The sequence below is a fragment of the Pedobacter sp. genome (assembly GCF_965249885.1).
In the GTDB taxonomy this organism is placed as follows: Bacteria; Bacteroidota; Bacteroidia; order Sphingobacteriales; family Sphingobacteriaceae; genus Pedobacter.
This window is the reverse complement of sequence record NZ_OZ252254.1, coordinates 2,710,559-2,768,229: the sequence shown is the minus strand read 5'-3', so window position 1 is coordinate 2,768,229 and position 57,671 is coordinate 2,710,559. Positions and strand designations below refer to the sequence as shown.

Here is a 57,671-nt window from a genome sequence, read left to right as displayed (position 1 = left end):
TACGCTGCGCCAATTTATCCTTTAACTGATCAATTGTATCACCAAGCCACTGTCCGCAGGCTTTTCTGGTTTTAGGCATCGCAAAAATTAATGCTACACCTGCGAGTGCAGCAAGGCCAGCTATTGCGGCTACCTTACCACCCGACTTATTAGGCATTAAATAATTCGTCATCATATTTTTTCAATTAATGTTGATGTTAACTTGTTGCTTTGGCCATGTCTCTTAGCGCCTTGATCGTGTCATGCGCTTTATCAATAGACCTAGATTGTGCCGCTAAAGTATCCATAGCTTCTCCAATCAAACCACCTTCGGTAAGTGTGGTGTGGTAAGCTTTTTTAATGGCATCTTCACCGCGTTCAGCTTCAGACAAAATGCTTGCTCTATCAGTGCCACCGAAAAGTGCCTTAACATCAATCCAAACTCTGTGCAAAGTACCGGCCACCGTATTTCCTGTATCTGGATCGCCATCTCTAACCGCTACCAAGGCGGTCAATTCCTGACTAAACCTTCTACTTTGAGCAGCATATTCCTGAAAGATCTCCTTTAAGTCAATGTTTTCATCGTTGATATCTGCTAGTACTTTCTCAAATCCTGATGCCCTGTCGTTATTAAGCTCAATGAGCTCGTTCAGTAAACTATTTGTTGTTGCCATTGCTATATGATTTAATGTTTCTGATGATTTTATAAATTGGTAAAAGAACGAGGCTTTGGTTCCCATCAATCCTTGGCCCCATCCTTTTCCATCAATCACAACATCGAAAAAAAGTGTTGGTTTTACACAGCATTTAAATCACGTATTTTGCAAGTAAAATACCCGTTGGCATGCCAAGTTTTAGCAGATATACTTGACAGCTCGGTTATTGTGGGAATTTGATCGATCGGAGGCAATTATGCCACTTAAAACGTGAAGAATTGAATCAACTGAATTGAACCATACGTTAATTAACTTCGGTTTTTGCTATATTCGTTAAATAATGCAGCAATCCGCCGATAAATCTTTAATTTCCGAAGAAAACCAACTCCTGTTAGCAATCGCTGATGGTGATGAGCGAGCATTTGAGCTGATCTACTACAGGTTTTCTAAGAAAATTTACTATTTCGCTTTCAATATTTTAAAAGATGAAATGGCTGCGGAAGAAGTGGTGCAAGAAGTGATGTTGAAAATTTGGAATACCCGAACCACACTTGCTGCAATTAATCATTTTGAATCTTACCTCAGGGTGTTATCGAGAAATATTGCGCTTAACGCATTACGCCGCCAAGCAATTGAAAATAGGGCCAATGAAAAGCTAAAATCTTATTGGAAAGCGGAGAGCAATGATACTGAAGAACGCATAATGCTGCAGGAAACGAAGAAATTACTGGCTCAAGCGATCGCAGAGCTCCCACCACAGCAGCGAGAAGTGTACAAGCTTTGTCATCAGCAGGGGCTAAAATACGAAGAGGCTGCCAAACAACTTAACCTTGCGCCATCAACGGTTGCCACTCATATGAAATTAGCGCTTCGATTTTTACGAAATTATTTGAAGCAACACGGTCATTTAATGGTGATCTGCATCATTTTTAAATTATTTTAACTTTTTTTCATTTCCCGTTACCTCGGTGGTAGGGTTAAGTGTGTCTATAGTTAAAAGAGCGTTAAACTCGCCATCTAAAAACGCCTGAAATATATGACTAAAGAAAGAATTGCGCATTTACTGAAAGCCTATCAAAATGGTACCGCTACGGAACTTGAAAGGGAAGAGTTTACCAATTTATTAAACGAACATGGCAGTGCGGATTTTTTTGAAAGTTTACTCGATGATCAGTGGATGAGCATTAATGAGGATGATTTAAAGCTTGTTGAATTCGCAGGACAAACTGCATTGTTAGATCGCATTAAAAATCAAATTCATTCTGTCTCAAAACCTAAAAAAATCAGTCTTTTGCGCATTGTGGCTGCCGCAGCCATCGTTTTATGCATCTTAAGTATCGGCATTTACCTTACAAAATATTTTAATGAACCAGAGGAAATTTATTTTGCCAATGACGTAGCTCCTGGTAAAAACGGTGCAACGCTTACCCTAGGAAATGGCAAAAAAATAGCGATAAATGATGCCTTAAGTGGCGATATCGCTAATGAAGCAGGCGTAAAAATTTTCAAAAATGAAAAAGGACAGCTCATTTATCAGGTAATTGAGACCCAAAATAGTGCTTTAACTTTCAACACGCTTACCACAACACGTGGCGAACAAACAGAAGTACTCTTACCAGATGGGACATTGGTTTTTCTTAATTCGCAATCTTCGCTGAATTTCCCAACCAATTTTAAAGGTGCTAAAGAAAGGAAAGTAACACTAACTGGCGAAGGTTATTTTGAAGTGACCAAGAACAAACTACAACCATTTATTGTAGCCAGCAACCAACAGCTGGTAAAAGTACTGGGCACAACATTCAATATTAACGCCTACACTGATGAACCTCACACCGCAACCACTTTATTGGAAGGAAGTGTGAACATCACCAATACCAATAACCAACGAAGCGCAACATTATCTCCGGGCCAGCAGGCTACGCTTTCAACTGACCAATTGGAAATTAAAACAGTAGAAACCGATGACGTGGTAGCTTGGAAAAATGGATATTTCATGTTCAACAACGAAACCTTATCAACTATTTTAAATCGGGTTTCGAAATGGTACGATGTTGACGTGATCTATAAAGATGATGCGATGAAGAATAAAACATTTTTTGGCTCAATCAGTCGCTACAAAAACATTTCGGAACTCTTAAAAATCATACAAAAAACCGACGTCGCTACTTTCGAAATCAAGGGGCGTCAGGTGATCGTGAGTTCAAAAAATTAATTATAAAAATCAACAACCACTAACCTAAACAAACAAATGAAAAAAGACCTAAAAGATATTCCCTGAGGAAACTAACAACACCATCAAACTATAAAAAAAAGGGACTCCGAGTGCAATCGGAGCCCTTTATCTGTAGAATTATCTGATAAGAATTATTTATTGGCCTTTGTACGAAATTTAGCAATGGTACAAGGGCCACAACAGACACGTCAAACTTAGCAAATATCGCTTAGTTAAGCAATTACATATGCGTAATTGTGCCAAAGGCTCACGTGATCTGAACAACCAATGGACAAACTATGCATAAACAAACTACATTTTTTCCTCTAACGCCCAAGGGCAAGCTCTCGAAAATACTATTGATGATGAAACTAACCACTTTCATATTAATGATTTCGCTATTACAGGTTAATGCCGCAAGCTTTGCCCAAAAACTTAACCTAGTGCAATCTCCCGTAACTATTGAGAAAGTTTTGAGAGAAATTAAAAAGCAAACCAACTATAATGTGTTGGTAGAAAGTACGCACTTCAACACTTCTGCGAAGATTAATGCCAACTTTGTAGATACGCCTTTAGAAAAAGTAATGGAAACATTACTAAGCGGTAGCGAAACAACCTTCGTAATAGAAAATAAAAGTATTGTAATTAAGCACAAGCCTAAATCGATTTTTGAACGAATAGTAGAAAACATTTTGGCGATTGATGTAACTGGAAAGGTGGTTGACTCGTTTACCAATAAACCTTTAGCGGGTGCATCTGTATTTGTAAAAAATACCTCTAAAGGAGTTACTACTGGAGAAGACGGATCTTTTACTTTATCAAATGTAGATGAAAACGCCACTATTGTAGTTAGGTATACCGGCTACAAAACTTTCGAAATAAAAGCTGCTAAAAACTTAGGCACTATTTCGTTAAGTGTTGACATAGGTGAATTGAAAGAAATTGGTGTTACAGTAAACACAGGTTACCAAAAAATAAAGCCTGAACAAAGCACAGGTTCTATTGCGCAAATTAGCACTAAAGAATACGAATCGAGAGTAAGCAGCAACTTTTTAGATGGTTTAGTTAACCGATTGCCTGGTTTAATGATTAACAATACGGTGAATTTTACCAGCACTTCTCCAGATGGCACCCAATCTTCAAGACCACTGTTTAATATTCGCGGTATCTCTACCATGTCGGCCAATCAAAGTCCGTTAATAGTGGTAGATGGCTACCCGACAGAATTGACCCTGGAAATGATTGACCCGAACGAGATTAAATCGGTAACCATTTTAAAGGATGCGGCAGCGGCAACAGTTTATGGTGTAAGAGCTTCAAACGGAGTAATTATTATCGAAAGAAAACAGGCAGAACCAGGAGCGGCGCAGTTTAATTTTAGAACTACCTTAAGTTTAACGCCAGAAGAAAATTACAGTCGCTACAGATGGGATCCACAAGCATCAGCCATTAATGCAAACTATTTACGTGAAAGACAATCCCTTATTGTTACTCCAAATAGCTGGGGACAATTATTTGCACCTAATACTACCACAGGAGGCAACGTACGCCGTTCTATTCCTTTTTATATCTTGGCTCAGCAAGCGGCAGGTATCATTTCATCGGCACAAGCAGAAAGTTCTTTTGCGGCACTGGCCAATTATGATAACCTCGAAGACTATAGTAGACTGTTTTTAAGGACGGCCGCTACACAAACACATACCTTAAATGTTTCTGGAGGTACGCCAGACGCACTTTACTATATCACTGCGAATTATACCGGCAATAGGAATAATCAGATATTAAACAACAACAATCGCTTATTACTTACCGGCAGAACTACACTTAAATTAGCCAAAAGATTAAAGCTTGAGTTAACTACAGAATATCAGGAACAACGTTCTAATAGAGCTCCAGTGCCTGATATCTCATTAATTGCGCCTTTTGAACGTTTTGAGGATGTCAACGGAAATCCAGCGGCGATTATTTCGCAGAGTTTCGCTCCCGTTTATAACAATGTACTCCTATCGCAAGGCCTACTAGATCAAAACTATTATCCTTTGGTAGACGCCAACTTGATTAGCGACAAAACACGCACCATGAACTATAAAACAATTGCCAATTTCAATTATACCCTTGGAAAAGGCTTTAATTTATTGTTTGGTGGGGTGTATGAAAATTCGAGCTCGGAATCTAGACATTTGGCTCGCCAAGGTTCATCGGAAGTAAATGCTTGGGTAAACAACTATACCGTTACTCCTACGGCAGCCCAGCCTACACTAGCCTTTAAAAGAAATATTCCTGATGGGGATTTCCTTCGTCAGCGTAATTCTAACTCAACAAGCTATACGGCACGTACCCAATTGAATTACGATAAGCGAATTGGCAACCACTCTGTCAACGGCATTATCGGTGCAGAAATGAGAAATGTATTAAACAAAGGCAATTTGGCTTCTTACTTTGCCTATAATGACCAAAGTTTATTGCAACAACCTATTGATTTGGCCTCTATTTTTAGTGGATCATCTGCCGTACGTGGTACTTTGGTAACGTCGAATACCTTAGGCTCATTCAGTAACTTTTTTAACCAAACCTATAGCGACGATCGCTTTCTATCGGCATTCTCCAATATCGTTTACTCCTTTAAAGACACCTACTCTTTATCTGGAAGTATCCGTATAGACCAGTCGAACCTGTTTGGTACCGATCCAAAGTACAAGTACAAGCCATTATGGTCTTTAGGTGCGGCATGGAATATTCATAAAGAAGATTTCATGAAAAACATCAATTGGTTACATAATTTAAAGCTTCGTAGTGCTTACGGCTTCAACGGAAATGTAGCTAAATTATCCTTGCCACAAGTGATTGCACAGTCGCAGTTAAACCAGTCTAATACACCAACGCTAAACTCACTTATTTTATCATCTAATGCCAATAGCAGTTTACGTTGGGAACAAACAGAAAACTTTAACCTTGGTTTAGATTTTAATATCTTCAAAAATATCTCTGGTAGTGTAGATTATTACACGAAAAAGACCACTGACATTATGGGAAATTCTACCGTTGATCCAACGTTGGGAGCCTCAGACCCTTTATCTGGCGCTAGTAGAGCTTTGATCAATTATGCCACCATTAGAAACAATGGTATAGAGTTTAGCCTTAAAGCAGATTGGATATCGAACAGAAATTTCAACTGGAATACGGGATTAGTTTTGGCCAAAAACGGCAGTAAAGTATTAGATGTTTATCGTACGGGGCAGTACAATCCGCAAGTTTTAGATGTATTGGGTTACGTTAGTGGCTATCCTGTAGGAGCTATGTTTTCGTACAACACCGTAGGGCTTAACAACGAAGGGCATCCAATCATTGTAGATCAAAATGGAAACCAGTTTGTGGTGAACACCAGTTCATCTACCAATCCGCTGGTAATTGCCATGTCTAATAAAGACTCTGGCTTGGTTCAATACTCAGGAACCGCTATTCCAAGCATTAACGCAGGTTTGAGTAACCGGATTGATGTAGGCAATTTCTACTTCTTTGCCATGATTAATTACTATGGGGGATTTAAGGTAAGAGTACCTAGACCTACGCCAGCCGAAAATAGGCCATTAGTTGGCTCTAACAATTTTTGGAGAGCGCCTGGTGATGAGCTGAACACCGACATCCCAAATTTAGTTGACCTGAACAGCTTTGCGCCGGGCATTGCCTACAGATATAATGACAATTACGTAGTTCATGGCGACTACCTAACACTTGGTGATGTAACTGTATCTTACCGATTTAACAACCTGAACTTTATTAAAAAAGCAGGCTTTAAAAACTTCGAACTTAAAGCCCAAGCTTCAAATCTTTACACCGTAGGTTTTAACAGATACAACTTTAGCATGGGCGCTGGAAACTATGCCAAATCATATGTAACGCCTACTTACACACTAGGTTTATTCACTAACTTTTAATCTTTAAACCGATGAGAAAATTTAAATATATAGCTGCACAACTTCTACTTTGCTGTTTGGTTTTTAGCGGTTGCGATAAATATCTAGACGTTGAGCCTAAAGGCAAGCAATTACTAAAAACAACCGACGATTTTGACCTCTGGTTAAACAATACTGTACTTACCTCAGACTTCAATGGTGATAATATATTAAACTACATGACGGACAACATCGATATCGTATCGATTAATAATCCGCCCACAACTTTTGCCGAATTTGTATATACCTGGGCTCCGCAGTTTACAAATGACGTAAGCTCGCCAACTTATTTATGGGGAGAACATTACAGAAGAATTAGTTTATTTAATACTGTTTTATTAGGTATTGATGCCGCTGAAGGTGGTACTGAGTCGCAGAAAAAAACCTTAAAAGCAGAAGCTTTACTAGGCAGAGCAAATGCTTACTTCTATTTGGTTAATGAATATGGAAAGCCATACGACGCCACTACAGCCGCAACCGATTTGGCTGTTCCTTTTGTAACTTCTGATGATGTTAGCAAAAAATCTCCAGCGAGAAGCACGGTGGCAGAAATCTATAAGCACATCATTGATGATATCAACGCTGCAATTCCAAATCTGCCAGAAAACAACAGCAATGCAAGATTTAGAGGTTCTAAAGGAGCCGCCTACAGCGTACTAGCTCGTGTTTATCTGTATAGACGCGAATATGCGGAAGCGTTGCGCTACGCTGAGCTAGCCTTGAATAATACTAGGGCTGTAATGATAGACTATACCAATTCGGCTACCTTTCCTACCACTACCAATGTGGTGTCGCACGCAGACGCTATTTATGGCCGTTCTTCTGTAGCCGCAGGTATGCCGTTAACTATCGAGTTGAAAAACACGTTTGCTACAAATGATGCCAGACGCACCGTTTTGTATTACAATTGGGCAAGTACGGCAAGAGGAGGAACTTTGTTTTACGCCGCAGCCGTTACGCCAGCTTTTCAGTTGACCAACTCTGGCACCACTGTGCAAGAAATGCATTTAATTGCGGCAGAAGCTGCAGCCAGAGCCAATAATATAGGTAATGCACTGAGCCATTTAAACGAAGTTCGTAGAAATAGGCTTACCGGCACACCTCTAGCTAGCAGAGATTTCAACGCTGCCGATCAAAATTTGGTATTGACTGAAATACTAGCAGAGCGAAGACGCGAATTGCCTTTCCATGGTTTACGCTGGTTTGATATGCGCAGGTTGGACATGGAAAACAGAATGCCAGAAGTGGTTAGAACTAATGCGCAAAACAATGTAGTTGCCAGGTTAGAACCACATAGCACCAGATACACCTTACAAGTGCCTGTACAAGTATTAGCCTTTAACCCAGACATGGCACAAAATCCATAACAAAAACATTAAGAGATGAAGACATATCAATTAAATATATTGGCAATATGCTCGGTAGTATTATTGCTTATGGCATGCAAAAAAGACAACGCTGGTCGTGAAACTTTAGCAGAAGGTCGTGTATCTTTTGATTTACCAGCTACGACTGATGTAGTAACCAGATCATTAGACATTAAAAACGTTTCGCTGCTGAGCATGGAAATGAAAGCCGCTTTGCAAGGAAGCGCCTCTGCCGATGTACATTACGTAACTTTTGCAACCGATACCACTAAAATTTTAGATTATAGACTAAAATACGGAAGCACTGCACTGTTGCTCCCAACAAACACTTATTTGTACTACAAGCCAACAGTAGCCATTCCAGCAGGAAGCAACGTTTCGGAAGCAGCAGTGCTTAACTTAGGCTTTCAAACTGCTTTGAGACCCCGAAGTACTTATGTACTGCCTTTAACTATTGCAGCCGTAGACGGAAAAATTCAAGATCCAGTAACGAGGAAAATTATCTATTACGTATTTAATACCGGAGATGCGCTTTATATAGACCACACTGGCTACACCCCTACCGCTACAGCCTCTTCTACATCGGGAACTAATGTTGCAAGTAGAGCGATAGACGCCAATACAGGTGGAACTTATTGGGCAAGTGCCACTACCGTTACCTTACCGCAATGGGTAAGTGTAGATTATGGACGTGAATTTAGCTTTTCGGGATTAGACTACTTTTTCCCAACTGCGGTAACGCCAGCTATGGGTGGTTACACTACTTCCGCTAAAGTAGAAACCAGCTCAAATGGTACCACTTGGACAGACAGAGGTACTTACGCCATTGATGTTAACAATGCAGCAAAAAAACATACCATCAACTTCCCTGCCTTGGTAACCGGAAGATACGTACGCTTTACCGTATTGGCTTCCACACCGTACATCTCTGGAACAGCTACATTTAGTATCGCTTTTGTAGGTGGCATTTTACTGAGAAATTAATAGCTGATTACAACTTATATAAAAGAAACACACAAATGAAAAAATTAATATTTACAGTGCTGTTGCTGCCGTTTTTCGCAGCAGCACAGCAATCATACACCCTTACCGGTAAATTAACAGAACTAAAAACGCCTGCTAAAGCCTACATTGCCTTTATAAAAAATGGCAGTTGGAAAGAGACAGATTCGACAGCAATTAAAAATGGAAGCTTTACGTTTAAAGGCAGCTTAGATGAACCTCAAAACGTCATTGTAGCGGTTAGACCAGTAGATGTTAAACAAGCTTCAGCAAGCCGTGATTACATTGGTTTTATTCTCGAAAATTCTAATGTTACTTTGACTGGAAAAGATGCTATTGCCAATGCTACAGTGACCGGTTCAAAAGCAGAGGATGAAAACAAAGAACGAGAAGCAACAGTTAGGCCACTGACTAATAAAATTATCGCTCTGCAGAACAAATACGGCAAAAAAAATAAGGATGGCGAATATGAGTTTGCTTTGGAGCAGCGCAAAAAAGCTGGCGATTCCATTTCTACGCTAGTAGCAGAGATCAAAAAGATCAATACAACTTTTGCCGAAACTCACCTAAACTCTTACGCTGGTTTATTGGCCTATAATTACTACGTGCTGGATAGCAAATTTGTAGCAAGTGAGGTTGAACCCATGTTCCATCGCTTCTCGGCGCAGTTGAAAAACTCTCCATTGGGTAAACGTACCATGGAGAAAATTGAAATAGGTAAACGCCGACAAGAAGGTGCAAAAGCGACGGATTTCACGCAAAACGATCAAAATGGCAAACCTTTCAAACTTTCTTCGCTACGCGGTAAATACGTGTTAGTTGATTTTTGGGCGAGTTGGTGTGTGCCTTGCAGGGCAGAAAACCCTAATGTAGTTAAGGCTTACAACGCACTTAAGGGTGATAAATTTGAGATTGTAAGTGTTTCTCTTGATGCTGGAAAAGAGCAATGGCTTGCCGCTATTGAAACGGATGGCATGCCTTGGATTCATGTGAGTGATTTGAAATATTGGAAAAACGAAGTGGCTTTGATGTATGGCATCAACTCAGTACCGCAGAACATCTTGGTAGATCCAAACGGGGTTATTGTAGCCAAAAATTTAAGGGGAGAAAACCTTACTGAACTATTGAAAAAATACATCAAATAGTAGCTCATTTTAGAAAATTAAAAACACACATGAAAAAAATAATTTTAGCCACATTATTAGCGTCGACTTTTACAGCCAATGCTCAAGATAAGTTTGAAATAACAGGCAGCCTTCCAAAATTAGCAAATGATAAAGCGGTTGTGCTAAGCTTTAAAAACCCTAAAGGTAAAGAGCAAAAAGATACCGCCAATATCATCAATGGGAAATTTAGCTTTAAGGGCGAAACTGCCTTTGGTAACCGAGCCTATCTTTCAATTGTACCACTTAAAAAAGATACCGCCAAGCTACGCCAGCAAGCAGATTACAAAGAGTTTTACCTGGAAATTGGCAAATATAAAGTGCTGGGCACAGACAGCTTGAAAAATGCGAAAATTACAGGTACACAAGCTCAAACAGATTTTTTGGAATATACCGCACTAACACAAGAAAAGCTAGCGCAGTTTAAAGCCATTAGCGAAAGGTTTGCAAAGGTTTATTATGCAAAGGTGAAGGATACGGTTAAAATAAAAGAGATACAAGCCGAAGCCAGACCACTACATGCCAAAATTGAATCCATTTTAGATTCGTTTATTTTTAGCCATCCAAATTCTTATGTAACTGCCGATTTAATTCACGAAAATAAAATGACGGTAATTGATGTAGAAAAGTTTGATCCGTATTATAAGATATTGACCCCAAAGGTGCTTGCTAGCTTTACTGGTAAAAAAATAACTGAGAAATATAATAAAGCTAAACAAATAGCCATCGGTAAAACAGTTGATTTCACATTGCCTGACACCAAAGGCAACGAATTCAAGTTATCATCCTTAAAGGGCAAATATGTATTGGTAGATTTTTGGGCTAGCTGGTGTGTGCCTTGCAGAGCAGAAAATCCGCATCTTTTAAAGGCATATAATGAACTAAAAAACAAGAACTTCGAAATTGTAGGTGTTTCATTAGATGACAAAAAAGAACCTTGGCTAAAAGCAGTAGAAGCAGACAAATTGCCTTGGACGCAGGTTAGCGATGTGAAAGGTTTCCAAACCGAAGTGGCTGTCCGCTTTGGCATTACGGCGATTCCCCAAAATTTCTTATTAGATCCTAGTGGAAAAATCATCGCTAAAGATTTACGCGGTGAAGATGTAAACCAAAAAATTGCTTCGTACATCAAATAATTGACGTAGAAGTAGTAGAATTTTAAATTTTAGGTTAGTGATGATAAGACGGCGGGCCGGATGGTTCGCCGCTTTCATTTTGCGATATCTATAATAAATGCGCTATAACTAAAAATCCCCTGTAAGTTTCAATTTACAGGGGGTTTTAGATTTTTTGTCGGGGTGGCAGGATTCGAACCTACGACCTCCACATCCCAAATGTGGCGCGATACCGGGCTACGCTACACCCCGATGGTGGTATCACCTTTTTACTCGCCGCAGCTCTAGAGCTAAACGAGGTTGCAAAGATAAGTAATTTTAAATGCCTTGCAAATCGATTTTAAAATAAATTTCCGCTAAATGATTATTACCCGATTTCACTTTTTGTTTCTGCCCGTATTCCTTGCATATTGCTACTCTACCTTTCCTTCGAAGCCTTTGCAGCTATCCAAAACAACAGCTCGTTAACAAACACCGAAGCCTTTTTATCCATTGCTTCTGGATCAGTTGGCCTACCATCATCGTTGAAGGTTTTTTCTACCGTAGGCACTGGAAACATAGTTGGCACCGTTAAAGCGCCAATTTTCCATAAGCTGAATTGTAATGATGTGATGACTTGCGAGCCACCAAATGCACCTGCAGAAACTGTGGCAATGGCAATGGGTTTGCGTTTCCACTCGCTGTAAAGCAAATCAATTACATTTTTTAAGCTGGCCGGATAGCCACCGTTATATTCCGGTGTTACAATGATAATCCCATCTGCATTGGTAATAGCGGCTGCCAGTTGGAGCATATCCTCTGTCGGATTTTCTATCAAACGCAAACGCTCTTCGAAAATTGGAAAGTTGTAGGCATCTAGATCAATAATTTCTACTTCGGCAAGCTGCTTTTCAGTTAAGTAATGTTGAAAGTAAAGCGCTACACTGTGACTTTTGCGTCCTTTTCTTACGCTTGCGGAGATAACTGCTATTTTTGGCATATCGATAAAATTTACTGTGCAGCTAAACTAACGAATAATAATTAATGTTGTTTGCGACGAGGTATGGAAAGCAAACAAACTTCCGCAGAAAAATCGTTTCATTTTTAGCAGTTAACGGTGTTGAAATGCGATAAGCCCAATGTTAGTTTTATTGGAGGAATTTGGTTTTTTAGCCCCGATTGAAACGAAAAGCCCGCATTCCGATGTAAAAATCGGAAGCGGACTTGTAGTGAAAAGCGGGACAAAAGTTTCAGAAGAGGCAGGGACACTGCGCTTCTAATCACACTACTCCCATTTAAATGTTTTTACTGCCACGGCATAGATGCCAACACCCCAAACCAACATAATCAGGATTTGCTGCTTTACATCCCATAAACCTGCGCCTTCGAAAGCCACCTTACGCATGGCATCATTCAAATAAGTTAAAGGCAAAGCCCTGCTAATAGGCTGCAACCAACTTGGAAAGGCATTAATAGAGAAAAACGTGCCTGAAAGCAGAAACTGAGGCAAGGTAATGATATTGGAAATTGGTGGAATGGTACTTTCGCTTTTGGCCAAGCCAGAAACCACAAACCCAAAACCCATGAATACCACTACACCTATGAGCGCTAAAACCAGCATGTTAATTACGGTAACAGCCCCATTGATTAACGTAAAATTAAAGGCAAAATGACCAATAATGATAATAAACAGTGCACCCAACAAAGCAAAACCTATACGGGCAATAGCTTCGCCAAGCACAATACTCGAACGCCTTACAGGTGTAGCAAAAAAACGTTTGATCACCAAATTTTGTCGCAGGGCGAAGAAAATAAACGCCGTACCAAAAACGCCGGTACTAAGCAACGAAAAACCGAGCTGGCCTGGCAAAATAAAATCGATGGTGCGGTACTCCCTGCCTGTAACGGTTGTAGCACGAACTTCGGTTACGGTTGGTTTTTGGTTTACGGTGTTGAGCTTCCCTACCACATCGTTCAACACTGATTTTAATACATTGCCGTTAGTTAGCGATGCCGAGGTATACTTCACATTGGTGTAATAGGCGGGCAATCCGTTTGGATTTTTTTCGATGCTAATTACTGCATCATAAGCTCCTTTTTCTAAGCTTTTGTCGATATTTTGTTGGGTATCGTTCTTGGTTAAACGCACCACTCCAGTTTTTTCAAGCGCTGCAATGATAGGATTTTGCAAATCAGAACCTGGCAGCACAGCGACATCGAGCTTAACTCCGCCTCCGCCAATAAATCCGAAAACAACGATAAAGATTAATGGAAAAGCTAGGGTAAAGATTACCGCGGAAGGGCTCCGGGTAATTGACCTGAAACTTGCCTTTGCTAGCGCCAAAGTGGCTTTGGTATGATTGTAAGTTTTTGACATTGTCTTTTGTTTGGCTTGACTTTATACTTTTAACTTTCTACTCTTAACTTGATTACTCTCTCCACTCCTTACCTGTCAGGTTGATGAACACATCTTCCAAATTGGCTGCTTTCACCTCTTTTTTACGCTCAAATCCACTTGCAATCAAATTATCTATCAACTGATCTGGTGTGTCTAAAGCGATGATTTTTCCAGCTTCTACAAAAGCGACCCTATCACATAGCTGTTCGGCTTCGTCCATATAGTGCGTGGTGATGACAACCGTAGTACCATTATTTCTGATTTCAGTGATTAAGTCCCACAAATTACGGCGAGCTTGAGGATCAAGGCCTGTTGTAGGTTCATCCAAAAAAATAATTTTTGGCGAATTAATTAACGTAGTTGCAATAGAAAAGCGTTGTTTTTGTCCGCCGGACAACTCTTTATACTTCGCTTTTGCCTTGTCCTGCAAATTTACTTTAGCCAGCATTTCAATTGGTGATACATCTACGCCGTACAAGCCAGAAAATAGCTTCAACAACTCCAGCAAATTGAGGTTGGGGTAATAACCTGCGGCCTGCAACTGCACCCCAATAATTTGCTTGATGGCATTTGCATCTGTTTCTACGTTTAAACCATTTACCAAAACCTGTCCGCTAGTTTTTTCACGTAGGGTTTCAATAATTTCTAGAGTGGTGGTTTTTCCGGCGCCATTCGGACCAAGCAGTCCAAATATTTCATTTTCGTAAACCTCAAACGATAAGCCTTGAACGGCCTTAAAATCGCCATAGTGTTTAACTAAATTTTGTACGCTAATGATTGCTTTTCTATCTGTCATTTGATATAAATGTAAGAAGCTTTAAAAGAATTGTAAACGCTTTTAGGATAAATGGAATAATTATGAAGATGAAATGATGAATGTGATGGTTGTTTGGTTGGTTGGTTGTTTAGTTGTTGGTTAACTGTTTAATCGGTTAACTGGTTAATTGTTGAATTGACTACAGGCCACCAATTAACTACCAACCCCTAATCACTGATACCTGAACACTGATTTCTGACCCCTAATCCCTAGCCACTAATACCTAAACCCTAAACCCTAAACCCTAATCCCTAACTACTAATACCTAACCACTAATACCTAACCCATGCAAACCAAAAAGGATGCCTGCTAACACAAACATCCTCCGTTTTATTTCTTAAAGCCAATTTTTGACTTTTGAATTTTTAATTTTTACTTAAACTACCAAACTAAATCACCTTTAATCATGCTGATAAAATCATCAAAAAGATAACGTGAATCATGTGGGCCAGGTGAACTTTCCGGGTGATACTGAACTGAAAACGCTTTTTTGCCTTTCACACGGATACCTTCGATAGAATCATCATTTAAGTTAACGTGAGTAATTTCAACCTTATCCGAAGCCTTTACTTCTTCTGGTATCACACCAAAACCATGGTTTTGCGAAGTTACCTCGCAGTGGTTTTTAATGATGTTTTTTACAGGGTGGTTCAATCCGCGGTGACCATTGAACATTTTCATAGTTCCAATTCCATTAGCTTCTGCTAATAATTGGTGGCCTAAGCAAATACCAAACAATGGCTTATCAGCTTCCAATACTGCTTTTACAGTTTCAATAGCGTAAGGCATAGCCGATGGATCACCAGGGCCGTTAGAGATAAAGTAACCATCAGCACCCCAAGCATTCATTTCCTCAAAGGTAGTTTTAGCTGGGAACACTTTGATATAAAGTTCTCTGTCGTCAAAATTACGAAGGATGTTCTTTTTAATTCCTAAGTCTAATGCTGCTACTTTAATTGGCGCTTCTGGATTACCGTAGTAATATGGCTCTTTAGTAGAAACCACAGAAGATAATTCCAAACCATCCATTGGTGGCACTTCTTCCAATTTCTTCCTCAATTGCTGCAAATCTGTAATTTCAGATGAAATGATGGCATTCATTGCACCTTTGTTACGGATATGGCGTACTAAAGCACGAGTATCGATATCGCAAATACCAACAATGTTCTCATTTTGAAAATTATCTTGGATCGATTCGGTAGCTTCTTTCCTTGAATAATTTACATTGTAATTTTTGCAGACCAATCCGGCAATTTTAATTCCACCTGATTCTATTTCGTCTCGGTGCATACCGTAATTGCCAATATGCGCATTGGTAGTCACCATAATTTGGCCGAAATAAGAAGGATCGGTAAATACCTCCTGATAACCAGTCATACCTGTGTTGAAACAAATTTCACCAGTAGTAGTTCCTATTTTTCCAGCAGCCTTGCCGTAAAAAACGGTGCCATCGGCCAATAACAAAATAGCTGGTAACTTAGTGTAGTTAGTCATTTAAATTACAATAAAAATTGGGGATGAAAAATGATAAAAAACAATGGGAGCTTTTAACGGGAAAACCGCTTTTGAAGGATGTTAAAACCGTATGATTGAACTCTCTCATTTCGGAGTACAAAGATAGGTGTTTAAAACCGTTAATTTTAAGATTTTTTTAAAAAAATAGATTGTTGGTTGTTTGTTCATTGGTTCATTGGTTCATTGGTCATTAGTTCACTGGCCATTGATTATTAGTAATTGGTTATTGTTCATTGGTCATTGGTTCATTGGTCATTAGTTCACTGGTCATTGTTTATTGGTCATTAGTTCATTGGTCGTCACCTAACTCCTAGTTCCTAACAACTGATCCCTGACACCTGTTAACTGACCACTAATACCTAATCCCTAACCACTAATACCTAGTCCCTAACCCCTATCCCCTATCCACTGCCCACTTTTAAAAAATAAACCCTAATTTTGTACACACCAAAACAGAAAGCATGTCGGTCAACAAAGAAATTAAGCGCATTACCACCAATACCCTGCAAGAAATGAAGCAGCGCAACGAGAAAATTGCGATGCTAACAGCCTATGATTATTCTATGGCTACCATTTTGGATGATGCAGGTCTTGATGTTTTATTAGTGGGCGATTCGGCCTCCAATGTAATGGCTGGACACGAAACCACATTGCCCATCACTTTGGATCAAATGATTTACCATGCCCAATCGGTCGTACGCGGAGCTAATCGTGCCTTTGTCGTAGTCGATTTACCTTTCGGATCGTACCAAGGAAATTCCAAAGAAGCTTTAAATTCTGCCATCCGCATTATGAAAGAAAGCGGCGCCCATGGCGTTAAGCTGGAAGGTGGCGTTGAAATTGTTGAGTCTATACAGCGGATTATCACTGCAGGCATTCCGGTAATGGGACATTTGGGCTTAACTCCGCAATCCATTTACAAATTTGGAACTTACACCGTTAGAGCAAAGGACGAAGCAGAAGCTAATAAACTTAAAACTGATGTTTTGGCATTGCAAGAAGCAGGATGTTTCGCCGTAGTATTAGAAAAAATCCCTGCCAAGCTTGCTAAGGAAGTAACAGAAAGTCTACAAATTCCAACCATTGGTATTGGTGCCGGCCCTAATTGCGATGGACAAGTGCTCGTGGTTAACGACATGATTGGCCTCACCAAAGGCTTTAAACCACGTTTTCTGCGCCAATATTTAGATTTGTATGAAGGAATTAAAGGTGCAGCACAATCTTATATTGCAGATGTAAAGGCCAACGATTTCCCTAACGAAAAAGAACAATATTAATGGAACAAGGATAAAAAAACATAGCGCAAAGATTTTTTGGAAAGCAATTTCAATGCTAATCGGATAAATCAGTCCCGCTTTTTGTTTCTCCCGATGAAAAATCGGGATCCACTACAATCGGGTTTAGCTTACAAAAACCAATACATCAAAACAAGCACCAAGCACGTTTCACTATTTTAACGATTTAACAATTAACATGGCCATTACCGAAGCAGACGTACTTTACGAAGACAACCACCTTATTGCTATCAATAAGAGAGCGGGTGATGTAGTACAAGTTGACGAAACTGGAGACATGCCTTTGGATGAAATGGTGAGGGAGTTTTTGGCAAAAAAATACAATAAATCCGGTGCTGCATTTTTAGGTGTGCCCCACCGTCTTGATCGCCCAGTAAGCGGACTCATACTGTTTGCTAAAACCAGCAAAGCGTTAGACCGAATGAACGCCATTTTCAAAAACAGGGAAATCAAAAAGACCTATTTTGCTGTGGTTAGGAAAAAACCAGTAAAACCACAGGGAAAGCTCATCAATTGGCTCATCAAAGACCCTAAGAAAAACGTAGTAAAATCTTACGATTACGAAGCAAAAGGAAGCCAGTATTGCGAACTCGACTATCAGTTAATCGCTGAATTAGATGGCTACTACTTGCTTAGAGTAAATCCACTAACTGGTCGCTCCCACCAAATCAGGGTGCAGCTTTCAACCATGGGCTGCCCTATTGTTGGCGACAATAAATACGGTTATCCCCGTGGCAGTAAAAAAGGAAGCATTTGTTTACATGCCCGTCAGTTAGAGTTCGTACATCCCGTTAAAAAAGAGCCAATAAAGATATTTGCCAAACTTCCTAAAGATGGCTTCTGGGAAAAATTCGAGCAGTACTAGCGTACGAGTTGCTATTTACAAGCCACTTTTTGAAACACTACCGACTTACCAAAGCTCAATTTCGAAAGATCTTTGAATTGAACTTTGCCATTCATGTCAGCAACATCTCCTGTACCTTCTAAAAGTTGGTCGCCTTTTTTCAAAAATGCTACCTAACGTACGGATTGTTGACCTTCAGAATTAAAGGTGTAAGAAGCCACTAAAGTATCGCCATACATTTCTCCTTCTATCATTCCTTTATTTCTATCTTTTTCGAACCACTTATATTCAAGCTCTCCGGTCGAAACTTTACCTGTAGTAAGCAAGGTTAACATGGCTGTGTCTTTACCCTTAACATAGGTATAGCAATTTTGGCTTGTTGTAGCGCCATTCACGCTACTATCCGAAGATTGCTTTTCACCAGTTACCCTCGTTTTTTGCCTGCAGGCCATTAACGATAGGAACAGCACTACGATACAAAGTGTTCTCATATAAATTTAATTTAGCTGATTCGTAGAACAGTTAAATAGAAAAAAAGTTTTTGATTAATTCTTTCCCTCCACCCGCAGTACTGAACCTGATGCAATATCTTTACGATGATCCATTTCAAAAATTTGCTGCCCGACGTTTAAAACGTCATTTAAGCCACCTTCATTTTTCAGATTAACAAATCGCTGAACATCTTTAAAATCAGCTTCATTGCTACTCCTGATCTGTTTTTGCATATCGGTATCTACCACACCAGGTGCAATTGCCAAAGCTTTTACGCCATTTTCAATTTCTTGCTGCTCCAATGCTATGGTTTGGGTTAACATATTAATGGCAGCTTTACTACTACAATATACTGACCAACCAAAATAAGGCTTCAATGCAGCACCAGAGGTGATATTAATAATAGTTTTGGATGCAGACCAACTTTTAGTAAGATTAATAAACGCACTTGAACAAATAAATGGCGCTATCGTATTTAAGTTAAAAGTATTACTAATATCTACCGCATCAATATCTTTCAAACTTCCAATCTGACCTAAAGTCCCAGCGTTATTAATTAACGTAATTTTTTGTGGTTCATTTTCACCAATTAAGGAAAAAATATGCTCAAATACATTTTCTATTTGATCCACTTTAGTTAAGTCAAATGTTATTTGTACCACACCTCGCTTGCTTAAATCGGGGTTAATAGTTCGTGCAACGGCGTATACCGAAAATCCATTATCTACATAAGTATTAATTACACCTTCACCTATTCCCTTACTTCCTCCGGTGATGATCAGAATATCTTTCATGAATGCTATTTTTTTCAAATATAGCATATCAATGCACCTACAGTTCAGAATTTCGTTGAAGAAATATCACTTCTTCATTAGCGTCAATCAAATAACAATACTCGTAACAGCATATATAGACCATGCCTAAATTCGACAAGTGATAATGGGTATGGTAATCAAAATCGAAACCCCTTTTTACCAATGTATCAGTTTTTATATGCTTGAGGCCATCTGAAAATTCTTTCAATATTTTTCTATTTCTATTAAGAATTTGATTGATTTTCCTGACAGATTCACCATCTTCACTCTTCAGTTTATTATTATAATTATTTCTGCACTGATCATCACAGAACTTTTTATCCGCTCGGCCTTTTAACTCGGCCTGACAATCTAAACAAAATCGACTCATAGGTTTTTTCCAACCTATACTACAATAAATGTACTAGCTTTTAAAGAAAGTAGCCTATGAGATGGTTTTTTAAAAACTAAACGGTTATAAATGGTTAACATACGTTTAATGCCTTTTAAAATTCGACTTTTGTCTAAACAAACCAAAATAATATAGTGCTAATAATTTTTAATCCTGCTAGTAAGCAGTGAATTTAATTGAAGAAGCCATTTAGATATTATCACTTACCTATGAACGAGCAACCACACTACATTGGTTGCTTTTTTTATTTGTGTTAGCGGATATTTCACTTTAAATCTGTCATTTCAACTAACATTACATACCTAATTAACTGAGCTTCGACAAAAAAGATTATTTAAGTTTCATAAAATATTTTAACTTTGAAAAAGCCCTACTAATTGTATTTTTTACACTAAGGCTATTTTTAATTCAAAACAAATATAAAATGAGTTTAATTATTGATGTCCATGCAAGACAAATCCTCGATTCGAGAGGAAATCCCACAATTGAAGTAGAAGTAATGACTGAAAACGGTTTTATGGGCCGTGCAGCTGTTCCATCTGGTGCTAGTACAGGTCAGTACGAAGCTGTTGAATTACGTGACGGCGACAAGAAAACCTATTTAGGAAAAGGTGTTTTAAAGGCTGTTGAAAACGTAAATACTAAAATTGCGCAAGCCTTGCAAGGTGTTGATGTTTTTGAACAAAATTTAATCGATAAATTGATGATTGACCTAGATGGTACCGAAAACAAAGGTAACCTAGGTGCAAATGCGATTTTAGGTGTTTCTTTAGCTGTTGCTAAAGCTGCAGCAAAAGAAAGCAGACAACCATTATACCGTTACATTGGTGGCGTAAATGCAAATACATTGCCTATTCCAATGATGAACATCATCAACGGTGGTTCTCACTCTGATGCTCCTATCGCATTCCAAGAGTTTATGATCATGCCAGTTGGAGCACCTTCCTTCTCTGAAGCATTGCGTTGGGGAACAGAAGTTTTTCATAACTTAAAAGCCATTTTACACGATAGAGGCTTATCAACTGCTGTGGGCGACGAAGGTGGTTTCGCACCAACTTTTGATGGTACTGAAGATGCCATTGAAACTGTATTGAAAGCTATCGAAAAAGCAGGCTACAAACCAGGCTCAGAAATTTGCTTGGCATTAGACTGTGCTTCTTCTGAGTTTTACAAAGACGGAAAATACGATTATACCAAATTTGAAGGTGCAACAGGCGTAGTTCGTTCTAGCGAAGAACAAGCTCAGTACTTGGCAGATTTAACAGTTAAATATCCAATCATATCTATCGAGGATGGAATGGACGAAAATGACTGGGACGGCTGGAAAAGCTTAACCGACAAAGTTGGAGATCGCGTTCAGTTGGTAGGTGACGATTTATTTGTAACTAACGTAAAACGTTTACAGCAAGGCATCGATACCAATACTGCAAACTCTATTTTAGTGAAAGTAAACCAAATTGGATCGTTAACCGAAACAATTAATGCGGTAAGTTTAGCACAAACTAATGGTTACACATCGGTAATGAGCCACCGTTCAGGTGAAACTGAAGACGTAACCATTGCCGACTTAGCTGTTGCGTTAAACTGTGGTCAAATTAAAACTGGTTCAGCTTCCCGTTCTGATAGGATCGCAAAATACAACCAATTGCTACGTATTGAAGAAGAATTAGGCGAGGCCGCAAAATTCATTGGTAAAAACTTCAAATTTGCTAAGAAGTAATCATATGGCGACGTATGCCCTTCTAAGACCTTAGAAGGATAATGTATCGACATGATTAAAATGTTAACAAGTTAAAAAATACATTTGCAGAACATCCGAAGATTTAAAAACTTCGGATGTTTTTTATTTTAAACTCATTTGTTTAGCAACATTTGCGACCCATGGTTGCTGACTTTGATTTTTAATTTTTACTTTTGAGTTAATGAAGCGATTATTAGATCTTTTCCGAAACAAATATTTTATTGCCGTTGCCGCATTTAGCGTTTGGATGATGTTTTTCGACAAAAATGACATCATTGCTCAATATGAATATAGCGTTCAAGTAAAAAAATTGCAGCAGGAAAAAGACTTCTATGAAAAAGAAACGGCTTCAGTAAAGAAAGATCTTAAAGAGCTTGATAGCAACATGATCAGTGCGGAGAAATTTGCACGCGAAAAATACTTCATGAAGAAAGAAAATGAAGAGGTATTTGTTATTGTTAAAGACGCTCCGAAAGATTGATTAGGCAATGTTTACAGGAAACGATAATTTATTGTAGACTAGATTCCTAATCGGCTCAAATTAAAATACTGCTCCGTGAAGAATTTAGCCATCACTTTATTTATTATCATCGCTTTTACGGCCTTAAATGCTAAAGGACAGGAACTTCCCAACTTAAAAGATGTCAAGTTAAGTAAACGCATTGATTTTAAAAATGCGGAGAGTGTAGTAGCTAAAGTGGTTGAATATCTCTTCCACACGCCCATAGACAGCAAAAATAAGGCAAGGAATGAAGCGGGTAAATTTTTGGTAGACTGGATGAATGGGACACCTGATCATGTTTTCTATTTAGAGGAGAAAGAAACCTCTTACTTTAACACCAACTCGGATTTGCTACTAATGTATATGGCCGCATTAACAAAATTTTCCTTGATGCAGCCTACGGAAAAAGGAAAGCGCCAACAAGCTTTAGGAGCAATGAATTTAGTACTGCCTTACCTTTATCAACATAGCGACAAAAAAAGCTGGAACAAAGAACTTTGGCAGCTGTACGATGCTTCAATAAACGGCAAGTTGAATGAGCTGCTTTACCAGTAGTTGTCAGTACCCAAACCTAGGTAATGTGAGTTTGTAGCGCACTACAATAATTCGCAACGTTACTATAAAGGTAATCACTACCACTTTGGCGATATCAGCCTTAAGTTCCATAGCTAAAAGTCCAAAGTACAGCGCACCACCAGCAATACAAGCAGTGGCGTAAATCTCTTTTCTAAATATCAACGGAATGGTATTTAACAGCGTATCTCTAATAATGCCTCCAAAACAGCCAGTGATAGTTCCTAACGCAACACAAATACCAGGCTCCAAACCAAACACAATTCCCTTTTGTACACCAACTAAAGTAAAAAGACCCAACCCAAGGGAATCAAAAAGAAACAACGTAACCTTGAATTTCTTAATTTGATGTTTGAAAAACAGCGTAAGTATCGAAGTAACGAGAATCAACAAACAATAATTGACATCACGCATCCAAGCTACTGGAGTATCGCCTAATAGCAAATCCCTAACGGTACCACCTCCAATAGAAGTTACGAATGCGATAATCAATACGCCAAAAGGATCCAATCGCTTTTGTACAGCAGCAAAAGTTCCCGAAATGGCAAAGGAAATAGTTCCTAGCACCTCAATAATTTCAGTGGTATTAAAATTCATTAGGCTTCGCCATTACGTTTTCTAAAAAACCATTCGATACTTAACAATGTCATAATTAAAGCAAAAATCCATTTGAAATTAATGATTTCCTCAAATCTCCTGTCTTCGTAGCTAATTGTTTTGACTTGTCCGCTTTTTTCCAAGTCCTCAGCAATATTTAGCAATTGTGCAGGCAAGTACATTTTACCTTTGGTTTGTTGCGCCATTGTATTTAAAAGCTGATGATTTGCAGTAGTTTGTTGGTACTCGGTAATAATAGCATTGACGTAAAATGCGCCATTAGCCGTATATTTTTTGTCGCCCAAGCTGGTTGATGCCACATAAGTATAATTCCCTTGCGGTAAAGTTCCTGCATCCAACTGGTAAGCATTGCCGAATTTAGAAAAAGTGAAATTATAGGTTTTCCCCTGCTCGTTTTTAACCCGCACTTTAACTTCAGGCGTGTTCACAGGTTCGTAAGCATCGTTGTATAACGTCGCATTAAGCACTACGTTTTCGTTCTCTTCGAAGGTGTTTTTACTGGCATAAACTTTAAACTTTCTTTTATCATCCTTAACGGATAAGTATTGCACCGTTTTCGAAATTAACTCCGCTACCAGAGGATAGGCATTTTCATTTTTCGCTTCCTCTAATTTCCATTTCCAAATACCCTCACCTAATAAAAATCCAATTTTCGTCCCGCCATCTTCGGTAAAAAACAACAACGGACTTTCGGTATTTACTTTACCTATACGCTGGTTAAGCACTGCCGTGTAATTCCCTTTGACCATTAAATTAGCAAAAGGCATTAGCAAAGGATCGTAGGTTTCCAGCTGCTTTAAAGCATCAGCATTTAGCACGTAGGCTGTGAAATTGTTTTCGTAATGAGGAAAAACTTCCTGCAAGCTACCATTTGGTCTAGCAAAATTTAATTGAGTTTGTATTTGATTAAAGCTCTGAACATCGGTTTGAGCACCTACCACAAACCATGTTGCTATTTTCTGTTGCTTTGCTTTGTTGATTAGCGAAGCTGCTGAATAATTTCCTGCAGGGAGTTGATAAAGGACCACCAAGCTATATTTGGAAAGCTCAACCTTCTCCAGTTCATCGGCTATTGCCGTGTTTACTTCGTAATGTTTGTTGAGTTCAATTGTTTGTTTAAAGGTAGCCAAATCGGGGTGTGGACCAGCGGCTGCAAGTAACACTTTTTGCCTGCCATCAATTACCTCTACAAAAATGGTTTGACTATTATTTTTGGTGGTGATTTCATTTTTAACCTCTGAAACGCTCACCGTATAACGATGAATTCCTACCTTATTGGCTTTCAGCTTTACCTGAACATCTTTCACAAAACTATTGTTATTGATTTCGATGGATTGCTCAGTTAATTGCTTCCCGCTTTCAGCAACTGATAGTCTGATTTGCTCGCCCTTACTTTCAAAGGCTTGCACCTGTATATCCAAAGTGAAATCATTATCCAGGTACACGATGTTGTTGTAATTCACATTGGCTACCAAAACATCTCTTTTCGGAATGGTGTCACCAAGTGCAATGGTGTAAACTGGTGCCTTAATTTTATTGAGTTCATATAACGGATTTCCGCCTCGGTTAAAAATGCCATCTGTTGCCATAATTATGGCACCCACATTTCTATTCAACAGCTCGTCGTTTAATTGATTCACCAATGCCGCTCCATTGGTCAGTTGATCTGTACCAGAAAACGCCAATCCTTCTTTAATGCTATCTCCAAAGCTGTAAGTCTTAACCTCGTATTTTTCGCTCAGCTGCTCAGCAAGTTGCTTTAAATCCCGCTGGTATTTTTTAGCATCAAAGCCTGCTGGAGTGATGTTTTTAACAGAAATAGAATTATCGTTAGCAATGATGATGATAGGCTTTTCGGGTGTATGCGTCACCCTTCGAACCAAAGGTGCTAACAACAAAAAAGCCAAAATAGCAACAGCCAATGCTCTAAATACAGCGAGTGCATTTCGCACCGCTTTTACCAAATTTTTGTTGGTGCCATATAGCAACCAAGCATAGCCGATGCCTAATGCTAGGCAAGCAATAAAAATCAGCAAAGTTGGAAACGAAATAAAGTTAGTCATACGCTAATTGTAAAGATGCTACATTTAAGTTGAAAGTGAAAAGTAAAAATTGAAAAGAGCAATGTGCATAGCCATATGTAAGGTTTTGGAAACAAATTGTAAATTGCGGATAAAACAATCTTTATGAAATTTCTAGTCGCCTCGTTAATGATTTTTATGAGTATTTCTACCAAAGCACAACAGCCATTTAAACTCCAACAACTACAGTTTGAACGTGTTAAATTGGCCTATGATTTAAAGTGGGCAAGCTTACAGAAAGAGTTGCAGCAGGCTGGTTTTAAGGAAAACTTTGAGCTGTTGATTACGGCCTATAAAGCTGAGGGGAAGCTAGAGATATGGATAAAGAATAAGGACAAACAAAGGTTCAGTTTATTTAAAACCTACGATTTTTGTGCTCACTCTGGTAAACTTGGACCTAAAGTGATAGAGGGAGATTTACAAACGCCAGAAGGTTTCTACAAGATCAATGTTTTTAACCCCATGAGCAGCTACCATTTGTCTTTAGGGGTTGATTACCCAAATGAAGTTGATAAAGTTAGAACAGGAAAGGATCGTAAAACTGGTGGAGACATCTATATACACGGAGATTGCGTGACTGTTGGCTGTATTCCGCTAACTGATGATAAGATTAGAGAGGTTTACATTTTAGCCGTGGAAGCTAAAAATAGCGGTCAGTTAGAGATTCCTGTGTATATTTTTCCGTTTAGGATGACTAAAGCTAATTTTGAAAGTTATGCTAAACAGTATCCGCAACAAATTCCTTTTTGGAACGCTTTACAGCCTGGGTTTGATTATTTTGATAAGAATAAGAAAATAGCGAAGGTGATGCAGACTGGCGGGAAGTATGTTTTAAGTGAATTTTAATTGAGGTTATACATTTCATCTAAGTTAGTTTTTACTTTTTGACCGCAAAAAGTAAAAAAAACTCTCGGTTGCTTATTTTTCTTTCAAAGAGAGTGCGTTGGCTTATTGGTGCTACCCGAAAAATAAGAGACCGAAATATAGCTAAACGGAGGGATATAAGCGCTATCGCCAACAAAAATATAGATTGCACTTCTCAAACTTTTATAAGTCAGCGCTCTTCCAGATTTGCAATCTGGAAGCCTTATCCAAGGATTTGTAATCCTTTGAACATTACAACGTGGATTATAAATCCACTAATAGAACTTCGCGATTACAAATCACGAAGAGCAAAGTTGTGAGGATTGCTTTTCCGAACTATCGGAACAGGCGTTACCTCACAATAACGACCGATTTTATCCCTCTTCTCCCAGATTTACAATTGCGAACAGCAAAATTTTCCTATGCGTTTCGTCATGCTGTCCCGAATGTTCGGGATCAGCATCAGCTTTTCAGTAGATGGGGTTGAGGTTTTGTAACAGAGCCGCTGTTAAATAAGCCCGATTGAAATGGATGCCGATTTTTTATCGGCAGAAGTGAAAAGCGGGGCTACAGAAGCTCAGTACTATTGGCTTTCACTTTCAAAAAACAAAAAAGGTGCAAAGTCTAAACCTCGCACCTTTTCCCTAATTACTTAAAATTCTCTTACAGCATACCGCCACAAACTGAAAGCGTTTGTCCGGTAACGTAAGCACTCATATCCGAAGCTAAGAAAACGCAAACATTTGCAATGTCCTCAGTCTCTCCAGCACGTTTCAACGGAATATCTTTTTCCCAACCGGCCACTACAGCAGGATCCAACACATCAGTCATTTCAGTTTTGATAAAGCCTGGAGCAACCACATTAGCACGGATATTACGTGAGCCTAGCTCTTTAGCAACTGACTTGGTGAACCCGATAATTCCTGCTTTTGAAGCTGCGTAATTTGCTTGTCCGGCATTACCTTGTACGCCAACCACCGAGCTCATGTTAATGAAAACACCTTTCCGAGCTTTCATCATCACTTTTGACGCCGCTTTGGTTACGTTAAATATTGATTTAAGGTTCACGTTAATCACGTCGTCCCAGTTTTCTTCGCTCATACGCATTAACAAGCCATCTTTGGTGATACCTGCATTGTTCACTACAATATCCAAGGCGCCAAAATCGGCAACAATATCATTGATCAATTGCTCTGCCTCATCAAATTTCGAAGCATCAGAACGATAGCCTTTTACTTTAGTACCAAACGCCTGTAGTTCTTGCTCAAGTGCTTGGCCTTTTTCTACCGATGACAAGTAAGTGAACGCTACGTTAGCACCTTGTTTTGCAAATTCTTCGGCAATTTTTCTACCTATTCCTTTTGACGCACCTGTTATCAGTGCTGTTTTTCCTTCTAATAATTTCATTTAGAAATGTTGTAAAGTTGAAATATTTTAATTCTTACTTTGTCAGTCTGAGCCTGTCGAAGACTAAGTACCGCATTTAAATTCACTATCCTTCGACAAGCTCAGGATGACACCTATCTAGGGATCACTTCAAATCATGATGTCAGTCTGAGCTTGTCGAAGACCTTTAGCACAAAGTTATTTATTTCTTCTTAAGGTTGGATAATCTTTTTATTTCGTCCCAATTTTCTGCGAACAACGCTTGTTTTTTCTTACGGCTCCACCCTTTAATTTGCTTTTCAAATTCAATTGCCTGCTCTATCAAAGTAAAGCGTTGATAATATTTTAGGACTACAGGACGTCGAGTAAAAGTATAAGCTTTTACATTATAGCCGCTGTTATGCTGCTCAATCCTAGTTTCCAAATCGTTGGTTACACCTACGTAATAGCTATTATCAGCACATTCTAGTATGTAAACGAAGTAATTATGGTTACTTGACATGCACTTTAACTTATCTTCAGCTAGATTCAATGTCAGTCTGAACTTGTCGAAGACTACTTCTTTTATCTCTTATTTATCCTTCGACGGGCTCAGGATGACAAAGTAGGTGGTATTTGAACACTCAAACTGTCAACTGCCTACTAAACCGCTGGCTCCTGCTGACTTAAACAATGAAAACTACCCAATCCCCAGATGATATCGACTGAATCTATACCTACTACTGGCCTATCAGGAAATGCCTTTTGGATAATTTCCAGAGCAACCTTATCGTTCACATCCCTAAACGTAGGAACAATTACCGCAGCATTAGCAATGTAAAAGTTAGCATAAGAAGCAGGCAACCTTGTATCTTCATAAATTACTGGCGATGGCATTGGCAACTCAATAATGTTGAGCTTTCTACCATCCAACAGCGTCATGTGCTTTAAACGCTCTAAATTTTCTTTTAAGAGGATGTGGTTTTCATCCAAGGGATTACTCTCTACAACGGTTAACACCGTATCTTCGTTCACAAAGCGAGTGATATCATCAATATGTCCATCGGTATCATCACCAACAATACCATCCCCTACCCACAAAATTTGCTCAGCACCATAAAACTCCTTCAAATAGGTTTCTATCTGCTCTTTGTTTAAATGCGGATTTCTGTTCTCATTAAGTAGACAAGCTTCGCTGGTTAAAATAGTGCCCGCACCATTAAATTCCACGGAACCACCTTCCATCACAATATCAGGAGTAAATAATGGCAGATTAAAATGCTTAGCTATTTTTGTTGGCACCACATCATCTAAATCGTAGGGAGGATACTTATCACCCCAAGCGTTATAGCCCCAATCTACCACTGCTTTTTCTTCTCCTTTCACCACAAATGCTGGTCCGTGGTCGCGGCACCAAGCGTCGTTAGTTTCATTGAAGTAAAATTCAATTTGGCTCAAATCGGCACCAACCTTTTCCAATTCAGCAATGGCAAAAGCTTTCATTGCTTCATCTTTAACGTTGATGCGAACTTTCTCACCAGTAGCCACTATTTTGATGAACTCGCAGTAAGGTTGGTAAATACTTTCTATTTTACCCGGCCACGAGGCCTCCTTATGTGGCCAGCTTAGCCAAGTGGCTTCGTGTTTAACCCATTCTGCTGGGAAAGAGTAGCCTTGTTTTTTTGGTGAATTATTAAACTCTGGTTGCTCAGAAGGTTTTATTACTTTGATTGACATTGTATTTAAATAGATCCTTCGACAGGCTCAGGATGACAATTTTGAATGGAACTGATTATCTCTTTCGGACTTGCGGACTTACTGACTAAAACCTAATCCCCATCAATATACCTTTTGGTAATTGGCTGGTAAGAATCAATTCTTCTATCTCTCAAGAATGGCCAGTGTTTGCGGATATAATCGCTCTGCTTCAAATCAATATCTACCACCTCAGTTTCCTCTTCGTCGTGCGAAGCTAGATACAACAACTTGCCTTGGGCATTGGTAGCAAAACTTCCACCCCAAAATTTCATTCGGCCTTCCTGCTCAAAACCCACACGATTCACACTAATTACCGGTAAACCATTGGCTACCGAGTGCGAACGTTGGATGGTTTGCCAAGCATTGTACTGATCTTTGTTGGTTTCCTCATCTTGCGTGGTGTCCCAACCAATTGCAGTTGGATAAAACATAATTTCAGCACCCATTAAAGCCGTAATACGCGATGCCTCAGGGTACCACTGATCCCAGCAAATTAAAATTCCGATTTTAGCAAATTTGGTTTGGAAAACCTTGTAGCCCAAATCGCCGGGAGTAAAATAAAATTTCTCGTAGTAAGCAGGATCATCTGGGATATGCATCTTACGATACTTGCCCAAGTAGCTTCCATCAGCATCCAAAACGGCCGTTGTGTTATGGTACAAGCCTTCAGCACGTTTTTCAAATAGCGATGCTACAATTACCACACCCAGTTCCTTCGCTACTAGCTGCAAAGCATCTGTTGACGGCCCAGGAATAGCCTCTGCCAAGTCGAAATTATCGTAATCTTCAACGTCACAAAAATATAAAGACGTAAAAAGCTCTTGCAAACATACAATCTGAGCACCTTTTGCGGCAGCCTCACGTACTTTAACAATTGCTTTTTCTAAATTTTCCTGTTTATTAGCGGTACAACTCATCTGCACCAAACCTACTTTTACTTTGCTCATATTTTTAGATTTGAGTATGGAGATATGAGAATTGAGACATACGCTCATTCTTTCACCCTAAACCTTTTACCTTAAACCATTTTCGAGCCGCAAAGTTAGGCAAAAAGGCCGATATTTTTAAGAAAAGCAAAGCCTGTGCATAGCAATCCCGAAAGCCGGGCTTTACGCTACAATCTTTTTGTTATCGTTACTTCCTATTACACTTGTCATCCCGAGCCTGTCGAAGGATTATCACGGCAAGAACGCTTCGACAGGCTCAGCGTGACGCTCCAAAAAGTATTTCCGCTGCAATCCCGTTTATTACCGGTCGGCACTGCATAAAAGCAAAACAACAATGCAATTAGCAAAAGGCAAAACCACTACACTTCAGCACCAGTTTTAGCAAACTTGTTACGGTATTCAATTGGAGTAAGTCCAGTAATTTTTTTAAAGATATCCCTAAATGCTTTCGTATCGGTATAGCCAACTTCAAACATAATTTCCGAAACGTTTTTCCGTGATGCTTCGAAATGAAGTTTTGCCGCCTCTATGCGTACCCGCTGAATGTATTCGATAGGTGTGTTATTAGTGGCCTGCTTAAATCTGCGCTCAAAAGTTCTTCTACCGGTATTAATTAAAGCAGCTAAGGTTTCAATCGTAATTCTATCCTCGTAGTGCTTTTCAATGTAATCTTGTACCTTTTGAATATCCTTATCGGCGTGGTTGCGCTGTCCCCTAAATATGGCAAACTGCGATTGGCTATCTCTTCCAATATCCAAGGCAAAATATTTGGCAATCATTACGGCTATTTCCCTATCAGCAAATTTCTCAATCAGGTACAAAATCAAGTTCCACAAACTGCTGGCGCCGCCGCTACTGTAAATATTGTCGTGCTCAGTAATAATTGCACCATCCTCTACTTCCACGTTAGGGTATCTTTCCCTAAACTCGGTAATGTGCGCCCAATGTGTTGAACATTTCCGCCCATCTAACAAGCCAGTTTCGGCAAGTAAAAAAGCACCTATACACAAGCTGGCCAAACTAGCACCCTTTTGATGTAATTGCTTAAAGTGCGGAATTGCAGCTGCATTAGCAATAATTCCATTGGTGGTGCTACCAAATGTTGGAGGAATGAAAAGTAAATCCGTTTCGGTTACGTCTTTTAAAAGTCTGTCCGTTTTAACAGTGTATTCGCCATTGTTAGCCGGCACATATTCATTTAAGCCAACATATTCCACATCGAAAATGGCCTGCCTGCCAAAAGCAGTTAAAAACTCATTGGCAGTATTAAAACTTCTAAACGGTGGCGTAATAGCCTCAATAACGCCATATTCAGGCACAAAAACCGAAATCTTCATTTTATTTGATTTTTATAAAGCTATAAAGAAACTTGTTAAACCCAAGCAAATAAGTTCATTTAACCGATGGAATTTTCGGTGGAATGTCTCAAAATTTCGCCCAAATTCACCTGTCACAATCAGCCCTTAATTTGTCGCTTTTACAACCGACACTTCATTTGCTACGACCGTAACTTTGGTTTATCAAAACAATCAGAAACTAGAAATAAATCGTATGTCACAACAAAAAATTACTGTAGAAGCTGCCGCAAAAGCACCAGTTACAAAAGTTTGGGAAGTTTGGAACGACCCAAAGCATATCACTCAATGGAATTCCGCCGATCCAAGTTGGCATACGCCCAGCAGCGAAAACAACCTTACTGTAGGAGGAAAATTTAAGCATCGCATGGAAGCAAAAGACGGCAGCTTTGGTTTCGATTTTGAGGGAACCTATGATGTAGTTGAGCCGCTAAAAGAAATTACTTACACCATGGGCGATGGTAGACAAGCGACCACAATATTTGAAGAAAAAGATGGAAAGACACATATCACTACCACTTTTGATGCAGAAAGCATAAACGATATCGAAATGCAACGCAACGGTTGGCAAGCCATTCTAAACAATTTCGTCAATTATGTTGAAACTCATTAAAAGCATTGAAGATGAAAAAGAACAAAATTATTTTTTGGATCGCTACGGTTATCCTGATTATTTGGGAAGGCATCATGCCATTAGCAACTTTAATTTTTTCGCCGCATTACGCCACGGCGGGTACCAGGCCACTAGGCTATCCTGATTATTTCGCCTATGCCTTAATTATTTGCAAGGTTTTAGGAGTAACTGCCATAGCTTATACAAAAACACCCGCTAAATTGAAAGAATGGGCCTATGCTGGTTTAACGTTCAACTTGATATTCGCTTTTATAAGCCATGCTTGCGTAGATAAAAATGTGGGTTTTATGTTACTTCCATTAATTATTCTTGGGATTCTGGCAGCATCCTACATTTACCAACCAAAGCTAAACAGCAATACATATTAAACAGGTTAATCATAACAATTAAAACAATGGCAACTAATTCGATTGAGTTACACAGGGTAATTAAAGCAAGTCCAGAAAAAATATTTAAGGCGTTTGCAGACCCAATAGCAAATGCAGTTTGGCTACCGCCTTATGGTTTTTTATGCACTGTACAACAAATGGATTTTAAAGTTGGCGGAAAGTTCAAAATGACCTTTATCAACTTTAGCACCGGCAATGGGCATTCCTTCGGAGGAGAATACCTAGAGATCAAAACAAATGAACTGATTAGATATAGCGACAGATTTGACGACCCCAATTTACCGGGTGAAATTACAACGACGGTATGGCTAAGGAAAGTGATGTGCGGTACTGAACTCAAAGTGAAGCAAGAAGGCATTCCTGAAGCAATACCTGCGGAGATGTGCTATTTAGGCTGGCAAGAATCTCTTGAGAAACTAATGAAGTTAGTGGAACCTGAAATTCCTGACGCATAATTACATGATAGCAAACTATCCCCCTAAAGTAGTGAGTGCCATTTTCGTTACCTTTTCTGGTAATTGTGAACAAGCGCTCAAATTTTACCAAACCTGCTTTGGGGGATTACTACAATTTGACAGATTAGATCACCAACTCCCGGGATTCAGCAGAAAACCTGTCGTAAGCGGCCACTTAAATGCTGAGAAAATTGCCATTTGTGGTTCTGATTTGGTACATGATGAAGGCTTAAAAATAGGCAACCACATGGCAGTTTACTTACGCTGCAGCAACATTGACGAACGAAATCAATTGGTTAAAAAATTGGAGCTTGGAAAAACCAATCGTTTTACGCCGCCCATTGAAGAACCAAGGCTGATTGAAATTACTGATGCATTTGGTTTACGATGGGTGTTGGGATTGGGTTGACTATGTGTTCGACTACTCCACTTACTTCATCAAATCGGCTGATCTTAAAAATAATTACTACTTTTAGTTAATAAGCGAATCGTCGCGGCATCTCGTCGCTTTAAACATCGGCAAATAATAAAAATGAAAAAATCCATTGTATTAACATCCTTGCTTTTTTTAAGCGTTGTCACGCTTGCCCAGAACTTTAAAATTAATGGTACTGTTGAAGGCCTAGAAAATGGAACTTGGTTATATCTGAAGCTCAGCTCGCCACAACTTGCAATAGATTCTACTCAAGTAACTAATGGAAAATTTGTGTTGAAAGGAACGTTGCCACAGCCCGCAACGCAAGTGCTATTGCATACAAAGCAATTTGCGAACTACGTTTTCTTTTGGCTTGAGAATAAAAACATTAAAATGTCGCTTAAGGACGGGGAATTCAAGAAAGGTATCATCAAAGGTTCGACTACTCAGACTGAAAATGAAGAAATTCAGAAGATTATCAAACCCATTAACCTTATTGAAGATAGCTTGAGAACTGCACTAAGTAAAAGTAAAGATGTTGCAGTAAAAGATGAGATCAGAAAAAACCTTAAAAACATTAAATCCGAGGAATATAATACTTATTTAAAATATGCAAAAGGCCATCCCAACTCATTAGTCATCGCCAGCATTGTTGACGTGTATGCCACTACTTGGGGTAAGGAGAAGACGAGCGAAATTTATCAACTATTTGCACCTGCTCTACAAAAAACAGACTATGGAGCTAACATTAACAATTTTTTAAAGCTAAGTCAAGAAATCAAAATAGGCAGTAAGTATATAGACTTCGAACAAACGAATACTGCAGGTAAAAAAGTTAAACTTTCAGACATTAAAGGCAAATACATTTTACTTGAGTTTTGGGGCTCATGGTGTGGCCCTTGCCGAGAGGAAAACCCGAACTTGGTAAAAATCTACAACGCCTACAAGGCCAAAGGTTTCGAAATTTTAGGCGTAGCCGCAGACGACAATAAAGTACAATGGCTAAAAGCAATTAAAGATGACGGCTTACCTTGGGAAAACATAACAGACTTAAAAGGCAGTAAAAATGAAGCCGGATTGATGTACAACATTAATTCATTTCCTTCCAATTTTTTGATCGACGAAAATGGCATCATCATAGCTAAAGATTTAAGAGGAAAAAAACTCTCGGAAAAGTTAGCTGAGCTGCTACTTTAATAACTACACTATCTTTACCGATCTTACTACAACCGTAGTCATTTGCTGCAAAGGTTAACTGATTTGCTATAAGACTGTGCTTTGCAACTTTCAATGATGAACGTTTCAATGGCTATCCGTGATATCATTCATAATCAACTCGGCATGCACTCTTGAATTTTCGATGAACCATTTGTGGGTGTCCATGCCGCCGCAAACCACCCCCGCTAAATATAAGCCTGCAATGTTGGTTTCCATGGTTTCAGGGTTGTAGCTGGGCGTTTGCTTTTCATCTAAAATAACGCCTAATTGTTCCAAAAACTTGAAATTGGGTTGATAGCCCGTCATGGCCGCTACGAAATCATTCGCTATTTCTATATCCCCATTTGGGGTTGAAATAATTACTGAATTTGGCTTAATCTCTTTCAAGCAGCTATTAAAGTAAGCTTTGATAGCACCTTCTTTAATGCGATTTTCAATATCTGGACGTACCCAATATTTCACGTTTGGACCCATTTCGTCGCCACGTATGACCATGGTTACTTGCGCTCCTTTACGGTAGGTTTCCAACGCAACATCAACCGATGAGTTATTTGCACCGACCACTAAAACCTTACTAAACGCGTAGTAATGCGGATCTTTGTAGTAGTGAATTACTTTTGGCAAATCTTCGCCGGGTATGTGCATCAAATTTGGGATATCATAGAAACCAGTAGCCACAATTACCTTTTCAGCGTTATAAGTGGCTTTGGAAGTAGCTACTTGAAAAGATGATGCATTTTTTTTGCAGCTAACTACTTCTTCAAACAAATGTACATTGAGCTGAAATTTCTCCGTTACGCGGCGGTAATATTCTAAAGCTTCGTTACGGTTAGGTTTAGGGTTGATACTCACAAAGGGGACATTACCAATTTCCAAACGCTCAGAAGTGGAGAAAAAAGTCATGAAAACCGGATAATTGTAAAGGCTATTCACCAAGGTTCCTTTATCAATAATAACATAACTTTTGCCAGCTTTTTGAGCCGCTATGCCACAAGCCAGACCTATCGGACCAGCACCGATAATTAAAACATCGAACTGTTGTTTTTCTGTTGCCATGTTTTGGTTGCTTCAAAAATTAAACCCGATTGAAGTGGATCCCGATTTTTCATCGGGAGAAACGTAAAGCGGGACTGCCACTACCGAAGAGACACTGACATTCGTTTCCAAATCATTTTGACGGCTATTTACTTAAGCTTTCGCCAACTTGCTAGGGCAAACGAAATCTGTACGTTTTAAGCCTGTATTTTTGATTGCCCCATAACCTCCTGCCACATCAATTACCTGATCAATACCACGAGCTTTTAAAATAGATGCCGCAATCATAGAACGGTAACCGCCAGCGCAATGCAAGTAATAAGTTTGATTGGCATCCAGTTCCTGTGTCCATTCGTTGATATAATCCAAAGGCCTAGGGAGCGTAAACTCCAAGTGTTCAGCTTCATACTCGCCCGGTTTGCGCACATCCAAAGCAGCAATATTTGGATTTTGCTGATAGTTATTTTCAAATTCGGCAGCACTAATGGAAGTAATTTGATCCACCTGTTTACCTGCGGCCTGCCATGCATTGATGCCACCTTCTAAAAACCCGATGGTGTGGTCATAACCTACCCTCGCTAAACGAGTGATGGTTTCCTCAGCTTTACCTTCGTCCGTAACTAATAAAATATTTTGCTTTAAATCAGGGATTAATGCTCCTACCCAAGGTGCAAATTGACCATTTAATCCTATGTTGATGGCGTTAGGAATAAAAGCTTGCGCAAAAACTTGTGGATCGCGGGTATCTAAAATCAATGCGTCAGCTTCATTCGCTAAATCTTCAAAAGCTTGAGGTGCCAAAGGTTGTAAGCCTTTTTCAAAAACTTCGTCGATACTTTCGTAACCACCTTTGTTCATGGCCGCATTTTTAGCGAAATATTGAGGCGGCGGTAAAATACCATCGGTAACTTCTTTAATGAATTGCTCCTTTGTTTCAGCTTTTAGGGCGTAGTTAACCTGCTTTTGGTGACCCAAGGTATCGAAGGTTTCTTTGCTCATGTTTTTACCACAAGCAGAACCAGCACCGTGACCAGGATAAACGATGACCTCATCAGCCAAAGGCTTAATCTTTTCGTTCAACGAATCGTAAAGCAAGCCGGCTAAATCATTCATGGTAAGCGTACCTTTTTGTGCCAAATCTGGTCGGCCAACGTCGCCGATAAACAAGGTATCACCAGTAAAAACGCAATAATCTTTACCGTTAGCATCGGTTAGTAAATAACAAGTTGATTCTAAAGTGTGTCCTGGAGTGTGAAGCGTGGTGATCGTTAAATCACCTATTTTAAACTGCTCGCCATCGACAGCGATATGCGCTTGGAATGCTGTTGTTGCAGTGGGTCCATACACAATTTTTGCGCCTGTTTTTTCAGCTAAATCAACATGTCCCGAAACAAAATCGGCATGAAAATGAGTTTCGAAAATGTACTTGATTTTTGCACCATTTTTATCTGCTTTAACGAGATACGGACCTACTTCGCGTAGCGGGTCAATGATTGCTGCTTCGCCATTACTTTCAATGTAGTAGGCTGCCTCGGCCAAACATCCTGTATATATTTGCTCTATTTTCATCTTATTACTGGATAAGTTGGAGATTGCCCTCCGAGAAACAAAGTTAGCATTAAAGACCCGTTTCAGGAATGACGACGGTCATAATTGCAGAAGTTTTACTTTCTGGCATCCGAAAAAGCTTAGACGGAAATGGTGAAGTTTGAAACCTTGGACAGTGCGTAAAAAAAGAAAAACGAACAAAGACTAGTTTGTCAGCTCCCCTGCTATTGGCGTTTCCATTTGCCTTCTAATTTCTTCAGTAGTTAAATTAGCCCCCATCAGGTACATAAATTTGGTTACTGCAGTTTCGAAAGTCATATCATAACCGCTAATTACGCCCATTTTTTTAAGTTCGCTACTGGTTTCGTACATCCCCAATTGCACCGATCCTCTTTTGCATTGAGAGATATCAACAATGTGTTTGCCATTTTCAATAGCTTCTGCGAGGGCATCAGTAAACCATTTAACGGTAGTAGCATTACCTGAACCAAAAGTTTCCAATACAATGGCTTTTACTTTTGAGCGGGTAACGGCGTAAACCACTTCCTCGGTCATGCCGGGATAGATTTTTAACACCCCGATATTAGCGTCAAATTCAGTTTGGATGTAAAAAGCTTCGGTAGGGACAGGTAATATTTCTTTGTGGAAGAACGTGAGCTGCACCCCTGCTTCGGCCAAAATTGGATAATTTGGTGAACGGAAGGCTTCAAATTTTTCGGTATTGTATTTTAGGGAACGATTGCCCCGGAACAGTTGATTATCAAAATAGATACACACTTCGGGCACCACCGCCTTGCCTTTACTTTTGGTAGCAGCAATTTCAAGTGCAGTAATTAGATTCTCCTTGGCGTCAGTCCTGATTTCGCCAATTGGCAGCTGCGAACCTGTGAGTATAACCGGCTTAGCCAAATTTTTAAGCATGAAACTTAATGCAGAAGCAGTAAACGACATGGTATCGGAACCATGCAGGATGACAAAGCCATCAAACTCTTCATAATTGCTTTCAATTAGTTCTGCCAGCACTTTCCATTGCTCAGGATGCATATTGGAAGAATCTATAATTGGATTGAATGAATGCACCGAAAGTTGATAATCTAGGCGTGCAAGTTCGGGCACATTATCTTTTATCTGTTCAAAATCAAAAGGAATCAAGAAACCAGTCTTAGCATCGTTAACCATGCCAATGGTGCCTCCGGTATAGATAATAAGTATCTTGGTCATTAAAAAGTACAGCTGTAGGTTCTAACTGCAAATTAAGCAACATTTAATCAGCTTTTTTAAAATATTACAAGTTTTATCAAACAGTTAACCAATTGCTTGATAGATTAATAAAAGCATAAACGAATGTTGTTATGAGTTGAATTAACGTAATTTAAAAGTTTATAATCATTTGCATCTCATACCTTAAGGATTGAAACTGTTAAAATGCTTCTTAACTCCATATTAAATTTAACCGCTAAGAAAAATAAGAGATCCGCTAAGCACGCCAAGATCCAATTCAAGAAATAAACGCCCAGAAAAACTTTGCGAAACCCTGCGAAAAACTCAAAAAACTTTGCGGCAAAATTTAACCGCTAAGAAAAATAAGAAATCCGCTAAGCACGCTAAGATCCAATTCAAGAAATAAACGCTCAGAAAAATTTTGCGAAACTCTACGAAAAACTCAAAAAACTTTGCGGCAAAATTAACCGCTAAGAAAAATAAGAGATCCGCTAAGCACACCAAGATCCAATTCAAGAAATAAACGTCCAGAAAAACTTTGCGAAACCCTGCGAAAAGCTTAAAAAACTTTGCGGCGAAATTAACCGCTAAGAAAAATAAGAGATCCGCTAAGCACGCCAAGATCCAATTCAAGAAATAAACGCTCAGAAAAACTTTTCAAAACTCTGCGAAAAACTCAAAAAACTTTGCGGCAAAATTAACCGCTAAGAAAAATAAGAGATCCGCTAAGCACGCCAAGATCCAATTCAAGAAATAAACGCCCAGAAAAACTTTGCGAAACTCTGCGAAAAACTCAAAAAACTTTGCGGCAAAATTAACCGCTAAGAAAAATAAGAGATCCGCTAAGCACGCCAAGACCCAATTCAAGAAATAAATGCCCAGAAAAACTTTGCGAAACTCTGCGAAAAACTCCGAAAACTTGCGACAAAATTAACCGCTAAGAAAAATGAGAGATCCGCTAAGCACGCCAAGATCCAATTCAAGAATAAACGCCCAGAAAAACTTTGCGAAACTCTGCGAAAAACTCAAAAAACTTTGCGGTAAATTTTAACCGCTAAGAAAAATAAAAGATACGCCTAGTACGCCAAGATCCATTTCAAGAAATAAACGTCCAGAAAAACTTTTCAAAACTCTGCGAAAAGCTCAAAAAACTTTGCGGTAAATTTTAACCGCTAAGAAAAATAAGAGATCCGCTAAGCACGCCAAGATCCAGTTCAAGAAATAAACGCCCGGAAAAACTTTGCGAAACTCTGCGAAAAACTCAAAAAACTTTGCGGTAAATTTTAAATGCTAAGAAGAATTTATTGGAAAATTTTCAAAGCCTATTTACAACTCTCTTTAAACCATCTTTTAACAAAATCGAATTAAAGTTCATCAAAAGTCCCAGTTTAAACTTCCCAAGCCTAAGATAAGTGAGCGTTTGTGCTAAATGCAAATCAGTTAATCTTTCAACGCATTTAAGTTCTAAAACTAATTTATTCTCAACTAGGAGATCTATTCTATAACCACAATCCAATTTTGTTCCTTCAAATTCTAAAGGCATTGACTTTTCCTTCTCAACGTAAAAACCCTCGTTTCGAATTTTATAAAATAGACACTCTTTATATGCACTTTCCAATAACCCTGGCCCCAGAGCAGAATGGACATCGATAGCCATTCCAATCACCACACTCGACAATTCATTTTCACCCATATTATTTCATAGTTAGATAAATAAACTTAAGCATTTAACTAACTCTGTCAAATATTTGGTGAGATCATCTCTAAGAAAAGTAAAGATTTGCGAGTGCAAATAGAGATATAACCTAGCTATCTAAAAGTCAAATAACTACTGAGAACTTTAAAGTCGCCGATAGCACCTACTAAACCCCAAATACTTTCTTCGAATTCTCGGTAGTTACGTTAGCCACATCTTCAACATCCAACACGTAAATATCTGCCACCTTTTGAGCAACGTGCACCAAGTAGCTACTTTCGTTAGGCTTACCTCTAAATGGCACTGGCGCTAAATAAGGCGAATCAGTTTCTAAAACAATATGCTCCAAAGGAATTTCTGAAAGCACCAAATCCAAACCTGCTTTTTTATAGGTCACCACACCGCCAATACCCAAATAAAAGCCCAAATCGATTGCTTTTTTAGCCTGCTCCAAATTCCCCGTAAAACAATGAAAGATGCCTCTCATGCGATCGTGCTTCATTTCTTCTAGTACCTCAAAAACTTCACCAAAGGCTTCGCGACAATGGATTACAAAGGGCAAATCCAACTGTTTAGCCCATTCTATTTGTTGCCTAAATGCGTCTTGCTGAATAGCCAACGTAGTCTTATCCCAATATAAATCAATGCCTATCTCGCCTATGGCATAAATTTCCCTATCGGAAATGCTGGCATAAATTTGGTGTAGCACTTCCTGATAATCCTCCTTAACATCACAAGGATGTAAGCCCGCCATGGCAAAGCAATTCTCTGGATAGGCACTTACCATTTCATCAATCATTGCAATAGACGCTACATCAACATTGGGCAAAAAAAGGCGCTTAACACCAGCATCAAAACAACGTTGCATTTGTTCAGCTCTTTTTTGTAAATCTTTCTCGTAATATTGATGCGTGTGGGTATCGGTAAGTAACATGCTGCAAAGGTAAGCGTTCCAAAGTTAATTGCCTATTGTAACAACTTTTGAGCAAAAAAAAGCCATCCGCTAGGCGAATGGCTTTCATATTTTTTAAAACTATTGATTAATGGTTGTGACCATCATTTGCAGAGTGACCAGCAGTTGGAGCAACTGGAGTTGCCGGAGCCACAGCACCCGCTTTTGGTTTAATCACATCTAAAACCTCTATTTCGAAAACAAGTGGACTGTATGGAGCAATTGGACCACCACCTTGCTCGCCGTAACCTAATTTCGAAGGAATAATTGCAGTGATTTTACCGCCTTTACCAACTAATTTAAGTGCTTCGGTGAAACCAGGAACAGTCATACCAACTGGCATTTTAGCAGGCTCATATTTACGACCAGGCTGGTTCATTTTAGCTTCTTTAGCAGCAGACTCAACGTTTGTATCGAAAATCTTGTATTTTTTATCTTCGCCTTTTTTAGTGAACCTTCCGATGTAGTTAACCGATACAGTATCACCTTCTACCGGTTTAGCGCCACTACCTGGATTGGTAATTACATACTGTAAACCACTAGGAGAAGTCTGAACTTTCAAGTTGTTATCTTCAATATAAGCCTTGATTTTAGCAGGCTCAGAAGATTTCTTTTTATCCATATCAGCTTTATAATCAGCTTGGAAGAAATCTGAAGCACGTTTTTGGAAAGTTGAATCAGCCTCTTTAGGACCTTTTTTGAAAACTTTCTCCACTTTAACAATTAGAGAAACAAATTTGTCGTTTTTAAACAAATCTGGTTTAGGCTGTTTTGAATGAAACGCCATTGAATCCAAATTGATTTTGAACGTTACGCTATCACCTTCGCCAACCAAAGTAAGCGCATCCATCAAATCACCAGGAAATTGCTTTTTACCCACAGGCATTACTTGAGCTTGCTCGTAGTCGTAGGTACTACCTAATAATGAATCCTTTTCGGTTTTTTGGGTAATGTTCAATTTTACAACATCGCCTTCCTTAATTTTGTCTTTGCCTCCTGATTTATGGATCTTGTACAATAAACCACCTGGACCCTTTTTCTCTGTGTTACAAGCAGCTAGACCTAATGCAGCTGCAAACAGAATTACTAAACTTTTTTTCATCTATTTGTTAATTGTCTTTTTAAATTTTGATGAAGCTTCTTTCGCTTCATTGTAAAACGCAATTTAAAACTTTGTTTTAAAAGCCCGCTAAGTTAATGAGCTTTCTGTTTATTTTATTATTTTGTTAATTAAAATTTTAACTATTGTAATAGCTGCGTTTTGTATTCTGGCAACACTGCCTTGAAATCAGCTAAAGTTTCCTCCAAACTTTTATCAGAGGCGCCACCAGCTGCATTTCTGTGTCCTCCGCCCTGAAAATATTTCTTACAGATTTCGTTCGCTGGAAAATCTCCTGTAGAGCGCAAAGACAACTTAACCCTATCTGTTCGTTCAATAATAAAGGCTGCAAGCTTGATTCCGTTGATGGAAAGTGCGTAATTTACGATTCCTTCGGTATCACCTGTCACAATTTGATAACGTTCTAATTCTTCTTTAGTGGCACTGATGATAGCGGTATTATAGTCGCGAAGTATCTCTAATTTATTGGACAGACAGTAACCCAAAAACTTCAACCTGTTTTCTGAAACATTATCATATACCAATTGATGTATGCGCCAATGCTCTGCGCCAAGGTCAATCAAATCTGCAGCAATACGATAAACAGCAGAAGTTGCAGATGGGAAACGGAAAGACCCTGAATCGGTCATGATTCCAGTATATAAACAGGTAGCCACATCTTTATTAACCTTTTCCGGCTCTTCCATTACGTTTACAATAAAATCATAAACTAATTGGGCAGCCGCACAAGCATTAATGTCCCAATGGCGATAGTCATCAAAATCCTCCGGCTCCAAATGATGGTCAATCATCAATTTGATAGCAGATGTCTTTCTGATATGCTCGCCCAACTCATTAATGCGACTCAATGTGTTGAAATCTAGGCAAAAAATCAGCGCTGCTTCGTTTACCAAATTAATCGATTGCTCTTGCTGTTCAGTATACACAATTACATCTGAATTGTTAGGCAACCAGTGCAAAAACTCAGGATAGTCTGTTGGTGTGATTAAACTAACATGATGCCCTTTCTGAACAAGATAAGCATATAAGCCTAACGACGAACCCATTGCATCACCATCAGGCTTATGGTGTGTAGTAATTACAATTTGCTGAGGCGTAGAAAGTAACTTTTTTAATTCTGGTATAGATATCATAATATTATTAAGTGGCGAAGTTAACGATTTATTGTTTAACTGTTGATTGGCTTAATTGTTTAGGGGATTAGGGATTAGGGATTAGGGATTAGGGATTAGGGATTAGGGAAAATTGCTATTTGACTTAATTGTTTTTATTGTTGAAATGTTATAAAGTTGAAATGTTGCAAAGTGATCACCAACTTATTTGTGCAATCTCTAGGGACTTCGGACTTTCAAATTAAAACCGTACTTTTGCAAAAATTTTATAAGAATGAGCACAAATAGAACTTTTACTATGATCAAGCCTGATGCCGTTGCTAACGGTCATATTGGCGCTATCATAAACGATATCACTAACGCTGGTTTCAAAATCATCGCATTAAAATACACTAAATTGAGCGCTGAGAAAGCAGGCGAGTTTTACGCTGTACATAAAGAGCGTCCTTTTTACAATGACTTAGTAAGTTTCATGTCATCGGGACCAATTGTAGCCGCAATTTTAGAAAAAGATAACGCTATTGAAGAATTCAGAAAGCTAATTGGCGCTACAAACCCTGCTGAAGCTGCAGAAGGCACCATCCGTCAGAAATATGCAAAATCAATTGATGCTAATGCCATCCACGGTTCAGATTCTGACGAAAATGCTCAAATTGAAGGAGACTTTTTCTTCACTGCTGACGAGCGTTTTTAATTAAACGGCGCATACGCTAAGAAGATTTACAACATTTGAATAAGCACTCATTTCGGGTGCTTATTTTTTTATCGTATATTTCCCCTTTAATTTAACTAATGAAAAAAATATTTTTTATCGCTTTAGCCACTTCCGTGGCTTTTACCACAAACGCACAAACTAAAGCTAAAACCACCGCTGCAACAAAAAAGGCAACTCCAGTAAAAAAAAGCACTACCCCAGCTAAGCCTCAGGTATTTAAAAACAAGCTCGATTCCGCAAGTTACGCCTTCGGATTAGCCATGGCAAGCAATTTAAAGTCGGGTGGTTTACAAACCTTAAATTACGAATTGTTAAACAAAGGGATGAAAGATGCTTTCACTACAGGTTCAACGCCATTAATGAGCGAACAGGCCTCACAGCAAGCCATCAACAGCTTATTTGAGAGCTTAGCAGGCGTCCGCGAAGCTAACGAAAAAAAGAAATTTGGTCCGGCAATTGCCGAAGGTGAAGCTTTTTTAGCTAGCAATAAAACTAAGGCTGGAGTTAAAACCACGGCAAGTGGCCTGCAGTATGAAGTGCTTACTGAAGGTACAGGTGCGCAACCAAAAGCAACTGATCAAGTAACCGTACATTATAAAGGTATGTTGCTGAACGGCAAAGAGTTTGATAGCTCGTACCAACGCGGAGAGCCAACCTCCTTTGGCTTAAACCAAGTTATACCAGGTTGGACAGAAGGCGTAGCGCTAATGAAAGAAGGTGCAAAGTATAGATTTTATATCCCCTACAAACTAGCGTACGGTTCAAGAGGTGCAGGACAAGATATCCCACCTTACAGCACTTTGATTTTTGAAGTAGAACTAATTAAGGTTGGCGAAAAAGCACAATAGTATATAGTTATACTCTATAAAACACCAAGTGAAGACTTACGAAGTTCAAAAACTTTGTAAGCCTTTTTTATGCGGTATCGTGCTAATTAACAGTTACCTAAAAAGAGATTAGCACAAATTAATGCGGCCAACTATTTCTTTTTTCCAAACCTTTTTTACTTCTCGACTGTTAGGTCATCAAAAATCACAAACACATGAAAAAATTGATGCCCCTAGCACTAGTTACGTTACTAGTTACCACACTTAGCAGTTGCGAATTAATTGGTGGAATTTTTAAAGCTGGTATGTGGACCGGCGTTATTTTAGTAGTAGTTGTAGTTGCGTTAATAATTTGGATTGCGGCAAAGCTATTTGGAGGAAATAGGAACTAATTACAGAAACACAATATCCGTAATTACCTGCGACCCTGTTTTTTCGTTCAGCTTGTCTACAATGGCACTTTTAACAATGAGGAGTTCGTTCTTCACAACCGAAGATTCGATTCTGACGAATAACTTCCTTTGGTGAACATAAATTTGTTTGGTACGGTTGGCAACGGCCGTACCCATAATTTCTGGCCATATCGCTACAATTCCTGTTTCATCAAACTTGCCACGCAGTTTATAATGATTTAGCAGTTTTTCAATGGCCTGCTTTAAAGTAATGTCGTTTGGCTTACGCATCTAATACACTCCCTTCGCTAACATCAAACAAATCCACGTCTACATTTATCTCATCAAAAACAGCTTTCACTCGTTTCTTATCTGTATCTGTAATAAATATCTGACCAAAATCGTGATGAGAAACCATTTCCATTAGCTTGTGTATGCGGTGCTGATCCAATTTATCAAAAATATCGTCAAGTAATAATAGTGGCTTAAAATTTTTGAACTTTTGCAGATAACTGTACTGTGCCAATTTCAATGCAATCAAGAATGATTTCTGTTGCCCCTGAGATCCAAATTTCTTTAACGGCAATCCTGCTATTTCAAATTGCAACTCATCTTTATGTATACCTACGGTAGTTCGCTCCAATATCCTGTCTTTTTCTATCGACTGTGTCAAAAGCGTTTCAAAGCTTTGATCGCTCAGTTGTGATTGGTAAGTGAGTGAAACCTGTTCAGCCTCATTGGTTAAAAATCTGTAATGCTGATCAAACAATGGAATAAAATCCAATAAGAACTCTTTTCTTTTTTGAAAGATGATATTGCCCGAGGCAACCAATTGCTCATCTAAAATCTGCAGCAAAGTCACATCAAGTGTTTTGGTAGCAGCCACTTGTTTCAATAAAGAATTCCGATTGAGCAAGTGTTTGTTATAAACAATCAGTTCATCTAAATACCTACTATCCGTTTGTGATATTACATTATCTATAAATCTTCTTCTCTCCTCACTGCCATCCATGATAATGTTAATATCGTATGGAGAAATCATCACCACCGGAAACAGGCCAACGTGATCAGCGAGTTTATCGTATTCTTTTTTGTTCCTCTTAAAAGATTTTTTCTGGTTACGTTTTAGCCCACAGGAAATCTTTTCGTTTTTTTCATCTTTATCAAAATCACCCTGTACTAAAAAAAGATCCTCACCTGTTTTTATTTGTTGGCTATCTATTGGATTGAAATAACTTTTGCACAAACACAAATAGTGGATGGCGTCTAACAAATTGGTTTTACCCGCCCCATTATTTCCAACAAAAGCATTCACCGTATTTGAAAACTTCAAATCGGCTGCATTATAGTTTTTAAAATTTAAAAGGGTTAGATTTTTAAGCCACATATCAGATTTAACAAAGTTACCCATTTTCTACTAGCTCGCATAGCCAAGTTTCACAAACTATTTTACAGCTACTTAAACAAATGATTTAAAAAGAGTTGATACTTTAAATGAAAAATGTATTTTTGCAATCCTTTAATTTTAAACTAAAAATGTCTTCAACAGAAAAAGAAACTGCACAAGCAGTTAAAAAAGGTTCATTTATACAAGAAAACACAAAAAGCTTAGCTTTTATTGCTGCTGCAATTATAGTTTTAGCAGGTATATTTATTTGGTATCAAGGTGTTTATTTGAAAAATAGAGCAGAAGATGCATCAAAAGAAATGTTCAAAGCTGAACAATTCGTAGGTATTGACTCGTTGGCCGATAAAGCAATCAAAGGTGAAGGCGGCTATGCAGGCTTGGAAAAAATTGCTGAAGAGTATGAAAACACCAAATCTGCAAACTTAGCTAACCTTTATTTAGGCGGTCTTTATCTTCGTAAAGGAGAATACAAAAAAGCAGTTGATGCCTTGAGCAAATACAGTGCAACTGGTAGTGCTGTTATTGATCCATTAGCTTTAGGTTTATTGGGAGATGCATATAGCGAGTTAAAAGACTACAAACAAGCTGCTACCTACTATAAAAAAGCAGTGGATAAGTCTACCAACAACTTCACTTCTCCATTATTTCTTAAAAAATTAGGCTTGGTTAACGAGAATTTAAAAGATTTCAAAGGTGCTGAAGAAGCTTATAGCAAAATCAAAGCTGAGTTTCCTAACAGCCAAGAAGCACAAATGATTGATGCTTATATCGCTAGAGCTGCTGCCAAAGCTAAATAATATTACTCTTTTGAGAGATCCTGAAGCCTCGACAGTTAGTCGGGGCTTTTTTTTGCCCTACCGCCACTGCAATGTTTCGCCGCCCACAAGTAAAACCTTATATTTGCACTATGGCAACACACCTTAAAAACCTATCAGATTTTTCGCACACAACCATCCCTTCGGGCAAAGGCTTTAAAATTGCTATTGTTGTAGCCGAGTGGAATGCAAAAATAACCGGAGCGCTTTATCAAGGCGCTTTCAACACTCTTATTAAACATGAGGTTAATGAAGATGACATCCTTTCTTTAACTGTACCTGGCACGTTTGAACTAGCTGGAGCAGCCGATATTTTATTGAACAAGAGAAAAGATGTTGATGCCGTTATTTGTATTGGCTGCGTAATACAGGGCGACACCAAACATTTTGATTTTATTTGCGAGGCCGCTGCACAAGGCATCACCAACGTTGGAATAAAATATAGCAAACCAGTAATTTTTGGTGTACTTACTACAAATGATGAGCAGCAAGCCATTGACCGTGCAGGTGGTAAGCATGGTAACAAAGGTGACGAAGCTGCAATTACTGCATTAAAAATGGTGGAGTACGCCTTAAATCTTTAGGTAAAAAAAATGCTTTATACGGATTTTTCAAATTTTACGTTTAACTTGTAACTTTTTCCTACTTTAGTAGTTCAAAATCAACAAAATGAAGAAAATTGCTATTCTATTGTTATTCGCATTCTGCGCAATTGCAGTATTAGAATCTTGCTCAAACCGTCTATGCCCTGCCTATAGCTCTTACCCTGAAGCTAAAGGAAGAAGGAGATAAGATGCATAATTGGACAGATTTAAATCAAACTTCACAAATTGACAGCCTTAAAAATGCTGAAGGCTATAGCATTATATTTAAACATAGCACCCGTTGTTCTATCAGTTTAATGGCCAAGCGTAGTTTTGAAAGAGATTGGGATGTGATTCCTGGTCAAGTAAGCTTTTATTTCTTAGACCTTATTAATCACAGAGACGTTTCTGCTTATATTGCTGAAACTTTCAAGGTATATCATGAATCGCCACAGCTATTATTAATCAAGGATGGTGAATGTATTTTGGACTCTTCACATAGTGATATCTCCGCGGATGAAGTAGCGGAGGTGATGAACTCTTAATTCTTTTTTCAAAAAATATAACGTATAAAAAACGGCTTGTACCAAATGGAACAAGCCGTTTTTTCGTTACTATTAAATCTAATTAAGTTAGTTGCACAAAGCACCTTCATTGAGCTTTAACGCTGCCGATGTACGCTGACGAACCTCTTGACAAAGTTCATCATCTTCTGCTAGTTTTTGCCCAAAACTTGGGATCATCTCCCTGATTTTACTCTGCCATTCCGCAGTCTGCATTTGCTTTTTAAAGCAGCGGTTTAGCAAATCAATCATAATGGAAACTGCAGTAGAAGCACCTGGTGAAGCTCCTAGCAAGGCAGCAATCGAACCATCTCCTGCATTCACCACCTCTGTTCCAAATTCCAAAATACCTCCGCCGCTAGGCTTCTTTTTAATTACCTGCACACGCTGGCCGGCAATTTCCAACTCCCAATCCTTAAACTCAGCATTAGGCATATATTCTTTCAGTGCCTCAAATCTGTCTTCTGGCGACTGACGTACTTGTTCTATCAGGTACTTAGTCAAATCGATACTCTTCAATCCAGCAGATATCATCGGGCGGATATTGCTGAATTTGATGGATGCTGCTAAATCGAAATAAGAGCCGTTCTTTAAAAACTTGGTTGAGAAACCTGCATAAGGACCAAAAAGCAGTGCTTGTTTACCGTTAATGACACGAGTGTCCAAATGTGGCACCGACATTGGTGGGGCACCAACTGCCGCTTTTCCGTAAACCTTTGCATGGTGGCGTGCAATTACTTCTTCGTTAGTACATTTTAACCACTGTCCGCTTACCGGAAAACCGCCAAAACCTTTACCTTCTTTAATATCCGCTTTCTCTAACAATAACAGCGAACCACCTCCGGCACCAATAAACACAAATTTCGCTAAGCGCTTTCTTCTTTTTCCGCTATCTAAATTTTTAACCTTAACTTCCCACGTTCCATTATCTTGCTTATCTAAATCTCGTATTTCGTGGTGAAAGTGTAAGGTAACATTGTCTTGCTTTGCCAAGTAGTTAAACATCTCTCGAGTTAAGGAACCGAAATTCACATCAGTCCCTAAATCAACTTTCGTTGCTGCAATCGGCTCGTTATCGTCACGACCTTCCATTACCAAGGGAATCCACTCTTTAATTTCCGATGGATTTTCGCTGTATTGCATTTCGGCGAAAAGATTACAGGTTTTGAGATTGTTGTAACGGCTTTTGAGATATTCTACATTTTTTTTGCCCCAAACAAAGCTCAAATGAGGAATGTTCCTGATAAAAGCGCAGGGATCAGTCACAATTCCTTTCTCTAATAGATAGGTCCAAAATTGCTTAGATACCTCAAAAGATTCAGCGATAGATACCGCCTTCTTAATATCAACACTTCCATTAGGCTTTTGTGGCGTATAGTTTAGTTCGCAGAATGCAGAATGGCCTGTACCTGCATTATTCCAAGCATCGGAACTTTCTGCAGCGGCTACATCCAAACGTTCATAAATTTCTATACTTAATTGAGGATTTAGTTCTTTGAGCAACACGCCAAGCGTGGCGCTCATAATTCCAGCACCTATTAAAATAACATCTGCGTCGGTTTCCACAACCGTCTTTTTCTTTTTGCTCATCTTAAAACCAAATATAAACGCCTTTGATTTGTATCGCGGGCTGTAAAAATCAATAGAGGAACGTTAGCTCCTGTTTAATGTCTGGATGCAAACTATATGAAACCGGGCATGTCTTAGCTGAACGTTCTATGATCGCCCTTTGTTTTTCAGAATAGTTAAATTCTGGAAACTTCAGCTTCACATGAATTTCACTTACACGCCTAGGATCTTGCGCCATCACCTTGGTAATTTCCGCTGTGGCACCATCAATACTAAAATCGTGGCTTTTGGCAGCAATACCTACAATAGTTAGCATACAATTCCCCAACGAAGTTGCAAGTAAGTCCGTCGGCGAAAAAGCTTCGCCTTTACCCTGGTTGTCGATAGGTGCGTCGGTAATGATCTTATCACCGGATGCCAAATGAACTGAGACCGTTCTTAACTCACCTTGATAAGTTACTTTTGACGTTGCCATTTTCTTAATTTTCGCAAATTTAATGCTTAAAATCAAAATTTTACGCAAACAACCTTAAGTTTTATTGACGTTTTTACAATACCACTATAAATCCGTTCAAAATTTCAAGAACATTAAAAAAGCGAACGCTTTATTTGGAAGAAATAAAATGTATTAGAACAAAATTTTCAGGCTAAAATGGCGGGTTAATAGAAATGGTACTATTTGACCTATATACCGATGGGGAAACACCAGTATATTTCTTAAAAAACTTACCAAAAAATGATTGATCACTAAACTTAAGTTCGTCGGCCACTTGCGACACGTTCATTACATGTGAAGACAATAAAACTTTTGCCTCGTTAATCAACATCTCATCTATAATTTCGCCAGCAGTTTTACCGGTCACCTGCTTCACTACTTGCGAAAGATGCCTTGAGGTAACAAAAAGCTCTTTAGCATAATGTTGCACACGCTTTTCACGCTTGAAATGCTCGCTGAGCAAGTTTAAAAAGTTGGTAGTTAACTCTTCTTTTCGATTAAGCTTTACCGACAAAAACACCCTACGTTTACTATAAATTAATAAAACCTCGTGTAGTACAGATATAAAACTGTGCCGTACAATATCTTTAAAATGCGGCGTAACCTCAGGCAAATTGATTTTTCTCTTTAACGAAAGCAGCGTAAATTCCAGTTCTTTAAACTCTTCTTCTTGTAAAGAAAATTTATGAACCAAATCCGACGAGAACAAATGAACAATTTCGGCGCCATTTAAAAAAACGCCCTGCTCCTTCAAATAATCTTTCTTGAACCCAAGTGTAATGAAATCTATATCGGCAGACATTTCGAGCAGTTCACAAATACTTCCCGGAGTAACTAAAAACACATCTTTTGCTTTAAGGGTATTTTTAGCGAAGTTGCTTTGGAACAGTAACGTGCCATTTTTTACCAAAATTACGGCAAAAGAATTTGATCTAAACGGTTCATTAAACCTCATCATAGGCTTAATTTCAATGCTAGTAAACACGTTCATCTTACCGCCGTTTACCAAATCCTTTTCAGCACAATCACCGCCTACCAAGTTTTCCATTCTAATAAATTAAAAGATGCTACAAAGATGATTAAAGGTGAGGCAAATACGCAAATGCAAAATTTATTTTTTTTGAAGGCTTAAAATAATCTTTATGAAGTTAAATATTTCAGCTTTAAAAAAAGTAGTTATTAAATGCCATATCCATAAAAAATAGCATAAAGTAACAACTATTAAAAACGCTTACAAAACAACCAATTAAACAAATGATTAAAAAAACGTATTTTTGCACCGAAAACGTGATTTAAAAAAGCAAAACATCATTTAACACTGTTAGCTATGTCGTTTTGTTTGCTAAATGTCAGAATAATAAAAATAATACTTTTTGACCAATAACCCTTACTTTTAAACCATGTTTAAGTACAGAAAGTTGTGTTAAATTTGCGAGATTTATTAATTCCCATTTATTAAATCGTTAAATTTATATTATGTTATGAAGTAACATATACAACGATGCACAAGTCTAACTTCAATTTGAAGTTATTCTTTTAGCCTAAAAAGAATTATTAATCAACTACAAATGAACTAATTGCGTAACACTTATGCGTAAAAAATTACAAGATAGAGTAGCTTCGTTTCAAGATGCTAAAAGAATTAAAGAGCAAGGGCTTTACCCATATTTTCGCTCTATTTCTTCTGCTCAGGATACGGAAGTTATTATAGATGGCAAGGAAGTTTTAATGTTTGGATCCAACTCATATCTTGGGTTAACCAACCACCCAAAGATTAAGGAAGCCGCTCAAAAAGCCATTGAAAAATATGGAACTGGTTGTGCAGGATCTCGTTTTTTAAATGGGACTTTAGACATCCACCTCGAGTTAGAAAGCCGCTTAGCTGCCTATGTAGGTAAGGAAGCAGCTGTTTTATTTAGCACTGGTTTTCAGGTTAATTTAGGCGTAATTTCTTGTTTACTTGACCGAAATGACTACCTAGTGTTAGATGAATATGATCACGCATCGATTATCGATGGAAGCCGTTTATCATTTTCACGTTCCATAAAATATGCTCACAATGACATGAACGATCTGCGTGCTAAACTCAGTCGTTTACCTGAAGACGCAGCTAAATTGATCGTTTCAGACGGTATTTTTAGTATGGAAGGTGATTTGGTTAATCTACCAGAAATGGTAAAAATCGCCGACGAATTTGGCGCAAACATCATGATGGATGATGCACATAGCTTAGGGGTGATTGGATTTAACGGAGCCGGCACTGCTTCTCACTTTAACCTCACCAAAGAGGTTGATTTGATTATGAGCACCTTCAGCAAATCATTGGCCTCTTTGGGCGGCTTTATAGCTGCAGATGAGGACACTATTGAATTTATCAAACATCGGGCTCGTTCGTTAATGTTTAGTGCAAGTATGACACCGGCATCTGTAGCAAGTGTCTTGGCTGCTTTAGACATTATTGAATCTGAACCGGAACGTATCGACAAATTATGGGCGAACACTAATTATGCGAAGAAATTGCTATTAGACGCTGGTTTTGACATCGGACATCCAGAAAGTCCAATTTTGCCAATCTACATCAGAGATAATGCAAAAACGTTCATGATTACAAACATCCTACAACAAAACGGAATATTTGTAAACCCAGTGGTTTCTCCTGCAGTCCCATCAGATGCTTCGCTAATCAGGTTCTCTTTAATGGCTACCCACACTTTTGAACAAATTGAAATTGCAGTGGACAAATTAAAGTCAGCTTTTAAACAAGCAAGTGTAAACTTAGTTAGCGCTTCGGCATAAGATGGCACAAATTATACCTGTTACCAGCAAAAAGTTGTTAGCCAAGTTCATCGATTTTCCGCATGAGCTTTATAAAAATGATCCATTTTATGTGCCTGAACTGCACATTGCTCAACGTGATATGCTTACCCCAGGCAAGCACCCATTTTATGAGCATGCCAAACTTCAAGCATTTTTAGCTTACGAAGGCGAAAAAATAGTGGGACGGGTGGCCGCGATTATTAACGGCAATCACAATGCTACCAAAAATGTAAGTGAAGGCTTCTTTGGTTTTTTTGATAGCGTAAATGATAAAAACGTGAGCAGGCAATTGCTTGATGCTGCACAAAATTGGTTAAAAGAAAACGGACAAACCAAAATTATGGGCCCTGTTAATTTTTCAACCAATGATATCTGTGGCTTGCTAGTAAAAGGTTTTGATGGCCCTCCTGTTGCCATGATGCCTTACAATGCTCCCTATTACTTGGATTTACTTGAAGACTTCGGTTTTACAAAAAAGGTTGACCTAAGAGCTTATAAATATACTGCAGGCAATTATAATGACCGATCTGTGAGCTTGCTGGAAGGATTGGAAAACAGGTTACAACGCAGCAACATAGTTATCAGAAAAATCAACCTTAAAAAATTTAAGGAAGAAGCTGCCGCACTGAGAGAAGTTTACAACAAAGCTTGGGATAAAAACCTCGGTTTTGTACCCATGACCGACAAAGAGTTTGACTATACTGCTAATGATTTAAAATTAGTATTAGACACTGACTTTTGTTACATCGCTGAGCAGGAAGGTAAAATTGTTGGATTCGCTTTAGCAATTCCAGACATCAACCAAATCTTAATCAAAATTAAAAGAGGCAGACTTTTTCCTACTGGCCTTTTAAAATTATTGTTAGGAAAAAAGAAAATCAATGGTATCCGAATTTTGTTGTTAGGAGTAATTGACGGCTACAGAAAACTAGGAATTGAGGCCTGCTTATACGGAAGAATCATTAAAGCTTTCAAAGCAAGAAACTTTCAATATGCCGAAGCAAGCTGGACATTAGAAGATAATGATATGGTTAACCGACCGATTGAAAATATTGGCGGACAACTTTACAGAGAATATAGAATTTTAGAAAAAGACATATAAAGTTGGGATGTATTTGGAACTCACAACTAAGTTAATTAATTAAAAGGTGCTTTGTCCCTTCCTATTTTATTAGGTGTATTGGGCGGGCTAATGAAAATGAGCAAAAAAGTATTGATTACTGGCGCTAGCGGATTTGTAGGCTATCACTTAATTGCAAAAGCGATTGAAAATGGCTTGGAAGTATACGCAGCAGTTCGACCAAATAGCATTATTTCGCAGCTTAAAAACCTTCCTGTTAATTATGTCAATTTAAACTTTAGTTCCGTAAATGACCTCAAAGCTGAGTTAGAGGACAAACAATATGCCTACATTATACATGCAGCCGGTACAACAAAAGCAAAAACATTACAAGAGTACAATAAGGTAAATGCCGAGTATAGTAGAAATTTAGCGCTAGCGGCGTCATTGATCAACTACAAGCTAGAAAAATTTATTTTCGTAAGCAGTTTGGCAGCTATTGGCCCAATAACTGACTTTAACGCGAGTATTTACGATGACACAATTGCACAACCCGTAACGTTTTACGGAATGAGCAAAAAATTAGCTGAAGAGTATCTCAATAATATTGAAAATCTGCCGCTAATTACGGTAAGACCAACCGCTGTATATGGTCCACGAGAGAAAGATATTTTTATCCTTTTCAAAACTATTAATCAAGGCTTAGAACCTTATATAGGTTCGTTTAACCAACACCTAAGCTTCATTTATGTAAAAGACTTGGCTGAAATCATCATCCGCTTTTTGACTTCGAATATTGAACACAAAACGTATAATATATCGGATGGCTTAAGCTATAATCGATACGCTTTGGCCGAAGGGTTAAAAAAAGCTTTAAACAAAAAGACGCTTAAAATACATATCCCTTTGTTAATAATTAAGGGCTTAGCAAGCGTTATGGATGCTATTTATGCTAATAGTGCTAAAACTCCAACTCTTAATAAAGAAAAGATCAAAGAGTTAACTGCGCCGAACTGGACCTGTAGCATCGAGAATCTAAAAAAGGACTTACAATTTGTACCTCAATATAATTTGGAAAAAGGTTTAAACGAAACGGTTAAATGGTATAAAGAAAATAACTGGTTGAAATAGGTTGGAGGTGATAAGTTAGCAGATTGCTAAACCAATACCCAGAACTTATTATGTAGAATTTTCAACGTAAAATCTACTTATAAATAAAACTTAATAGGATTAACACATATAATAAACAATAATTAACAGATGAAAAAACAAGTAGAAGGAGCCAATGGAAAACTAGGTATTATGATGCCGGGCCTAGGCGCTGTAGCTACTACCATGATTGCTGGTGTGGTTGCTACTAGAAGAGGTCTATCTAAACCTATTGGTTCTTTAACACAAATGGGTACTATTCGTGTAGGCAAAAGAACAGAAAATAACGAGCCTTTGATTAAGGATTTTGTTCCATTAGCAAAACTGGAAGACTTGGCATTTGGTGGTTGGGATGTGTACGAAGATAACGTTTACGATGCTGCAATGAAGGCTAAGGTGATTGATGGCCATCTTCTATATGATATCAAAGATGAGTTAGAAGCAATTAAACCTTATAAAGCTGCCTTCGATAAAAACTACGTTAAAAACCTTGATGGCACTTATGTTAAAGAAGCTGCTACAAAATGGGATTTGGCACAACAGGTTATCGAAGATATCAAAGACTTTAAAGCTAAAAACAATTGCGAGCGTATCGTATTGGTATGGTGCGGTTCAACTGAAATTTACTTAGAGCCTAGTGAAGTTCACCAAACATTAGCTGCGTTTGAACAAGGCTTAAAAGATAACGATCCGAACATTGCTCCAAGTATGATTTATGCTTACGCAGCTTTGAAATTAGGGTATGCTTATGCTAACGGTGCTCCAAACTTAACAGTTGACATTCCTGCAATGTTAGAGTTAGCTAAACAAACTCAAACGCCTGTTGCCGGTAAAGATTTTAAAACTGGTCAAACATTAATGAAAACTGTTTTGGCTCCAGGTTTAATGGCCCGTTCATTGGGTGTACGTGGTTGGTTTTCAGATAATATCCTTGGTAACCGTGATGGTTTAGTATTGGATGATCCTGATAACTTCAAAACTAAAGAAGTTTCTAAGCTTGGCGTATTGGAAGATATCTTCAAACCAGAAATCAACCAAGATTTATACGGCGATATGTACCACAAAATCCGTATCAACTACTATCCTCCTCACGGTGATAACAAAGAGAGCTGGGATAACATTGATATCTTCGGATGGATGGGTTACAAAATGCAGATCAAGATTAACTTCTTATGCCGCGATTCGATCTTAGCTGCTCCTATCGTTTTAGACTTAGCATTGTTCTCGGATTTAGCTAAACGAGCTGGCATGAGTGGCATCCAAGAATGGTTATCGTTCTACTTAAAATCTCCTCAAACTAAAGAAGGTTTACGTCCGGAGAACGATATCTTCAAACAATTGGAAAAATTGCACAACACATTGCGTTACATCATGGGCGAAGAGTTAATTACTCACTTAGGCCTTGATTATTACGAAGAAGACTAATATCTATCAAATATCAGCAGTGGATAGGCATCTCTCCTATCCACTGCTTTCTACCTAAATAACATAGTGGTTTCCGGCGTTTGTCTGCCTAATGTAAATTGCGATAAAACATGTTAAAACGGCATTAGGAAACTTTAGTTTTAAAAAAAGTTTCCATAGTTTTGCAGCATAATATTTAGTTAAACAAATTGCTTTTTAAACCATAAAATTGGAAACGTGATCTTTTACAAAATCATATCAACAAGTTTGGGAATTGGCT

General features: G+C 38.6%; 57 protein-coding genes and 1 tRNA gene (2 of these 58 running past the window's edge). 29 read left to right on the top strand and 29 right to left on the bottom strand.

All coding sequences use genetic code 11. From position 1 onward, the window contains the following. Window positions 1-175 carry the 5' portion of a hypothetical protein gene (locus ACY2A0_RS11795; protein ID WP_461789733.1) on the bottom strand. 137 nt of this gene lie to the left of the window's left edge, so 175 of the gene's 312 nt are visible here — the first part of the coding sequence; the start codon lies at window positions 173-175; its stop codon lies beyond the left edge, outside the window. Window positions 176-197: 22 nt separating this feature from the next. Continuing rightward, a complete protein-coding gene (locus ACY2A0_RS11790) occupies window positions 198-653 on the bottom strand; it encodes a ferritin-like domain-containing protein (RefSeq protein ID WP_461789732.1) in 456 nt (151 codons plus the stop codon). A 322-nt stretch (window positions 654-975) separates the two neighbouring features. Here ACY2A0_RS11790 and ACY2A0_RS11785 point away from each other — a divergent pair, with 322 nt between their 5' ends. The 7 genes from ACY2A0_RS11785 to ACY2A0_RS11755 all read left to right on the top strand — a co-directional run bounded on the left by ACY2A0_RS11785 (window position 976) and on the right by ACY2A0_RS11755 (window position 11,468). Beyond that, the gene (locus tag ACY2A0_RS11785; protein WP_461789731.1) at window positions 976-1,578 is read left to right on the top strand and encodes an RNA polymerase sigma factor; all 603 of its coding nucleotides are present in this window, start codon (window positions 976-978) and stop codon (window positions 1,576-1,578) included. A 93-nt stretch (window positions 1,579-1,671) separates the two neighbouring features. Beyond that, window positions 1,672-2,847 carry a FecR family protein gene (locus tag ACY2A0_RS11780; RefSeq protein ID WP_461789730.1) on the top strand — a complete coding sequence of 392 codons (1,176 nt, stop codon included), beginning with the start codon at window positions 1,672-1,674 and terminating at the stop codon, window positions 2,845-2,847. A 362-nt stretch (window positions 2,848-3,209) separates the two neighbouring features. Beyond that, entirely contained in the window at window positions 3,210-6,782 is a 3,573-nt protein-coding gene (locus tag ACY2A0_RS11775) for a SusC/RagA family TonB-linked outer membrane protein (protein ID WP_461789729.1), read from the top strand. Window positions 6,783-6,793: 11 nt separating this feature from the next. Further along, window positions 6,794-8,167 (top strand): RagB/SusD family nutrient uptake outer membrane protein, encoded by a 1,374-nt coding sequence (locus ACY2A0_RS11770; protein WP_461789728.1) that lies wholly within the window; start codon window positions 6,794-6,796, stop codon window positions 8,165-8,167. 15 nt (window positions 8,168-8,182) lie between these two features. Then, on the top strand, window positions 8,183-9,151 hold the full coding sequence (locus ACY2A0_RS11765) for a discoidin domain-containing protein (protein ID WP_461789727.1): 969 nt from the start codon (window positions 8,183-8,185) through the stop codon (window positions 9,149-9,151). Between the two features lie 35 nt (window positions 9,152-9,186). Next, complete coding sequence (locus tag ACY2A0_RS11760) at window positions 9,187-10,314, top strand: thioredoxin-like domain-containing protein (RefSeq protein WP_461789726.1); 1,128 nt, start codon at window positions 9,187-9,189, stop codon at window positions 10,312-10,314. A gap of 29 nt (window positions 10,315-10,343) precedes the next feature. Next, on the top strand, window positions 10,344-11,468 hold the full coding sequence (locus ACY2A0_RS11755) for a redoxin domain-containing protein (protein ID WP_461789725.1): 1,125 nt from the start codon (window positions 10,344-10,346) through the stop codon (window positions 11,466-11,468). Window positions 11,469-11,625: 157 nt separating this feature from the next. Here ACY2A0_RS11755 and ACY2A0_RS11750 read toward each other — a convergent pair. From ACY2A0_RS11750 to carA, 5 genes are all read right to left on the bottom strand, one after another. Then, window positions 11,626-11,699 (bottom strand) — tRNA-Pro (locus tag ACY2A0_RS11750). Window positions 11,700-11,865: 166 nt separating this feature from the next. Then, window positions 11,866-12,426: an NADPH-dependent FMN reductase gene (locus ACY2A0_RS11745; protein ID WP_461789645.1), complete on the bottom strand. Its 561-nt coding sequence runs from the start codon at window positions 12,424-12,426 to the stop codon at window positions 11,866-11,868. A 285-nt stretch (window positions 12,427-12,711) separates the two neighbouring features. Continuing rightward, the gene (locus tag ACY2A0_RS11740; protein WP_113637481.1) at window positions 12,712-13,803 is read right to left on the bottom strand and encodes an ABC transporter permease; all 1,092 of its coding nucleotides are present in this window, start codon (window positions 13,801-13,803) and stop codon (window positions 12,712-12,714) included. Window positions 13,804-13,855: 52 nt separating this feature from the next. Continuing rightward, window positions 13,856-14,620, bottom strand: coding sequence for an ABC transporter ATP-binding protein (locus ACY2A0_RS11735; RefSeq protein WP_461789644.1), 765 nt, complete (start codon window positions 14,618-14,620; stop codon window positions 13,856-13,858). 402 nt (window positions 14,621-15,022) lie between these two features. Then, window positions 15,023-16,135: a glutamine-hydrolyzing carbamoyl-phosphate synthase small subunit gene (carA, locus tag ACY2A0_RS11730; RefSeq protein ID WP_461789643.1), complete on the bottom strand. Its 1,113-nt coding sequence runs from the start codon at window positions 16,133-16,135 to the stop codon at window positions 15,023-15,025. Between the two features lie 482 nt (window positions 16,136-16,617). On the opposite strand from carA, the gene panB reads away from it, so the two are divergent. Both panB and ACY2A0_RS11720 read left to right on the top strand, forming a co-directional pair. Beyond that, entirely contained in the window at window positions 16,618-17,433 is an 816-nt protein-coding gene (panB, locus tag ACY2A0_RS11725) for a 3-methyl-2-oxobutanoate hydroxymethyltransferase (RefSeq protein ID WP_461789642.1), read from the top strand. Between the two features lie 196 nt (window positions 17,434-17,629). After that, window positions 17,630-18,316 (top strand): RluA family pseudouridine synthase, encoded by a 687-nt coding sequence (locus ACY2A0_RS11720; protein WP_461789641.1) that lies wholly within the window; start codon window positions 17,630-17,632, stop codon window positions 18,314-18,316. 11 nt (window positions 18,317-18,327) lie between these two features. Here the strand turns inward: ACY2A0_RS11720 and ACY2A0_RS11715 are convergent, their stop codons facing one another. From ACY2A0_RS11715 to ACY2A0_RS11705, 3 genes are read right to left on the bottom strand one after another with little or no spacing between them, the layout of a single operon-like run. Further along, the gene (locus ACY2A0_RS11715; RefSeq protein WP_461791522.1) at window positions 18,328-18,459 is read right to left on the bottom strand and encodes a hypothetical protein; all 132 of its coding nucleotides are present in this window, start codon (window positions 18,457-18,459) and stop codon (window positions 18,328-18,330) included. 9 nt (window positions 18,460-18,468) lie between these two features. Next, window positions 18,469-18,786: a hypothetical protein gene (locus ACY2A0_RS11710; RefSeq protein ID WP_461791521.1), complete on the bottom strand. Its 318-nt coding sequence runs from the start codon at window positions 18,784-18,786 to the stop codon at window positions 18,469-18,471. Window positions 18,787-18,840: 54 nt separating this feature from the next. Then, entirely contained in the window at window positions 18,841-19,581 is a 741-nt protein-coding gene (locus ACY2A0_RS11705) for an SDR family NAD(P)-dependent oxidoreductase (protein ID WP_461789639.1), read from the bottom strand. 836 nt (window positions 19,582-20,417) lie between these two features. Between ACY2A0_RS11705 and eno the strand changes: the two genes are divergently transcribed. The 3 genes from eno (at window position 20,418) to ACY2A0_RS11690 (ending at window position 22,791) form a co-directional block, all read left to right on the top strand. Next, window positions 20,418-21,713, top strand: a complete 1,296-nt coding sequence (eno, locus tag ACY2A0_RS11700) for a phosphopyruvate hydratase (protein WP_461789638.1) — start codon at window positions 20,418-20,420, stop codon at window positions 21,711-21,713. A 202-nt stretch (window positions 21,714-21,915) separates the two neighbouring features. Further along, window positions 21,916-22,215 (top strand): FtsB family cell division protein, encoded by a 300-nt coding sequence (locus ACY2A0_RS11695; RefSeq protein ID WP_461789637.1) that lies wholly within the window; start codon window positions 21,916-21,918, stop codon window positions 22,213-22,215. Between the two features lie 75 nt (window positions 22,216-22,290). Next, entirely contained in the window at window positions 22,291-22,791 is a 501-nt protein-coding gene (locus ACY2A0_RS11690) for a hypothetical protein (protein ID WP_461789636.1), read from the top strand. A gap of 3 nt (window positions 22,792-22,794) precedes the next feature. Here the strand turns inward: ACY2A0_RS11690 and ACY2A0_RS11685 are convergent, their stop codons facing one another. Both ACY2A0_RS11685 and ACY2A0_RS11680 read right to left on the bottom strand, forming a co-directional pair. Beyond that, on the bottom strand, window positions 22,795-23,406 hold the full coding sequence (locus ACY2A0_RS11685) for a trimeric intracellular cation channel family protein (RefSeq protein ID WP_461789635.1): 612 nt from the start codon (window positions 23,404-23,406) through the stop codon (window positions 22,795-22,797). Next, window positions 23,406-25,490, bottom strand: coding sequence for a hypothetical protein (locus ACY2A0_RS11680; RefSeq protein ID WP_461789634.1), 2,085 nt, complete (start codon window positions 25,488-25,490; stop codon window positions 23,406-23,408). Before ACY2A0_RS11680 ends, ACY2A0_RS11685 begins: the two co-directional genes overlap by 1 nt. A 123-nt stretch (window positions 25,491-25,613) precedes the next feature. Between ACY2A0_RS11680 and ACY2A0_RS11675 the strand changes: the two genes are divergently transcribed. Further along, window positions 25,614-26,354, top strand: a complete 741-nt coding sequence (locus ACY2A0_RS11675) for a L,D-transpeptidase family protein (RefSeq protein WP_461789633.1) — start codon at window positions 25,614-25,616, stop codon at window positions 26,352-26,354. 681 nt (window positions 26,355-27,035) lie between these two features. On the opposite strand, the gene fabG is transcribed toward ACY2A0_RS11675, so the two are convergent. The 5 genes from fabG to ACY2A0_RS11650 all read right to left on the bottom strand — a co-directional run bounded on the left by fabG (window position 27,036) and on the right by ACY2A0_RS11650 (window position 31,779). Continuing rightward, window positions 27,036-27,779 (bottom strand): 3-oxoacyl-[acyl-carrier-protein] reductase, encoded by a 744-nt coding sequence (gene fabG, locus ACY2A0_RS11670; RefSeq protein ID WP_461789632.1) that lies wholly within the window; start codon window positions 27,777-27,779, stop codon window positions 27,036-27,038. A 181-nt stretch (window positions 27,780-27,960) separates the two neighbouring features. Beyond that, the gene (locus tag ACY2A0_RS11665) at window positions 27,961-28,260 is read right to left on the bottom strand and encodes a GIY-YIG nuclease family protein (RefSeq protein WP_461789631.1); all 300 of its coding nucleotides are present in this window, start codon (window positions 28,258-28,260) and stop codon (window positions 27,961-27,963) included. A gap of 140 nt (window positions 28,261-28,400) precedes the next feature. Further along, the gene (locus ACY2A0_RS11660; protein ID WP_461789630.1) at window positions 28,401-29,474 is read right to left on the bottom strand and encodes an agmatine deiminase family protein; all 1,074 of its coding nucleotides are present in this window, start codon (window positions 29,472-29,474) and stop codon (window positions 28,401-28,403) included. 92 nt (window positions 29,475-29,566) lie between these two features. Then, window positions 29,567-30,442 (bottom strand): carbon-nitrogen hydrolase, encoded by an 876-nt coding sequence (locus ACY2A0_RS11655; protein WP_461789629.1) that lies wholly within the window; start codon window positions 30,440-30,442, stop codon window positions 29,567-29,569. 359 nt (window positions 30,443-30,801) lie between these two features. Further along, the gene (locus tag ACY2A0_RS11650) at window positions 30,802-31,779 is read right to left on the bottom strand and encodes a GlxA family transcriptional regulator (RefSeq protein WP_461789628.1); all 978 of its coding nucleotides are present in this window, start codon (window positions 31,777-31,779) and stop codon (window positions 30,802-30,804) included. Between the two features lie 214 nt (window positions 31,780-31,993). Between ACY2A0_RS11650 and ACY2A0_RS11645 the strand changes: the two genes are divergently transcribed. The 5 genes from ACY2A0_RS11645 (at window position 31,994) to ACY2A0_RS11625 (ending at window position 34,887) form a co-directional block, all read left to right on the top strand. Further along, complete coding sequence (locus ACY2A0_RS11645; protein ID WP_461789627.1) at window positions 31,994-32,410, top strand: SRPBCC family protein; 417 nt, start codon at window positions 31,994-31,996, stop codon at window positions 32,408-32,410. A gap of 11 nt (window positions 32,411-32,421) precedes the next feature. Beyond that, complete coding sequence (locus ACY2A0_RS11640) at window positions 32,422-32,799, top strand: DoxX family protein (RefSeq protein ID WP_461789626.1); 378 nt, start codon at window positions 32,422-32,424, stop codon at window positions 32,797-32,799. A 26-nt stretch (window positions 32,800-32,825) separates the two neighbouring features. Next, the gene (locus ACY2A0_RS11635) at window positions 32,826-33,275 is read left to right on the top strand and encodes an SRPBCC family protein (protein ID WP_461789625.1); all 450 of its coding nucleotides are present in this window, start codon (window positions 32,826-32,828) and stop codon (window positions 33,273-33,275) included. 4 nt (window positions 33,276-33,279) lie between these two features. Beyond that, window positions 33,280-33,684: a glyoxalase gene (locus tag ACY2A0_RS11630; protein WP_461789624.1), complete on the top strand. Its 405-nt coding sequence runs from the start codon at window positions 33,280-33,282 to the stop codon at window positions 33,682-33,684. Window positions 33,685-33,807: 123 nt separating this feature from the next. Further along, a complete protein-coding gene (locus ACY2A0_RS11625; protein ID WP_461789623.1) occupies window positions 33,808-34,887 on the top strand; it encodes a redoxin domain-containing protein in 1,080 nt (359 codons plus the stop codon). A gap of 105 nt (window positions 34,888-34,992) precedes the next feature. On the opposite strand, the gene ACY2A0_RS11620 is transcribed toward ACY2A0_RS11625, so the two are convergent. The 7 genes from ACY2A0_RS11620 to ACY2A0_RS11590 all read right to left on the bottom strand — a co-directional run bounded on the left by ACY2A0_RS11620 (window position 34,993) and on the right by ACY2A0_RS11590 (window position 43,613). Then, window positions 34,993-35,964 carry a YpdA family putative bacillithiol disulfide reductase gene (locus tag ACY2A0_RS11620; RefSeq protein ID WP_461789622.1) on the bottom strand — a complete coding sequence of 324 codons (972 nt, stop codon included), beginning with the start codon at window positions 35,962-35,964 and terminating at the stop codon, window positions 34,993-34,995. Window positions 35,965-36,096: 132 nt separating this feature from the next. Continuing rightward, the gene (locus ACY2A0_RS11615; protein WP_461789621.1) at window positions 36,097-37,512 is read right to left on the bottom strand and encodes an MBL fold metallo-hydrolase; all 1,416 of its coding nucleotides are present in this window, start codon (window positions 37,510-37,512) and stop codon (window positions 36,097-36,099) included. Between the two features lie 183 nt (window positions 37,513-37,695). Then, the gene (locus ACY2A0_RS11610) at window positions 37,696-38,712 is read right to left on the bottom strand and encodes an asparaginase (RefSeq protein WP_461789620.1); all 1,017 of its coding nucleotides are present in this window, start codon (window positions 38,710-38,712) and stop codon (window positions 37,696-37,698) included. A gap of 1,315 nt (window positions 38,713-40,027) precedes the next feature. Beyond that, the gene (locus tag ACY2A0_RS11605) at window positions 40,028-40,405 is read right to left on the bottom strand and encodes a GxxExxY protein (protein WP_461789619.1); all 378 of its coding nucleotides are present in this window, start codon (window positions 40,403-40,405) and stop codon (window positions 40,028-40,030) included. A gap of 169 nt (window positions 40,406-40,574) precedes the next feature. Next, on the bottom strand, window positions 40,575-41,342 hold the full coding sequence (locus tag ACY2A0_RS11600; RefSeq protein ID WP_461789618.1) for a TatD family hydrolase: 768 nt from the start codon (window positions 41,340-41,342) through the stop codon (window positions 40,575-40,577). 106 nt (window positions 41,343-41,448) lie between these two features. Further along, window positions 41,449-42,462 carry an FKBP-type peptidyl-prolyl cis-trans isomerase gene (locus tag ACY2A0_RS11595; RefSeq protein ID WP_461789617.1) on the bottom strand — a complete coding sequence of 338 codons (1,014 nt, stop codon included), beginning with the start codon at window positions 42,460-42,462 and terminating at the stop codon, window positions 41,449-41,451. A gap of 140 nt (window positions 42,463-42,602) precedes the next feature. Further along, the gene (locus ACY2A0_RS11590; RefSeq protein ID WP_461789616.1) at window positions 42,603-43,613 is read right to left on the bottom strand and encodes a DHH family phosphoesterase; all 1,011 of its coding nucleotides are present in this window, start codon (window positions 43,611-43,613) and stop codon (window positions 42,603-42,605) included. A gap of 253 nt (window positions 43,614-43,866) precedes the next feature. Here ACY2A0_RS11590 and ACY2A0_RS11585 point away from each other — a divergent pair, with 253 nt between their 5' ends. The 3 genes from ACY2A0_RS11585 (at window position 43,867) to ACY2A0_RS11575 (ending at window position 45,526) form a co-directional block, all read left to right on the top strand. Further along, window positions 43,867-44,286, top strand: coding sequence for a nucleoside-diphosphate kinase (locus ACY2A0_RS11585; protein WP_461789615.1), 420 nt, complete (start codon window positions 43,867-43,869; stop codon window positions 44,284-44,286). A gap of 98 nt (window positions 44,287-44,384) precedes the next feature. Beyond that, a complete protein-coding gene (locus ACY2A0_RS11580) occupies window positions 44,385-45,155 on the top strand; it encodes an FKBP-type peptidyl-prolyl cis-trans isomerase (RefSeq protein ID WP_461789614.1) in 771 nt (256 codons plus the stop codon). A gap of 194 nt (window positions 45,156-45,349) precedes the next feature. After that, the gene (locus ACY2A0_RS11575) at window positions 45,350-45,526 is read left to right on the top strand and encodes a hypothetical protein (RefSeq protein ID WP_198659555.1); all 177 of its coding nucleotides are present in this window, start codon (window positions 45,350-45,352) and stop codon (window positions 45,524-45,526) included. Here ACY2A0_RS11575 and ACY2A0_RS11570 read toward each other — a convergent pair whose 3' ends face one another. Further along, complete coding sequence (locus ACY2A0_RS11570) at window positions 45,527-45,817, bottom strand: DciA family protein (protein WP_461789613.1); 291 nt, start codon at window positions 45,815-45,817, stop codon at window positions 45,527-45,529. Next, window positions 45,810-46,913 (bottom strand): DNA replication/repair protein RecF, encoded by a 1,104-nt coding sequence (gene recF, locus ACY2A0_RS11565; protein WP_461791058.1) that lies wholly within the window; start codon window positions 46,911-46,913, stop codon window positions 45,810-45,812. The genes ACY2A0_RS11570 and recF overlap by 8 nt, the downstream gene beginning before the upstream one ends. A 149-nt stretch (window positions 46,914-47,062) precedes the next feature. Between recF and ACY2A0_RS11560 the strand changes: the two genes are divergently transcribed. From ACY2A0_RS11560 to ytxJ, 3 genes are all read left to right on the top strand, one after another. Continuing rightward, entirely contained in the window at window positions 47,063-47,731 is a 669-nt protein-coding gene (locus ACY2A0_RS11560) for a tetratricopeptide repeat protein (protein WP_461789612.1), read from the top strand. A 110-nt stretch (window positions 47,732-47,841) separates the two neighbouring features. Continuing rightward, entirely contained in the window at window positions 47,842-48,333 is a 492-nt protein-coding gene (ribH, locus tag ACY2A0_RS11555; RefSeq protein ID WP_461789611.1) for a 6,7-dimethyl-8-ribityllumazine synthase, read from the top strand. Window positions 48,334-48,542: 209 nt separating this feature from the next. Then, a complete protein-coding gene (ytxJ, locus tag ACY2A0_RS11550; RefSeq protein WP_461789610.1) occupies window positions 48,543-48,878 on the top strand; it encodes a bacillithiol system redox-active protein YtxJ in 336 nt (111 codons plus the stop codon). 87 nt (window positions 48,879-48,965) lie between these two features. Here ytxJ and ACY2A0_RS11545 read toward each other — a convergent pair whose 3' ends face one another. The 3 genes from ACY2A0_RS11545 to ACY2A0_RS11535 form a co-directional block, all read right to left on the bottom strand. Beyond that, a complete protein-coding gene (locus tag ACY2A0_RS11545) occupies window positions 48,966-50,486 on the bottom strand; it encodes a malate:quinone oxidoreductase (protein ID WP_461789609.1) in 1,521 nt (506 codons plus the stop codon). Window positions 50,487-50,535: 49 nt separating this feature from the next. Further along, window positions 50,536-50,940 carry an OsmC family protein gene (locus ACY2A0_RS11540; protein WP_461789608.1) on the bottom strand — a complete coding sequence of 135 codons (405 nt, stop codon included), beginning with the start codon at window positions 50,938-50,940 and terminating at the stop codon, window positions 50,536-50,538. A gap of 172 nt (window positions 50,941-51,112) precedes the next feature. Continuing rightward, window positions 51,113-52,009 (bottom strand): helix-turn-helix domain-containing protein, encoded by an 897-nt coding sequence (locus ACY2A0_RS11535; protein ID WP_461789607.1) that lies wholly within the window; start codon window positions 52,007-52,009, stop codon window positions 51,113-51,115. A gap of 542 nt (window positions 52,010-52,551) precedes the next feature. Between ACY2A0_RS11535 and spt the strand changes: the two genes are divergently transcribed. From spt to ACY2A0_RS11510, 5 genes are all read left to right on the top strand, one after another. Continuing rightward, window positions 52,552-53,757: a serine palmitoyltransferase gene (gene spt, locus ACY2A0_RS11530; RefSeq protein WP_461791520.1), complete on the top strand. Its 1,206-nt coding sequence runs from the start codon at window positions 52,552-52,554 to the stop codon at window positions 53,755-53,757. A gap of 1 nt (window position 53,758) precedes the next feature. Further along, complete coding sequence (locus ACY2A0_RS11525; protein ID WP_461789605.1) at window positions 53,759-54,880, top strand: hypothetical protein; 1,122 nt, start codon at window positions 53,759-53,761, stop codon at window positions 54,878-54,880. A 96-nt stretch (window positions 54,881-54,976) separates the two neighbouring features. Then, window positions 54,977-55,969 (top strand): NAD-dependent epimerase/dehydratase family protein, encoded by a 993-nt coding sequence (locus tag ACY2A0_RS11520; RefSeq protein WP_461789604.1) that lies wholly within the window; start codon window positions 54,977-54,979, stop codon window positions 55,967-55,969. A gap of 129 nt (window positions 55,970-56,098) precedes the next feature. Then, a complete protein-coding gene (locus tag ACY2A0_RS11515) occupies window positions 56,099-57,412 on the top strand; it encodes an inositol-3-phosphate synthase (RefSeq protein ID WP_461789603.1) in 1,314 nt (437 codons plus the stop codon). A gap of 216 nt (window positions 57,413-57,628) precedes the next feature. After that, window positions 57,629-57,671, top strand: the beginning of a protein-coding gene (locus ACY2A0_RS11510) for a phosphatidylglycerophosphatase A family protein (protein ID WP_461791519.1). The gene runs 413 nt beyond the window's last position; the window shows 43 of its 456 coding nt (coding positions 1-43); it begins with the start codon at window positions 57,629-57,631; the stop codon falls past the right edge of the window.

Bases quoted from the DNA above. Each gene is read 5' to 3' on its own strand.
- ACY2A0_RS11650 (WP_461789628.1), bottom strand. From the start codon at position 31,779: ATGAAGATTTCGGTTTTTGTGCCTGAATATGGCGTTATTGAGGCTATT.
- ACY2A0_RS11610 (WP_461789620.1), bottom strand. From the start codon at position 38,712: ATGACCAAGATACTTATTATCTATACCGGAGGCACCATTGGCATGGTT.
- ACY2A0_RS11535 (WP_461789607.1), bottom strand. From the start codon at position 52,009: ATGGAAAACTTGGTAGGCGGTGATTGTGCTGAAAAGGATTTGGTAAAC.
- ACY2A0_RS11770 (WP_461789728.1), top strand. From the start codon at position 6,794: ATGAGAAAATTTAAATATATAGCTGCACAACTTCTACTTTGCTGTTTG.
- ACY2A0_RS11735 (WP_461789644.1), bottom strand. From the start codon at position 14,620: ATGACAGATAGAAAAGCAATCATTAGCGTACAAAATTTAGTTAAACAC.
- ACY2A0_RS11620 (WP_461789622.1), bottom strand. From the start codon at position 35,964: ATGGCAACAGAAAAACAACAGTTCGATGTTTTAATTATCGGTGCTGGT.
- ACY2A0_RS11540 (WP_461789608.1), bottom strand. From the start codon at position 50,940: ATGGCAACGTCAAAAGTAACTTATCAAGGTGAGTTAAGAACGGTCTCA.
- ACY2A0_RS11675 (WP_461789633.1), top strand. From the start codon at position 25,614: ATGAAATTTCTAGTCGCCTCGTTAATGATTTTTATGAGTATTTCTACC.
- ACY2A0_RS11580 (WP_461789614.1), top strand. From the start codon at position 44,385: ATGAAAAAAATATTTTTTATCGCTTTAGCCACTTCCGTGGCTTTTACC.
- ACY2A0_RS11755 (WP_461789725.1), top strand. From the start codon at position 10,344: ATGAAAAAAATAATTTTAGCCACATTATTAGCGTCGACTTTTACAGCC.
- ACY2A0_RS11660 (WP_461789630.1), bottom strand. From the start codon at position 29,474: ATGTCAATCAAAGTAATAAAACCTTCTGAGCAACCAGAGTTTAATAAT.
- ytxJ (WP_461789610.1), top strand. From the start codon at position 48,543: ATGCATAATTGGACAGATTTAAATCAAACTTCACAAATTGACAGCCTT.
- ACY2A0_RS11645 (WP_461789627.1), top strand. From the start codon at position 31,994: ATGTCACAACAAAAAATTACTGTAGAAGCTGCCGCAAAAGCACCAGTT.
- ACY2A0_RS11570 (WP_461789613.1), bottom strand. From the start codon at position 45,817: ATGCGTAAGCCAAACGACATTACTTTAAAGCAGGCCATTGAAAAACTG.
- ACY2A0_RS11525 (WP_461789605.1), top strand. From the start codon at position 53,759: ATGGCACAAATTATACCTGTTACCAGCAAAAAGTTGTTAGCCAAGTTC.
- ribH (WP_461789611.1), top strand. From the start codon at position 47,842: ATGGCAACACACCTTAAAAACCTATCAGATTTTTCGCACACAACCATC.
- carA (WP_461789643.1), bottom strand. From the start codon at position 16,135: ATGACTAACTACACTAAGTTACCAGCTATTTTGTTATTGGCCGATGGC.
- ACY2A0_RS11665 (WP_461789631.1), bottom strand. From the start codon at position 28,260: ATGTCAAGTAACCATAATTACTTCGTTTACATACTAGAATGTGCTGAT.
- ACY2A0_RS11655 (WP_461789629.1), bottom strand. From the start codon at position 30,442: ATGAGCAAAGTAAAAGTAGGTTTGGTGCAGATGAGTTGTACCGCTAAT.
- ACY2A0_RS11590 (WP_461789616.1), bottom strand. From the start codon at position 43,613: ATGATATCTATACCAGAATTAAAAAAGTTACTTTCTACGCCTCAGCAA.
- ACY2A0_RS11635 (WP_461789625.1), top strand. From the start codon at position 32,826: ATGGCAACTAATTCGATTGAGTTACACAGGGTAATTAAAGCAAGTCCA.
- ACY2A0_RS11575 (WP_198659555.1), top strand. From the start codon at position 45,350: ATGAAAAAATTGATGCCCCTAGCACTAGTTACGTTACTAGTTACCACA.
- ACY2A0_RS11680 (WP_461789634.1), bottom strand. From the start codon at position 25,490: ATGACTAACTTTATTTCGTTTCCAACTTTGCTGATTTTTATTGCTTGC.
- eno (WP_461789638.1), top strand. From the start codon at position 20,418: ATGAGTTTAATTATTGATGTCCATGCAAGACAAATCCTCGATTCGAGA.
- ACY2A0_RS11585 (WP_461789615.1), top strand. From the start codon at position 43,867: ATGAGCACAAATAGAACTTTTACTATGATCAAGCCTGATGCCGTTGCT.
- ACY2A0_RS11520 (WP_461789604.1), top strand. From the start codon at position 54,977: ATGAGCAAAAAAGTATTGATTACTGGCGCTAGCGGATTTGTAGGCTAT.
- ACY2A0_RS11545 (WP_461789609.1), bottom strand. From the start codon at position 50,486: ATGAGCAAAAAGAAAAAGACGGTTGTGGAAACCGACGCAGATGTTATT.
- ACY2A0_RS11765 (WP_461789727.1), top strand. From the start codon at position 8,183: ATGAAGACATATCAATTAAATATATTGGCAATATGCTCGGTAGTATTA.
- ACY2A0_RS11760 (WP_461789726.1), top strand. From the start codon at position 9,187: ATGAAAAAATTAATATTTACAGTGCTGTTGCTGCCGTTTTTCGCAGCA.
- ACY2A0_RS11600 (WP_461789618.1), bottom strand. From the start codon at position 41,342: ATGTTACTTACCGATACCCACACGCATCAATATTACGAGAAAGATTTA.
- ACY2A0_RS11615 (WP_461789621.1), bottom strand. From the start codon at position 37,512: ATGAAAATAGAGCAAATATATACAGGATGTTTGGCCGAGGCAGCCTAC.
- ACY2A0_RS11685 (WP_461789635.1), bottom strand. From the start codon at position 23,406: ATGAATTTTAATACCACTGAAATTATTGAGGTGCTAGGAACTATTTCC.
- ACY2A0_RS11695 (WP_461789637.1), top strand. From the start codon at position 21,916: ATGAAGCGATTATTAGATCTTTTCCGAAACAAATATTTTATTGCCGTT.
- spt (WP_461791520.1), top strand. From the start codon at position 52,552: ATGCGTAAAAAATTACAAGATAGAGTAGCTTCGTTTCAAGATGCTAAA.
- ACY2A0_RS11640 (WP_461789626.1), top strand. From the start codon at position 32,422: ATGAAAAAGAACAAAATTATTTTTTGGATCGCTACGGTTATCCTGATT.
- ACY2A0_RS11605 (WP_461789619.1), bottom strand. From the start codon at position 40,405: ATGGGTGAAAATGAATTGTCGAGTGTGGTGATTGGAATGGCTATCGAT.
- ACY2A0_RS11785 (WP_461789731.1), top strand. From the start codon at position 976: ATGCAGCAATCCGCCGATAAATCTTTAATTTCCGAAGAAAACCAACTC.
- ACY2A0_RS11630 (WP_461789624.1), top strand. From the start codon at position 33,280: ATGATAGCAAACTATCCCCCTAAAGTAGTGAGTGCCATTTTCGTTACC.
- ACY2A0_RS11775 (WP_461789729.1), top strand. From the start codon at position 3,210: ATGATGAAACTAACCACTTTCATATTAATGATTTCGCTATTACAGGTT.
- ACY2A0_RS11705 (WP_461789639.1), bottom strand. From the start codon at position 19,581: ATGAAAGATATTCTGATCATCACCGGAGGAAGTAAGGGAATAGGTGAA.
- ACY2A0_RS11780 (WP_461789730.1), top strand. From the start codon at position 1,672: ATGACTAAAGAAAGAATTGCGCATTTACTGAAAGCCTATCAAAATGGT.
- ACY2A0_RS11790 (WP_461789732.1), bottom strand. From the start codon at position 653: ATGGCAACAACAAATAGTTTACTGAACGAGCTCATTGAGCTTAATAAC.
- ACY2A0_RS11710 (WP_461791521.1), bottom strand. From the start codon at position 18,786: ATGAGAACACTTTGTATCGTAGTGCTGTTCCTATCGTTAATGGCCTGC.
- ACY2A0_RS11720 (WP_461789641.1), top strand. From the start codon at position 17,630: ATGGCCATTACCGAAGCAGACGTACTTTACGAAGACAACCACCTTATT.
- ACY2A0_RS11745 (WP_461789645.1), bottom strand. From the start codon at position 12,426: ATGCCAAAAATAGCAGTTATCTCCGCAAGCGTAAGAAAAGGACGCAAA.
- ACY2A0_RS11740 (WP_113637481.1), bottom strand. From the start codon at position 13,803: ATGTCAAAAACTTACAATCATACCAAAGCCACTTTGGCGCTAGCAAAG.
- ACY2A0_RS11625 (WP_461789623.1), top strand. From the start codon at position 33,808: ATGAAAAAATCCATTGTATTAACATCCTTGCTTTTTTTAAGCGTTGTC.
- ACY2A0_RS11560 (WP_461789612.1), top strand. From the start codon at position 47,063: ATGTCTTCAACAGAAAAAGAAACTGCACAAGCAGTTAAAAAAGGTTCA.
- panB (WP_461789642.1), top strand. From the start codon at position 16,618: ATGTCGGTCAACAAAGAAATTAAGCGCATTACCACCAATACCCTGCAA.
- ACY2A0_RS11595 (WP_461789617.1), bottom strand. From the start codon at position 42,462: ATGAAAAAAAGTTTAGTAATTCTGTTTGCAGCTGCATTAGGTCTAGCT.
- ACY2A0_RS11515 (WP_461789603.1), top strand. From the start codon at position 56,099: ATGAAAAAACAAGTAGAAGGAGCCAATGGAAAACTAGGTATTATGATG.
- fabG (WP_461789632.1), bottom strand. From the start codon at position 27,779: ATGAAATTATTAGAAGGAAAAACAGCACTGATAACAGGTGCGTCAAAA.
- recF (WP_461791058.1), bottom strand. From the start codon at position 46,913: ATGTGGCTTAAAAATCTAACCCTTTTAAATTTTAAAAACTATAATGCA.